Origin of the sequence: Pseudomonas neustonica (assembly GCF_003797945.1) — a bacterium.
In the GTDB taxonomy this organism is placed as follows: domain Bacteria; phylum Pseudomonadota; class Gammaproteobacteria; order Pseudomonadales; family Pseudomonadaceae; genus Halopseudomonas; species Halopseudomonas neustonica.
Window position 1 is genome coordinate 113,196 of the sequence record NZ_RKKU01000007.1, and the last position, 42,822, is coordinate 156,017.

General features: G+C 57.1%; 44 protein-coding genes. 26 read left to right on the forward strand and 18 right to left on the reverse strand.

The annotated features are described in order from the left end of the window. Positions 1–82: 82 nt before the first annotated feature. Both EF096_RS08265 and EF096_RS08270 read right to left on the reverse strand, forming a co-directional pair. A complete protein-coding gene (locus EF096_RS08265) occupies positions 83–1,063 on the reverse strand; it encodes a serine/threonine protein kinase (protein ID WP_123889151.1) in 981 nt (326 codons plus the stop codon). An 85-nt stretch (positions 1,064–1,148) separates the two neighbouring features. Further along, complete coding sequence (locus EF096_RS08270; RefSeq protein ID WP_123889152.1) at positions 1,149–1,868, reverse strand: ComF family protein; 720 nt, start codon at positions 1,866–1,868, stop codon at positions 1,149–1,151. Positions 1,869–1,936: 68 nt separating this feature from the next. Between EF096_RS08270 and bioB the strand changes: the two genes are divergently transcribed. The 8 genes from bioB to EF096_RS08315 all read left to right on the forward strand — a co-directional run bounded on the left by bioB (position 1,937) and on the right by EF096_RS08315 (position 9,828). Next, positions 1,937–3,007 (forward strand): biotin synthase BioB, encoded by a 1,071-nt coding sequence (gene bioB / locus EF096_RS08275; protein WP_177412310.1) that lies wholly within the window; start codon positions 1,937–1,939, stop codon positions 3,005–3,007. Positions 3,008–3,202: 195 nt separating this feature from the next. Next, positions 3,203–4,387, forward strand: a complete 1,185-nt coding sequence (gene bioF / locus EF096_RS08285) for an 8-amino-7-oxononanoate synthase (RefSeq protein WP_123889155.1) — start codon at positions 3,203–3,205, stop codon at positions 4,385–4,387. A 4-nt stretch (positions 4,388–4,391) separates the two neighbouring features. Then, complete coding sequence (locus EF096_RS08290; protein ID WP_158611248.1) at positions 4,392–5,102, forward strand: alpha/beta fold hydrolase; 711 nt, start codon at positions 4,392–4,394, stop codon at positions 5,100–5,102. Further along, positions 5,099–5,896, forward strand: coding sequence for a malonyl-ACP O-methyltransferase BioC (gene bioC / locus EF096_RS08295; RefSeq protein WP_123889157.1), 798 nt, complete (start codon positions 5,099–5,101; stop codon positions 5,894–5,896). The genes EF096_RS08290 and bioC overlap by 4 nt, the downstream gene beginning before the upstream one ends. Positions 5,897–5,907: 11 nt before the next feature. After that, positions 5,908–6,588, forward strand: a complete 681-nt coding sequence (gene bioD / locus EF096_RS08300; protein ID WP_123889158.1) for a dethiobiotin synthase — start codon at positions 5,908–5,910, stop codon at positions 6,586–6,588. A 78-nt stretch (positions 6,589–6,666) separates the two neighbouring features. After that, complete coding sequence (locus EF096_RS08305) at positions 6,667–6,975, forward strand: hypothetical protein (RefSeq protein WP_123889159.1); 309 nt, start codon at positions 6,667–6,669, stop codon at positions 6,973–6,975. Between the two features lie 64 nt (positions 6,976–7,039). Beyond that, the gene (locus tag EF096_RS08310) at positions 7,040–7,807 is read left to right on the forward strand and encodes a putative metalloprotease CJM1_0395 family protein (protein WP_123889160.1); all 768 of its coding nucleotides are present in this window, start codon (positions 7,040–7,042) and stop codon (positions 7,805–7,807) included. A gap of 215 nt (positions 7,808–8,022) precedes the next feature. Then, positions 8,023–9,828, forward strand: a complete 1,806-nt coding sequence (locus EF096_RS08315; protein ID WP_123889161.1) for a phenylacyl-CoA dehydrogenase — start codon at positions 8,023–8,025, stop codon at positions 9,826–9,828. 81 nt (positions 9,829–9,909) lie between these two features. Here the strand turns inward: EF096_RS08315 and egtB are convergent, their stop codons facing one another. The 3 genes from egtB to yjgA all read right to left on the reverse strand — a co-directional run bounded on the left by egtB (position 9,910) and on the right by yjgA (position 12,748). Next, on the reverse strand, positions 9,910–11,121 hold the full coding sequence (gene egtB, locus EF096_RS08320; protein WP_123889162.1) for an ergothioneine biosynthesis protein EgtB: 1,212 nt from the start codon (positions 11,119–11,121) through the stop codon (positions 9,910–9,912). Then, positions 11,118–12,098 (reverse strand): L-histidine N(alpha)-methyltransferase, encoded by a 981-nt coding sequence (egtD, locus tag EF096_RS08325; RefSeq protein WP_158611249.1) that lies wholly within the window; start codon positions 12,096–12,098, stop codon positions 11,118–11,120. The genes egtB and egtD overlap by 4 nt, the downstream gene beginning before the upstream one ends. A gap of 119 nt (positions 12,099–12,217) precedes the next feature. Beyond that, on the reverse strand, positions 12,218–12,748 hold the full coding sequence (gene yjgA / locus EF096_RS08330; RefSeq protein WP_123889164.1) for a ribosome biogenesis factor YjgA: 531 nt from the start codon (positions 12,746–12,748) through the stop codon (positions 12,218–12,220). Positions 12,749–12,910: 162 nt separating this feature from the next. Here yjgA and pmbA point away from each other — a divergent pair, with 162 nt between their 5' ends. Beyond that, positions 12,911–14,266 carry a metalloprotease PmbA gene (gene pmbA / locus EF096_RS08335; protein ID WP_123889165.1) on the forward strand — a complete coding sequence of 452 codons (1,356 nt, stop codon included), beginning with the start codon at positions 12,911–12,913 and terminating at the stop codon, positions 14,264–14,266. Between the two features lie 122 nt (positions 14,267–14,388). On the opposite strand, the gene EF096_RS08340 is transcribed toward pmbA, so the two are convergent. The 10 genes from EF096_RS08340 to EF096_RS08385 form a co-directional block, all read right to left on the reverse strand. Then, positions 14,389–14,661, reverse strand: a complete 273-nt coding sequence (locus EF096_RS08340) for an HPr family phosphocarrier protein (protein ID WP_123889166.1) — start codon at positions 14,659–14,661, stop codon at positions 14,389–14,391. Between the two features lies 1 nt (position 14,662). After that, positions 14,663–15,517: an RNase adapter RapZ gene (rapZ, locus tag EF096_RS08345; RefSeq protein WP_123889167.1), complete on the reverse strand. Its 855-nt coding sequence runs from the start codon at positions 15,515–15,517 to the stop codon at positions 14,663–14,665. 5 nt (positions 15,518–15,522) lie between these two features. Further along, complete coding sequence (gene ptsN, locus EF096_RS08350) at positions 15,523–15,978, reverse strand: PTS IIA-like nitrogen regulatory protein PtsN (RefSeq protein WP_123889168.1); 456 nt, start codon at positions 15,976–15,978, stop codon at positions 15,523–15,525. 21 nt (positions 15,979–15,999) lie between these two features. After that, a complete protein-coding gene (gene hpf, locus EF096_RS08355; RefSeq protein ID WP_123889169.1) occupies positions 16,000–16,308 on the reverse strand; it encodes a ribosome hibernation-promoting factor, HPF/YfiA family in 309 nt (102 codons plus the stop codon). 78 nt (positions 16,309–16,386) lie between these two features. Then, positions 16,387–17,895: an RNA polymerase factor sigma-54 gene (locus EF096_RS08360; RefSeq protein ID WP_123889170.1), complete on the reverse strand. Its 1,509-nt coding sequence runs from the start codon at positions 17,893–17,895 to the stop codon at positions 16,387–16,389. Between the two features lie 93 nt (positions 17,896–17,988). Beyond that, positions 17,989–18,714: an LPS export ABC transporter ATP-binding protein gene (gene lptB / locus EF096_RS08365; protein WP_123889171.1), complete on the reverse strand. Its 726-nt coding sequence runs from the start codon at positions 18,712–18,714 to the stop codon at positions 17,989–17,991. After that, entirely contained in the window at positions 18,711–19,277 is a 567-nt protein-coding gene (gene lptA, locus EF096_RS08370) for a lipopolysaccharide transport periplasmic protein LptA (protein WP_182248637.1), read from the reverse strand. Before lptA ends, lptB begins: the two co-directional genes overlap by 4 nt. After that, on the reverse strand, positions 19,264–19,842 hold the full coding sequence (lptC, locus tag EF096_RS08375) for an LPS export ABC transporter periplasmic protein LptC (protein ID WP_123889172.1): 579 nt from the start codon (positions 19,840–19,842) through the stop codon (positions 19,264–19,266). The genes lptA and lptC overlap by 14 nt, the downstream gene beginning before the upstream one ends. Continuing rightward, a complete protein-coding gene (locus EF096_RS08380) occupies positions 19,839–20,372 on the reverse strand; it encodes a KdsC family phosphatase (RefSeq protein WP_123889173.1) in 534 nt (177 codons plus the stop codon). Before EF096_RS08380 ends, lptC begins: the two co-directional genes overlap by 4 nt. After that, the gene (locus tag EF096_RS08385) at positions 20,369–21,340 is read right to left on the reverse strand and encodes a KpsF/GutQ family sugar-phosphate isomerase (protein WP_123889174.1); all 972 of its coding nucleotides are present in this window, start codon (positions 21,338–21,340) and stop codon (positions 20,369–20,371) included. The genes EF096_RS08380 and EF096_RS08385 overlap by 4 nt, the downstream gene beginning before the upstream one ends. A gap of 213 nt (positions 21,341–21,553) precedes the next feature. Here EF096_RS08385 and EF096_RS08390 point away from each other — a divergent pair, with 213 nt between their 5' ends. From EF096_RS08390 to hisC, 10 genes are all read left to right on the forward strand, one after another. After that, complete coding sequence (locus EF096_RS08390) at positions 21,554–22,369, forward strand: ATP-binding cassette domain-containing protein (RefSeq protein ID WP_123889175.1); 816 nt, start codon at positions 21,554–21,556, stop codon at positions 22,367–22,369. An 8-nt stretch (positions 22,370–22,377) separates the two neighbouring features. Further along, positions 22,378–23,148 carry a lipid asymmetry maintenance ABC transporter permease subunit MlaE gene (mlaE, locus tag EF096_RS08395; RefSeq protein WP_123889202.1) on the forward strand — a complete coding sequence of 257 codons (771 nt, stop codon included), beginning with the start codon at positions 22,378–22,380 and terminating at the stop codon, positions 23,146–23,148. Between the two features lie 19 nt (positions 23,149–23,167). Continuing rightward, entirely contained in the window at positions 23,168–23,632 is a 465-nt protein-coding gene (gene mlaD / locus EF096_RS08400) for an outer membrane lipid asymmetry maintenance protein MlaD (protein WP_123889176.1), read from the forward strand. Between the two features lie 26 nt (positions 23,633–23,658). Continuing rightward, entirely contained in the window at positions 23,659–24,300 is a 642-nt protein-coding gene (locus tag EF096_RS08405) for an MlaC/ttg2D family ABC transporter substrate-binding protein (RefSeq protein WP_123889177.1), read from the forward strand. Continuing rightward, a complete protein-coding gene (locus EF096_RS08410; protein WP_123889178.1) occupies positions 24,297–24,620 on the forward strand; it encodes an STAS domain-containing protein in 324 nt (107 codons plus the stop codon). The genes EF096_RS08405 and EF096_RS08410 overlap by 4 nt, the downstream gene beginning before the upstream one ends. A 70-nt stretch (positions 24,621–24,690) precedes the next feature. Next, a complete protein-coding gene (locus tag EF096_RS08415) occupies positions 24,691–24,930 on the forward strand; it encodes a BolA family protein (protein ID WP_123889179.1) in 240 nt (79 codons plus the stop codon). Between the two features lie 22 nt (positions 24,931–24,952). Then, positions 24,953–26,233, forward strand: a complete 1,281-nt coding sequence (gene murA, locus EF096_RS08420) for a UDP-N-acetylglucosamine 1-carboxyvinyltransferase (protein WP_123889180.1) — start codon at positions 24,953–24,955, stop codon at positions 26,231–26,233. Next, the gene (hisG, locus tag EF096_RS08425) at positions 26,230–26,871 is read left to right on the forward strand and encodes an ATP phosphoribosyltransferase (protein WP_123889181.1); all 642 of its coding nucleotides are present in this window, start codon (positions 26,230–26,232) and stop codon (positions 26,869–26,871) included. The genes murA and hisG overlap by 4 nt, the downstream gene beginning before the upstream one ends. 41 nt (positions 26,872–26,912) lie before the next feature. Beyond that, positions 26,913–28,223 carry a histidinol dehydrogenase gene (gene hisD, locus EF096_RS08430; protein ID WP_123889182.1) on the forward strand — a complete coding sequence of 437 codons (1,311 nt, stop codon included), beginning with the start codon at positions 26,913–26,915 and terminating at the stop codon, positions 28,221–28,223. Positions 28,224–28,313: 90 nt separating this feature from the next. Next, complete coding sequence (hisC, locus tag EF096_RS08435; RefSeq protein WP_123889183.1) at positions 28,314–29,369, forward strand: histidinol-phosphate transaminase; 1,056 nt, start codon at positions 28,314–28,316, stop codon at positions 29,367–29,369. A gap of 19 nt (positions 29,370–29,388) precedes the next feature. On the opposite strand, the gene EF096_RS08440 is transcribed toward hisC, so the two are convergent. Further along, a complete protein-coding gene (locus EF096_RS08440) occupies positions 29,389–30,528 on the reverse strand; it encodes a S1C family serine protease (protein ID WP_123889184.1) in 1,140 nt (379 codons plus the stop codon). A gap of 240 nt (positions 30,529–30,768) precedes the next feature. Here EF096_RS08440 and EF096_RS08445 point away from each other — a divergent pair, with 240 nt between their 5' ends. From EF096_RS08445 to tadA, 5 genes are all read left to right on the forward strand, one after another. Next, positions 30,769–31,527 (forward strand): Nif3-like dinuclear metal center hexameric protein, encoded by a 759-nt coding sequence (locus tag EF096_RS08445; RefSeq protein WP_123889185.1) that lies wholly within the window; start codon positions 30,769–30,771, stop codon positions 31,525–31,527. Positions 31,528–31,695: 168 nt separating this feature from the next. Further along, positions 31,696–32,601, forward strand: a complete 906-nt coding sequence (gene cysD / locus EF096_RS08450) for a sulfate adenylyltransferase subunit CysD (RefSeq protein WP_123889186.1) — start codon at positions 31,696–31,698, stop codon at positions 32,599–32,601. 95 nt (positions 32,602–32,696) lie between these two features. Next, a complete protein-coding gene (locus EF096_RS08455; protein ID WP_123889187.1) occupies positions 32,697–33,038 on the forward strand; it encodes a four helix bundle protein in 342 nt (113 codons plus the stop codon). 49 nt (positions 33,039–33,087) lie between these two features. Beyond that, the gene (gene cysN / locus EF096_RS08460; protein WP_123889188.1) at positions 33,088–34,995 is read left to right on the forward strand and encodes a sulfate adenylyltransferase subunit CysN; all 1,908 of its coding nucleotides are present in this window, start codon (positions 33,088–33,090) and stop codon (positions 34,993–34,995) included. A 13-nt stretch (positions 34,996–35,008) separates the two neighbouring features. Then, the gene (gene tadA / locus EF096_RS08465; protein WP_123889189.1) at positions 35,009–35,467 is read left to right on the forward strand and encodes a tRNA adenosine(34) deaminase TadA; all 459 of its coding nucleotides are present in this window, start codon (positions 35,009–35,011) and stop codon (positions 35,465–35,467) included. 230 nt (positions 35,468–35,697) lie between these two features. Here the strand turns inward: tadA and mltF are convergent, their stop codons facing one another. Continuing rightward, the gene (mltF, locus tag EF096_RS08470; RefSeq protein ID WP_123889203.1) at positions 35,698–37,140 is read right to left on the reverse strand and encodes a membrane-bound lytic murein transglycosylase MltF; all 1,443 of its coding nucleotides are present in this window, start codon (positions 37,138–37,140) and stop codon (positions 35,698–35,700) included. 160 nt (positions 37,141–37,300) lie between these two features. Between mltF and purL the strand changes: the two genes are divergently transcribed. After that, on the forward strand, positions 37,301–41,197 hold the full coding sequence (purL, locus tag EF096_RS08475) for a phosphoribosylformylglycinamidine synthase (RefSeq protein ID WP_123889204.1): 3,897 nt from the start codon (positions 37,301–37,303) through the stop codon (positions 41,195–41,197). Positions 41,198–41,525: 328 nt separating this feature from the next. Here the strand turns inward: purL and EF096_RS08480 are convergent, their stop codons facing one another. Then, positions 41,526–41,873 (reverse strand): phage integrase N-terminal SAM-like domain-containing protein, encoded by a 348-nt coding sequence (locus tag EF096_RS08480; RefSeq protein ID WP_123889190.1) that lies wholly within the window; start codon positions 41,871–41,873, stop codon positions 41,526–41,528. Between the two features lie 229 nt (positions 41,874–42,102). Between EF096_RS08480 and EF096_RS08485 the strand changes: the two genes are divergently transcribed. Beyond that, the gene (locus EF096_RS08485; RefSeq protein WP_123889191.1) at positions 42,103–42,648 is read left to right on the forward strand and encodes a toll/interleukin-1 receptor domain-containing protein; all 546 of its coding nucleotides are present in this window, start codon (positions 42,103–42,105) and stop codon (positions 42,646–42,648) included. The last annotated feature ends 174 nt before the right edge of the window (positions 42,649–42,822 follow it).

Consider the following 42,822-nt stretch of genomic DNA (forward strand, 5'->3'; position numbering starts at 1 on the left):
TCACCTCTAATTTGAACGCGAAGCAGTGTATTGACTCGTTCCCGTTGAGGGAACGGCCATTGATGTTTCTTATACAGTCAGATCAGAACAGCCGAAGCACCGGCTCATCCAGTGCGGCTCGCTGTTCGCGTAGCGTCAATATCTGATCGGCCCAGTAGCGCTCACTGGCGAACCAGGGAAAGTGCATGGGGAAAGCCGGGTCGTCCCAGCGCCGAGCCAGCCAGGCGCTGTAGTGAATCAGACGCAGAGTACGCAGCGGTTCGATCAGTGCCAGTTGCGATGGGTCAAAGTCGTAAAACTCGTTATAGCCGTCGGCCAGCTCGGCAATCTGAGCCTGGCGCTGGTCGCGCTCACCGGAGAGCATCATCCACAGGTCCTGGATCGCTGGTCCCTGCCGGCAATCATCCAGATCGACCATGTACAGGCTCTCGTCTCGCCACAACAGATTACCCACATGCAGATCGCCGTGCATCCGCAGGGTACTGCAGGGGTGCTGGGCAAAGCGTTCGGCCACGACCTTTAACAGGTCATCAGCAACCGAAAAATAAGCGGCCTGCAATCCGGCAGGCACCACGTTGGCGCTGCGCAGGAAGGCCAGGCTGTCGACGCCGAAGCTTTGCACTGTCAGTTCTGGACGATGTTCGAAGGGCCGCATGGCACCGACGGCGTGCAGGCGACCGACCAGACGACCCAGCATCAGTAAGTGATCAGGGTCTTCAAATTCGGGGGCGCGGCCACCAAAGCGTTTGAACAGGCTGAAACGAAAACCAGCGAACTCGAACAGGGTTTCGCCGCCGATCTGCATGGGCGGAATCACCGGTATTTCGCGCTCGACCAGTTCAAGCGAAAACTGGTGCTCTTCCAGAATTGACGCGTCGCTCCAGCGCTGCGGGCGGTAGAACTTGGCAATCAGGGGTTGGGCATCTTCGATACCCACTTGAAACACCCGGTTCTCATAACTGTTAAGCGTCAGAGTGCGGGCGTCGGAGACAAAGCCCAGCGACTCCACTGCGTCGAGAACAGTGTCGGGAGTCAGCAAAGCAAAGGGATGGTGCGCGTCCATAGCCGGTTCGCCTGTCGCTGAAAAGGGCATCTATGGTGTCACAGATCGCGGGGCGACTGGTAACCATCGTCCGTAGCTGTTTGTTTCACGGCGTGCGGGCGGCGCACCACACCTGTACTGAGCGTGCGCCGCTGCGTAGCAGGGTTCGGCTAGCCTCAGCGGCGGTATCTCCGGTGGTCATGACGTCATCGATCAGTGCGATGTCGCGGTCTTTGATCGCCGCTGTATTTGCGCAATGAAAGGCGCCTTGCAGGTTGCTGTGGCGCTGGCGCGCATTGAGCCCCTGTTGTGGCTGAGTGTCACGAACGCGCTCTAGTGCTTGCAAGTGCAGACTGATACTTAGTCCACGTGCCAGCGGGCGCGCCAGCTCGAAGGCTTGATTGTAGCCGCGCTGTGCCTGTCGCCTGGGGTGCATGGGCATGGCCACCAGCAGATCTGGTCGGCGCTCAGGGTGCTGCTCCAGATAGTCGGTCAGGCGCATTAGCATGAGCTGGCTGAGTAGTCTGCCGTAGGCGGCCTGGCGGTGATATTTGAAGGCTGGAATGAGCGCGTCTACCGGGAATCGATAGAGCAGCGGCGCCGTGGCGTGTATGAAGGGTGGTGGCCGGTTCAGGCACTGGCCGCAAAGGCTGTCTGCTTGAGGAATGGGTAGGGCGCACTGGCGACATGCGGTATGCAGCCAGGGTAAATCAGCCAGGCAACCAGTGCACAGCGCCGGGTCGCGGTGGCGTGTTTTCAAACCGCATAGCAGGCAATAGCTTGCAAGGTTGTTTTTTAACCAACTGTAAACTCTATAGTCTTTCAATGGTTGACAGCCTCCGTGCCGTCGTTATTATGCTCCGCATAGAGTGAACCCTTGAGGGTTCCCAAGCAATGAACAAAGGATACGTATCCATGACCGCCTCCGTGACTCGCCACGACTGGACTCCCGCCGACGTGCTGGCGCTGTTCCGCCTGCCATTCAATGACCTGTTGTTCCGCGCGCAGAGCGTTCATCGCGAGCACTTTGATCCAAACCGGGTGCAGGTTTCTACCCTGTTGTCGATCAAGACGGGGGCCTGCCCCGAAGACTGCAAATACTGCCCGCAGTCAGGCCATTACAACACGGGTCTGGACAAGGAAAAGTTGCTGGAAGTGCAAAAGGTACTGGATGAAGCCACTGCGGCAAAAAACATCGGTGCCACCCGCTTCTGCATGGGGGCGGCCTGGAAGCACCCCTCCGAGAAAGATATGCCTTACGTGCTGGAAATGGTGCGCGGTGTGCGCGCCATGGGGCTGGAAACCTGCATGACCCTGGGTAAATTGACCAAGGAGCAGACAGCGGCTCTGGCCGATGCTGGTCTCGATTACTACAACCACAACCTGGATACCTCGCCTGAGTTCTACGGCAACATTATTACTACTCGCACCTATGGCGACCGGCTGGAAACCTTGGCCTATGTGCGCGATGCGGGTATGAAAATCTGCTCCGGCGGTATTTTGGGTTTGGGTGAGTCGGTTGAAGACCGTGCCGGTCTGCTGATTCAACTGGCCAACTTGCCGGAGCATCCTGAGAGTGTGCCAATCAATATGTTGGTTAAGGTGAAGGGTACGCCGCTGGAAAACGAGGAAGATGTTGATCCTTTCGATTTCATCCGAACCCTCGCAGTCGCCCGCATCATGATGCCCAAGTCGCACGTTCGCCTCTCTGCCGGGCGTGAGCAGATGAACGAGCAGACTCAGTCGCTCGCTTTCTTTGCCGGTGCCAATTCCATCTTTTATGGCGAGCGTTTGCTCACCACGGCCAACCCGCAGGCCGGTAAGGATATGCGTCTGTTTGAGCGCCTGGGCATCAAGCCCGAAGAGCGTGAAGAACACGATGATGAGGTGCACCAGGCGGCGATCGAGCAGGCGCTGGTTGAGCAACGCGACAGTGCCTTGTTCACTGACGCAGCAGCGGTTTAAATCCAGCCCAAGCCACAAGCCACAAGCCACAAGCCACAAGCCACAAGCCACAAGCCACAAGCCACAAGCCACAAGCCACAAGCCACAAGCCACAAGCCACAAGTTAATAGAAGGCTGTAGCCCACCGCGGGTTTTCCTGGCGCTTGCAGCTTGCAGCTTGCAGCTTGCAGCTTGTAGCTCAAACGAGTCCTCTCCGTGCCATTTGATCTTTCCTCACGCTTGGCAGCGCGTCGTGCTGCCCACCTCTATCGCCGCCGACCTTTGTTGGATGCGCCGCAGGATGTGCGGGTGCGCGTCGATGGTGAGAACTTGCTGGCGTTCTGCAGTAATGACTATCTGGGTCTGGCCAATCACCCCGAGGTGATTGAGGCTTTTGCGCAGGGTGCTCGGCGTTGGGGGGTGGGCGGTGGCGCGTCGCACCTGGTTGTCGGTCACAGCACGCCGCATCACGAGCTTGAAGAAGCGTTGGCCCAGCTCACAGGGCGGCCGCGTGCACTGCTGCTGTCTAGCGGCTATATGGCTAATTTGGGGACAGTTACTGCGCTGGTCGGGCAGGGCGATACGGTGCTTGAAGATCGTTTGAATCATGCCTCTTTGCTCGATGCCGGTTTGCTCAGTGGCGCCCGCTTCTCACGTTATCTGCACAATGATCCGGCCAGCCTCGCGGCGCGACTGGAAAAGGCGACCGGTGATACCCTGATAGTGACCGATGGCGTGTTCAGCATGGATGGCGATCTCGCCAACCTGCCGGAGCTATGCGCTCAGGCCCGCAGTCGCGGCGCCTGGATGATGGTTGATGATGCTCACGGCTTTGGCTGTTTGGGTCAGCAGGGTGGCGGCATTGTTGAGCACTTTGGCCTTGGGCTGGAAGAGGTTCCAGTATTGGTCGGCACCCTCGGCAAAGCCTTTGGCACGTCGGGCGCCTTTGTCGCGGGCAGTGAGGAGTTGATTGAAACGCTGATTCAGTTTGCTCGTCCCTATATTTACACCACCAGTCAGCCACCGGCCGTCGCCTGTGCAACACTCAAGAGCTTGCAGCTGTTGCGCGATGAGCATTGGCGGCGTAGCCACCTGCAGCAGCTTATTGCGCGGTTTCGCCAGGGCGCCGGTGAGCTTGGTCTGCAATTGATGGAGAGTCCTACGCCCATTCAGCCGATTCTGGTTGGTAGCAGCGCTAGAGCGATGGCGCTGTCGGCCGCTCTGCGCGGGCAAGGTATCATGGTGACTGCCATCCGCCCGCCGACAGTGCCCCGCAACACGGCACGCCTGCGCGTGACCCTCTCCGCCGCACACAGCGATAGCGATGTCGATCAATTGCTGGATGCCCTTAAATTCGCTTTGGCAGGTCTTCCCGAACAGGACTTGGCTGATGAAGAGTGACCTGATGAATAGTATTAACCTCTTGCCGGGCTGGGCGCTGTCTGCCGCCAACCTGGCGCCGTTGCAATCAGCTTTGCAAAGCAGCTTGCCTGCATTTGCGGTGCACCTGCATGAGTTGCCGCCCATGCAAATGTCGAGTCTTGAGACCGATTTGCAGGAGCTGGCCGACTCCCTTCAGCCTGGTTGGTTGGTTGGCTGGTCTTTGGGCGGCATGTTGTCAGTACAACTATTACGTCGTTATCCCGAACGCTTTTGTGGCGTGGTGACTATCGCCAGCAATGCCTGCTTTGCGACGCGCACAGATTGGCTGGAGGCCATGCCGGCCGAGACCTTCAAGACGTTCTTTAATGACGCCCGCGAGAAACCGGAAAAGATCCTCAAACGCTTTGGATTGCTGGTCAGCCAGGGGGGCGCCAACGCCCGAGAGTTAAGCAAGCAATTACAGTGGAGCGACGCTGACCCATTGCAGCGGTTGAATCAGCTTGCGCTTTTGGGTGTGCTGGATAACCGTATTCATCTCAGCCGCACTCAGCAGCCGGTGCTGCATTGTCTGGCGGGTCAAGATGCGTTGGTGCCTGCGACTGTGGCTACAAAATTGCAGTCGCTCAACCCGAAAGCGCAAATACGTTTGCACCCGGATGCCAGTCACGCCTTGCCTTTGGAACAGCCCGACTGGGTGGCACAGCAAATCGCTGATTGGGTCCGTCCGGAATGAGTGATGCGGTAATCGATAAGCAGCAGGTTGCCGCCTCCTTCAGCCGGGCCGCGGGTACCTATGATCAGGTGGCTGAACTGCAGCGTAATGTGGGCAGCAATCTGCTGGGGCGTTTGCCGGATACGGTGCAGTTTGAAGCATTAGCCGATATTGGCTGTGGCACTGGTTACTTTACCCGTGCGTTGGCGCAACGTTTTGCCAAGCCGGTTCTGGGGCTGGATATAGCCGAAGGTATGCTGCGCTATGCCCGCGAGCAAAGTCCGTCTGGTTTGGCCTGGTTGGCTGCCGATGCAGAGGCGCTGCCATTGCGTTCCGCTAGCCAGGACCTGCTGTTCTCAAGCCTGGCGTTGCAATGGTGTCCGCAGCTGCCGCTGGCTTTGAACGAGGCGTTCCGTGTTTTGAAACCAGGCGGATGTATGGCTTTCAATACCCTGGTTGCAGGCACGCTGGTTGAGTTGCGCGAGGCGTGGCAAGCGGTCGATGGCTTTGTGCACGTGAATCGGTTTATGCCTTTGCCGCAGTTGCAGGGAATACTCGCTGGTGCTGGCTTTGCCAGCTGGCATTGCGAGGTTGAGATGCATGTTCTGCATTATGCGCAACTGAGTGAGTTGACCCACGAGCTCAAGGCGTTGGGGGCACATAACCTCAACGCTGGTCGACCAAGCGGTTTAACCGGGCGCGCTCGCTTGCGCGCTCTGACTACAGCCTATGAAACTCGGCGTCAGGCAACGGGGTTGCCAGCGACCTACCAGGTGGCTCAAGTACTGTTGTTCAAGGGCCTTGATCAGGTTTGATGGAGTAGAGCATGTCCAGACGATATTTTGTGACCGGTACCGATACCGAAATCGGCAAAACAACCATTGCGGCTGCGCTTCTGCACGCCGCACGTGTTGGTGGGCTCAGTACGGCTGCGGTCAAGCCGGTAGCGGCAGGATGCGAACTCACAGCGCAAGGCTTGCGTAACGAAGATGCGCTTGCCTTGCAGGCAGAGTGTTCGCCCGAGTTAGCGTACGAGCTGATCAACCCTATTGCACTGAAAGCCGCTATTGCGCCCCATATCGCGGCGCAGGAAGAGGGTGCTGCATTGACCCTTGAAGTGCTGGCCGGTGCCTGCCTCGAGGTTTTTGATCGCAAACGGGATTTGACCCTGGTTGAAGGGGCAGGTGGCTGGCGGGTGCCGCTGAACAGTGATGAGCTCTTGTCCGGGCTGGCGACTGATCTGAAGTTGCCCGTGGTTCTGGTGGTGGGTATGCGGCTAGGCTGTATTAATCATGCCCTGCTGACCTGCGAGGCCATTGCCGCAGACGGATTGGAGTTGGCGGGTTGGGTTGCCAATCACGTTGATCCGGACATGAGCCGGCCGGATGAGAACCTGGCTACCTTGCAGGCGTTAATCAAGGCACCTTTTTTGGGTCGTGTTCCGCGACTTGAGAACGCAAGCGCTGCTGCCGTAGCGCCCTATTTGGATGTGACGCCACTGGTCTGAACTGACCGGCGGTGATGTCCAATAGTGGCCATTTGTGCTTGAATAAGTGCAGGCTTTCTAGAACACCGAGGTTTTGTTATGGCTACCCTTGACTTGATTTCATCTGGCCTGACCAGTGTGCGTCAGGGTCAAAACCGTATGTCCAATGCTGCGTCTGATATCGCCCGCGTTGGAACTGCCGTTGATCCCACTGCTCCGCAGGCCGTGCCTGCACAGCCTGCTACCGGGCAAGCTGCTTCCAGCTCTCCGGTAGAAAGTGCGCGACCGGTCAATCTGGTCGATAGTCTGGTTGAGCTGCAGCAAGGGCGTCAGGAAGCTCAAGCCGGTGCTTCTGTGATTGATACCGCAGACGAAGTGTTGGGCACGTTGCTCGACGTAACCGTCTAAGCTGAGTCGTCCCGGACGCGCCTATTTCGGGTGCGCCTGGGCTGACTGGTCGAGGTCTTTGGTTATGATGAGTATCGGTGCTGCCAGCACGTACGGTTATTCCCCTCCGGTTGTATCGTCGCAGTTTCAAGCCGCTGCCGTTTCCCCTACGTCTATCGATAACGCGACACGCCCGGACAAGGCGAGTAGCGACTTTCCTCCCGTTGATCAAATGTCTGCTGGCGATGCTGCCGGTGCCAAGCCGCCTGAAGAAAAGGCGGTTTCTGGAAGTCAGGACCTGGAGCAGCAGAAGCGGGCCCAGTTGGCTGATGCCGAAGCTGAGTTGCAGCGAGTAACGCAGGAAGAAATCAGTGAGCTGGCAGCGCGCGACCGAGAGGTGCGCAGCCACGAACAGGCGCACATGGCCGCAGGTGGTCAGTATGCTGGCTCGGTACAGTACGATTACAAACGCGGTCCGGATGGTCGTTTGTATGCGGTGGGTGGTGAAGTAGGTATCGATACCTCTCGGGTGCCGGGTGATCCACAGGCGACAATCGACAAGATGGAGCAAGTCCGGCGGGCAGCCCTCGCGCCTGCAGAACCTTCAGGACAAGATCTGGCCGTAGCAGCGCAAGCTGCCCAGGTTGTTGCACAGGCGCGTGCCGAGCTGGCGACCAAGCCTGCTGAAGACTCGGAACGCGGCGACGTCAGTGCGTCAGAAGAGAGCGATCAAGAAAGTGCGTCTGGCGACGATACCGTTGATGAGGCATCGGCCTCTTCGCGTGACTTGTCGCTGTATCGCAATATCGCAGCAAATGCCGCCGACATCGGGTCAGTGGACTTGCGCGCCTGACTGCCCCCGTCTACCAACCTTCCTGATTTCAGCAATACGCTACTGTTTTGTCTAGCCGCTATGCGTATCTATTTATAGTTAGGTATTCACGCGGGGGTTGACTTTCATTTGGCGTAAACGTATGTTTCAAACACATGTTTGAATGTGCTGCCAGGCAGCGCACCCTGCAGCCTTCGCTGCCCTTGCATCTGATACTACTGTTGAGGTCAAGCACCATGCCCGATTATAAAGCCCCCCTGCGTGATATCCGTTTCGTTCGCGATGAGCTTCTGGGTTATGAAGAGCATTACCAGAGCCTGCCAGGCTGTGAAGATGCGACTCCCGATATGGTTAACGCCATTCTTGAAGAAGGCGCCAAGTTCTGTGAGCAGATTATTGCTCCCCTTAACCGGGTAGGCGACACCGAGGGTTGCACCTGGAGCCCTGAGGGCGTGAAGACGCCAACCGGCTTTAAAGAAGCCTATCAGCAGTATGTTGAAGGTGGCTGGCCGAGCCTGGCGCATGACGTTGATCACGGCGGCCAGGGTCTCCCCGAATCTTTGGGTCTGGCCATCAGCGAAATGGTTGGCCAAGCCAACTGGTCGTGGGGCATGTACCCTGGCCTGTCGCATGGCTGCATGAACACCATCGCTACCCACGGTACCGAAGATCAGAAGCACACTTATCTGACCAAACTGGTTTCTGGCCAGTGGACCGGCACCATGTGTTTGACCGAACCGCATTGTGGTACCGATCTGGGCATGCTGCGCACTAAGGCCGAGCCTGCTGCTGACGGCACCTACAAGTTGAACGGCACCAAGATCTTCATCTCGTCCGGCGAACACGACATGGCGGAAAATATCGTCCATATCGTTCTGGCGCGTCTGCCCGATGCACCGGCCGGCACCAAGGGTATTTCCCTGTTCATCGTGCCCAAGTTTCTGCCTAATGCAGAAGGTGAGATGGGCGAGCGCAATGGCGTGGCCTGTGGCTCCCTGGAGCACAAGATGGGTATCCACGGCAATGCGACCTGCGTGATGAACTTTGACGGCGCAACCGGCTATTTGATCGGGCCACCAAACAAGGGCCTGAATGCGATGTTCACCTTTATGAACACCGCGCGTCTGGGTACTGCGTTGCAAGGCCTGGCGCACGCTGAAGTCGGCTTCCAGGGTGGCATTCAGTATGCACGTGACCGTCTGCAAATGCGTTCGCTGACCGGCCCCAAGGCGCCTGAAAAAGCCGCTGACCCGATCATCGTTCATCCTGACGTGCGCCGCATGCTGCTGACCATGAAGTCGTTCGCCGAAGGCTGCCGCGCCATGGTTTACTTCACCGCGAAGCAAGTGGATATCGTCAAGAACAGCACCGATCCTGAGCAGCAGAAGCAAGCTGATGCGCTGCTGGCGCTGTTGACGCCTATCGCCAAGGCATTCATGACTGAAGTAGGCTTTGAAGCTGCCAACCACGGCGTGCAGATCTACGGTGGTCATGGCTTTATTGCTGAATGGGGCATGGAGCAAAACGTACGTGATGCGCGTATTGCCATGCTGTATGAAGGCACTACCGGTATTCAGGCGCTGGACTTGCTGGGCCGTAAGGTACTGATGACGCAAGGCGAAGCACTGAAGGGCTTCACCAAGATCGTTCACAAGTTCTGTCAGGCTCAGGAAGGTAACAGCGATATCGCCGAGTTCGTCGCGCCGCTGGCTCAGCTCAATAAAGAGTGGGGCGAGCTGACGATGAAAGTAGGTATGGCCGCTATGAAGGATCGTGAAATGGTCGGTGCTGCTTCAGTCGACTATTGCATGTACTCCGGCTACGCTTGCCTGGCCTACTTCTGGGCTGATATGGCACGCGTTGCCGCTGCCAAGCTGGCCGAGGGGACTTCCGAAGAGGCGTTCTACACTGCCAAGCTGCAGACCGCGCGCTTCTACTTCCAGCGAATTCTGCCGCGCACCCGCGCTCACGTAGATTCAATGCTGTCTGGCGCCGACAACCTGATGGACATGGACGCAGAGAACTTCGCTCTGGGTTACTGATTCAGCAGTTAGTCTGAGTGCTAAAAAGGCCGCCCCGGTTGATCCGGGGCGGCCTTTTTTATGCCGCGATAGCGCTATCTTTTATGGATTGCGTGCCAAGCGTAAGCCGCTGAATTGCCAGCGCGCCGCGGCGGGGAAAAAGTTGCGGTAGGATGGCCTGCTATGGCCGTTGGGTGTGGCGCATGAGCTGCCACGCAGCACCATCTGGTTGATCATGAACTTGCCGTTGTATTCGCCCACGGCACCGGCAGCAGGCTGGTAACCCGGGTAAGGCAGATAGGCGCTGTTGGTCCATTGCCATACTTCACCAAATAACCCGCCCAGTTCCGGGTGCTCTCTGGCGGCGTGCTCCCATTCCATTTCTGTCGGTAATCTGGCCTCTGACCAGCGTGCAAAGGCGTCAGCTTCATACAGACTGATGTGGCATAGCGGCGCGCCATGGTTCAGTGGCTGCTCCCCGGCGAGGGTAAAAATCACCCACTGCTGGTCACGGTGCTGCCAATACTGCGGCGCTTTCACTTCGTGGCTGCAAACCCAGTCCCAGCCATCTGAGAGCCAAAGCTCGGGCCGCTGATAGCCGCCGTCGGCGATGAAGGCAAGAAAGTCCCCATTGTTCACATTGCGGTCTGCTATTTGAAACGGCTCAAGCCAGACCTTGTGCGAAGGCCCTTCGTTGTCATAGCTGAACTCTGCAGTTGAATGACCGATCTCACATAGCCCGCCTGCCAATGAGACAAACTGTTGTGCGGACTTGTCTTGTTCTGCTTGCGGATGCTCGGGTGCAGCATCACGCCAGGCGGGTTGCAATGGATTACAGGCAAAGTGGTGTTTGAGATCGGTCAGCATCAGCTCCTGGTGCTGTTGCTCATGCTGCAGTCCGAGCTCTATCAGCTCGTTGAGCTTGCCTGACTGATCCCCCGTCGCCAGCAGCGCTGACATGTGCTGGTCGACGTGCTGGCGATAGTGCAGTACCTCGTCCAGTGAGGGGCGTGACAGCAGGCCGCGCTCTGCCCGCAGGTGTCGCTCACCGACGCCCACATAGTAGGAGTTGAAGAGTATGCGGTAGCGAGGGTCCAGTGGCGGTGGCGGCGTATCCAGGGCACCGAGCACAAAAGTCTCAAAGAACCAGGTGGTGTGTGCGAGGTGCCACTTGAGTGGGCTGGCATCCGGCATGGATTGCAGTTGGCAATCCTCTGCACTGAGCCCGCGAATAAGCTCTAGCGAGTACGCCCGGGTCTGGGCGTAGCGAAACTCAAGGCTGTTAGCGCTCCGCTGGCTGGCGATGTGGCTCATATTGGCTCCGCTAGAAATACGCCGAACCAGTCTTGCGGATCAGTCCAGTATTGCTTGCAGCGCAAGCCACTGGCCGCCAGCAGAGCGCGAAATTCGTCGACACTGTATTTGTGAGAATACTCGGTGAGTATGTGCTCTTCTGCACGGAAATGCCGGTCGGTGTGGGCGCCGAACTCTACCCGTTGCTGCTGATTTGAAATCAGGCGCATTTCGATGCGGCGGCTGGCCTGATCGAATCGCGCGCAGTGGCGAAATTTTTCCGGATCAAAATTGGCATCCAACTCTCGGTTTACCACGCTCAGCACGTTGAGATTAAATTCGGCAGTAACCCCGCTGGCGTCATCATAAGCTGCTTCGAGAATGTCGGTATCTTTGACCAGGTCTGCCCCGATCAGTAGCCGACCATGCTGGCCGCAGTGCGCCCTCACTCGCCGTAAGAAGCGTATAGCGTCGCGAGGCTCGAAGTTGCCGATGGAGGAGCCTGGGTAGAAAAACACGGGGGGTGAGTCCGCTCGCTCAGCCAGCAAATCATGCAGGTCCAACTGCTGGGTAAAGTCGGTGACCACGCCGACGCATTCCAGTCGTGGGTGTTGCCTGGCAATCTCGGCCAGCGAGCTTTGTAGAAACTCGCCTGCGATATCAACGCCAACCAGCCTGGCCGGGCGTATTGCGTCGAGCCAATACCGCGTTTTACCGCAATCGCCGCAGCCCAGGTCTATCCATTGCATACGGGCAGGCAGATGTTCGGCAATAGCGTCGCGATGCTCCGTAAATATCGCGGCTTCAGTGCGGGTAGGGTAGTACTCGTCGAGTTTGCAGATGGCGGTGAAGAGTTCACAGCCACGGTCGTCGTAAAAGTATTTGGAGTCGATGCGCGCTTGAGGTTGCAGCAGTCCGCGCAGTAGTTTTTGACGCTCATCCTGAGCAGGAGTGTGAAGTGCAGTTTGGAGTCGGGGCAGATCTAGGGCAAGGCTCACGCAGGCGATATCCTCTGCTAGTCAAAGACGCATGTGTCTAAAACTTAGCAGTCTGCTTAGCCTTTCGCCAGCAAAGGTTCTGGCGTATGCCGGAACCTTTGACTCAACGCCGGGTAAAACTAGAGTCCCTTGGCGCTATCTATCAGTTGCCGGATCATCTTGAATAGCTTGCGGGAGGCCGCTGGAGTCTTGTTTTGCTCGGCTTCTTTATTGGCTTGTCGAACCAGATGTCGAATCTGCTGCCGGTCGGCAGCGGGATAAGCCAGCATGAAGAGTTCCAGTTCGTCGCTGCGGCCGGTGAGCAGGCGATCACGCCAGCGTTCCATCTGGTGAAAGTGCTGGGCATGTGCCTGGGTACTGCTGTCGATCAGGTCAAGATACGTCTGGATCGCTTCAATATCCTGGTCCCGAACCAGCTTGCCGACAAAGCTCATGTGGCGCTTGAGAGCGCCGCGCGCAGTGTGTCGGGGGGCCTCGGCCAACGCCAGGCGTAGCTTGTCGGTCAACTCAAGTTTGTTGAGCTGATCGGGTTTGAGCGCGATCAGTCTACGTCCCATTTCCTGCAGAGCATCCATTTCCCGTTTGATCTGACTTTTGCTCTTGCCTTCGTCAATGGGTTCGAGGGATTCGTCTTCGTGAAACTCGGTCATGGCGTGCCTGTTGGAAATTGCTCGGGTTGGGTAGGTGTTATTGCATGAGCAGACGCGGCTGCTGGTGACTATGATACCTGTTCTGATCAGTACAGGGGTAATCGGCTGTGGTCGGGTGTGGCGCAACCCCGTTACAATGGAATGCATTGCTCTGGAGGATATATGACGACACCGATTTCGACTCAGCCTGACGATCCGCAAACGCTGCGTGCCAACCTTGAACAACGGGTAGCCTTTATTGTTGATGAGGCTCGCCGTCAGGGGGCGTCTGCCAGTGAAGTTGGCGTCAGCCAAAATACCGGATTATCCGTTGGCGTGCGCAAGGGTGAGGTCGAGACGGTTGAGTTTAATCGAGACCAGGGCTTTGCCATTACGCTATATGCCGGTCAGCGCAAGGGGTCGGTAAGCACCTCTGACACCTCCGACGAAGCTATTCGCAAAGCAGTAGAAACGGCACTGGTTATTGCGCGCCACGCTTCGGAAGATCCCTGTGCCGGTTTGGCAGATGCTGACTTGATGGCGCAGCAGATACCTGATCTGGACCTTTTTCATCCCTGGAATATCAGTGCCGATGCCGCTATCGATAAGGCGCTGGCGCTGGAGGCTGCGGCGCTCGAAGTCGATTCGCGCCTGACCACCGATAGCGCGCAGGTGAGTACGCAGCAAGGCTGTCGGGTGTATGGCAACAGTCATGGCTTCATCGGTAGCTCTATGGGCTCGCGGCATAGTGCGGCTGCGGTGCTGATCGTAGGGTCGGAGCAGGGTATGCAGCGTGATTACTGGTATGCCGTCGACCGTATCGCTGATCGTTTGCCGAGCGAGCAGGAGATTGGCCGCAAGGCGGCGCAGAGAACATTGTCGCGCCTGAACCCCAAGCCGATTAAAACCGCTAAGGTGCCCGTGTTGTTTGCCGCTGACCAGGCTGTAGGTCTGGTCGGGCACCTGCTGGGGGCTATATCGGGTGGTGCGGTTTACCGGCAGTCTACTTTTTTGCTGGATGCGCTCGGTCAACCGGTCTTTCCTGAGTGGATGACGATGTGTGAGCGCCCTTACCAGCTGCGTGCCATGGGTAGTGCCGCTTTTGATGGTGACGGCTTGGCGACACGTGAGCAGGCCTTTATTGACCAGGGACGCTTGAGTAGCTGGATACTCTCTACTTATTCCGGTCGTAAGCTAAGCATGCCGAGCACCGCTAATGCTGGCGGTGTGCACAACCTGCAGGTCACCAGTAATGCCGGTGACCTTGATTCCCTGCTCAAGGAAATGGGCACCGGGTTGTTGGTGACGGAGCTGATGGGGCAGGGCGTCAACGGCGTGACCGGTGACTATTCCCGCGGCGCAGGTGGCTTTTGGGTCGAGAACGGTGAGATACAGCATGCCGTCAACGAAGTGACCATCGCTGGTAACCTGAAAGATATGTATGCCAATCTACGCTGCGTCGGCAGTGATCTGGAGCGACGCGGTAATTACCTGACGGGGAGCTGGTTGGTTGATGGTATGACGGTAGGGGGCGCTTAACGGCCGCCGCCAGGCGGCTATTGGCTGCAAGCCTCAAGCTACAAGTTACAAGCTTAAAGCCAGCTGAAAACGTCAGTCTTGCGGCTTAGAGCTTGAAGCTTGGCGCTTCCAGCTTCCAGCAGCTACTCCCCTTCACCAAAATAGTCGTTAATCAGGGCGACTAGCTCGTTCAGCGCCTCGTCGGCCTGATCACCCTCGCAACTAATACAGATTTCACTGTCTTTGCTCGCCGCCAGCATCATGACCTGCATGATGCTTTTGCCATCAACCTGCAGTGTCTCATTCTCGCCAACCTGTACAACGCAGCCATAGCGATTGGCAACGCCAACGAACTTGGCTGCTGCGCGGGCGTGCAAGCCCAGTTTGTTGATGATTTTTACGCGGGTAGTTGGCATTTCAATGAAGGTCGCGATGGCGAATCAGTAAATTGGGCGTATTGGCGCGAAGCTCATTGACCAGTCGTTCGGCGAGATAGACTGATCGGTGGTGTCCACCAGTGCAGCCGATGGCGATGGTCATATAGCTGCGTTCACCGGCGGCATAACGCGGCAGCCATTTATTGAGAAACTGGCGGATATCCTGATACATCTCTTCTACGTCCGGCTGGCTGCTCAGATACTCGCGTACCGGCTCGTCCAATCCGGAGTAAGAGCGCAACTCCGGACGCCAATAGGGGTTGGGCAGGCAGCGGACGTCGAAAATCAGATCAGCGTCGGCGGGTACACCGCGTTTGAAGCCAAATGATTGAATGAGTACCGAGGGAGTGCTGCCTTGGCTGCCGAGTAAACGTTGTTTTATCTGGTCGCGCAGCTGATAAAGATTTAAGTGGCTGGTATCGATCTTGAGGGTCGCCAGATCAATGATCGGCTCCAGTATGCGCAGTTCTTGAGCAATAGCCTCGGCTAGCGAGCGCTGGCTATCAGTAAGCGGATGCTTGCGACGGGTTTCTGAAAAACGCTTGATCAGTACGTCATCGCCTGCGGCAAGGAAGAGCACGTCACATTGTACGCCAGCATCGCGTACCTGCTTGAGCAACTCGGGGAAGCGTTGCAGGTCGCTGGCCAGGTTGCGAGCGTCGATGCTGATGGCAATCGCCGGTAGATTCAGGTCTGCTTCGCTGGCCTGTTTGGCCAGTTCCGGCAGTAACCCCGCAGGCAGGTTGTCAATGCAGTAGAAACCGTTGTCTTCCAGCAGGTGCAGTGCGGTACTTTTGCCTGACCCCGAACGGCCACTCACGACGACCAGTCGCATTGGCTTCAGCTCCCATCTCCGGCGGTCATAATGTCGTACAGGCTTTGTGCATCGGGCGCTTTACGCAGCGCTTCTCGCAAGTCTGCCTGATCCAGTTTGCTCGCCAGCATTTTCAGAATCTGTAGATGCTGGTCGGTCGCTTCCTGTGGCACCAAAAGGACAAAGATAAGGTCCACAGGCTGGCCGTCCAGCGCATCGAAATCGATTTTACCGTCCAGCTGCAGCAGGGCGCCGATCGCTTTATGGCAATCGCCCAGGCGGCAGTGAGGGATGGCTATGCCATTACCAAAGCCAGTGGAGCCAAGCTTTTCGCGGGCTATCAGGCTTTCATAAATAGCGTCTGGATCAAGGTTTGTGTGCTGGGCAACCAGTTTGCCAATTAGCTCCAGCACACGTTTCTTGGATCCCCCCTGAACGCCCGAAAAGGTGCGGTCAGGGGTCAAGATATGATCTATTTGCATGGTTATGCGGTTAGGTTCGCGTTAACGGTCATTGGCGCCTTGCAGGCGATCGATGTATTTTTCTTTATGCTTGATCAGTTGCCTGTCGAGTTTGTCGGTTAGCTGATCAATCGCCACGTACATGTCAGTGCTTTCAGCCAGGGCGACAACTTCGCCGCCTGCTACGTGCAGGGTGGCTTCAGCTTTCTGACGGAGTTTTTCGACCTCAAGGGTTACCTGTACGTTGGTAATCTTGTCAAAGTGCCGCTCCAGGCGGGACATTTTTTCAGTGACGTGATCGCGCAGTGCGTCAGTGATATCGAGTTGATGACCGCTAATGTTCAGCTGCATACGGCTTCTCCTGATTGGCTTGATGTTGCTGGGTGACCTAATGTCACCCGGTGGTGCCACTGCATATTCCTTGACTGCTTAAACCAGTCTCTTGCGTTCGCTCGATGGGGCTATGTTGAGCGATTCGCGATATTTAGCAATTGTCCGGCGGGCCACTTCGATCCCTTGTTCTTCCAGTAAACCAGCGATCTTGCTATCGCTCAATGGTTTCTTTGGGTTTTCTGCTGCAACCAGTTTTTTGATCAGTGCGCGAATGGCGGTAGAGGAGAATTCGCCGCCCTCGCTGGTGCCCACATGGCTGGAGAAAAAGTACTTGAGCTCGAAGATGCCACGCGGGGTATGCATGAACTTCTGCGTGGTAACTCGTGAGATAGTCGATTCGTGCATACCGACCGCTTCGGCGATATCGTGCAGCACCAAGGGCTTCATGGCCTCTTCGCCCTGCTCAAGAAAGCCGCGCTGGTGCTCGACGATCTGCGTGGCTACCTTCATCAGGGTTTCGTTGCGGCTTTGCAGGCTTTTGATGAACCAGCGCGCCTCCTGCAAGTTGTTGCGCAGGTAAGTGTTGTCTTCACTGGAGTCGGCGCGACGCACCATAGAGGCGTACTGACCATTGACCCTGACCTTGGGCACTGATTCCTGATTCAGCTCGACCAGCCAGCGGTTATTATCCTTGCGCACTATGACGTCGGGAATAACGTATTCGGGCTCGCCTGAGGCAATTTCGCCGCCGGGGCGAGGGTTGAGCGTCTGGATTAGCGCGATGGCATCGCGTAGCTGATCTTCTTTAAGCTTGCTGCGCCGCATCAGCTGGCTGAAATCACGGCTGCCGAGCAGTTCAAGATGATCGCGTACCACGCGGGTGGCCTGTTCCAGCAGCGGCGTGTCAGCCGGAAGTTGGCGAATTTGTAGCAGCAGGCACTCGCGCAAATCCCGTGCGCCAATACCAACGGGCTCAAACTGCTGGATGCGGTGCAGTACCATTTCGACCTCATCCATCTCTACTTCCATCTCGGGAGGCAGTGAGGCGAGTATGTCGTCGAGGGATTCTTCCAGGTAGCCATCGGCATTGATGCCGTCGATCAGCGCGGCCGCAATCTCGTAGTCGGTTTCCGACATCGGGATCAGGTTGAGCTGCCACTCCAGATGGCTTTGCAGGGTTTCACCTGTGCCAGTGCGCGAGGTGTAGTCCCAGTCTTCTTCATTTTGGCTGGGTAGCGAGCTGGCTGATGTCTGGTAGACATCCTCCCACTGGGTATCCACTGGTAACTCATTGGGGATTTGCTCATTCCAGTTGCCGTCCTGCTCTGGCTGGCTATGCTGGTCTATGGCATCCATGGATACGGGTTCGGGTAGGGTGACGGCAGATGGGTCGCCGTCGCTGTCGCCATCGCTGCCCGCAGAGCCGGCGGCGCTGTAGTCGTCGTCGCCTTCGTCGGCCATCTCCAGCATGGGGTTGGCCTCCAGTGCTTCCTGCACCTCCTGCTGGAGGTCGAGGCTGGATAGCTGTAGCAGTCGGATGGCTTGCTGCAGCTGCGGCGTCATCGTCAGCTGCTGTCCCATCTTGAGGACGAGCGAGGGTTTCATTTTTTGGCGAACTACCTTATGCGCTTGGTCAAACTGTTATCGAGGCCGCTCTGGCTCATATCATCCTGTAGCATGCCTGAAACTTTTATCGTTTTATAGCCGAAACGCGTGCCCCAGATAGACTTCACGTACCTTCTGGTCTGCCATGACGGCATCCGCGTCGCCTTCGGCAATGATGGTGCCTTCGCTAACGATATAAGCCTTGTCACAGATATCCAGGGTTTCGCGTACATTGTGATCGGTGATAAGTACGCCGATGCCCTTGTCTTTGAGGTGCTGGATGATCTGCTTTATGTCGTTGACCGAAATGGGGTCCACGCCCGCGAAGGGCTCGTCCAGGAGTATGAAGCTGGGATCTGTGGCGAGTGCGCGGGCGATCTCGGCGCGCCGCCTTTCGCCTCCGGACAGGCTCATGCCCAGGTTGTCGCGCAGGTGTTGAATATGAAACTCACGCAGCAGCGACTCTAGTTTTTCCTTGCGACCCTCGGCTTTCAGATCTTTGCGGGTCTCCAGAATGGCCATGATGTTATCTGCCACCGTCAGCTTGCGGAAAATCGAGGCCTCCTGTGGCAAGTAGCCAATACCTTCGCGCGCGCGACCGTGCATGGGCAGCGCGGTGATGGCTTTATCGTCGATTCGCACTTCGCCCTGATCTGATTTGACCAGGCCTACAATCATGTAGAAGCAGGTTGTTTTGCCAGCCCCGTTGGGCCCCAGCAGGCCAACGACTTCTCCGCTACTGATCGAGACGGAGACGTCTTTGACAACGTTACGTGCTTTGTAAGTCTTGGCCAAGTGACTGGCTGTTAATGTACTCATGGCGCAGTGGGCTCGCTTTCACCGCCAGTGGCACCATTGCCGCGACTACGCGGCTGAATGGTAATTTCAATGCGGCCACTGCCGTTGCTGCTGGCGCCGCTGCCAGTGCTGCCGCTGCGCCCTGCATCGACAACCTGTGCCGGTATGTCGTAGCTGACATAGTCACCCTGGAAGGTATTGCCGGACTGCTCCAGGAAGGCGTTGTCGATCAGCACGACGCGTTCATCTGCGGCGTAGTACTCGATCGTTTGGGCGCGTGCCTTGACCGGTGGCTTGTTGGCTTCGGGTGTCTGCTGGTAGGTGGCAGGACCGCCCTGCGTGACCATTTTGTTCAGTTGACCACTAGCGTCAGTGGTCAGGGTCACCCGGCTGCCAGCCAGGCGCATGCTGCCCTGAGTAATGATGACGTTGCCGGTATAAACCGCCGTATTACGCTTGTCGTCCAGGGTCGCAGCATTGGCCTGGATGCGTATAGGCTGGCTACTGTCGCTGGGCAACGCGATTGCTGAAGCTGCTGGATAGAGCATCAGCGTCATGACGAAGAGGGATTTAGCGCACCTCATGTTGGCCTCGTACAGTGGACAGCAGCTTCAAGCGGCCGTCATTGAGAAATAACTGCATGCCCGTGGCGGTTGTTACGCTGCGGGCTGCTTCGATTTTAACGTCCTGATCGGTTTCGGCATAATCGCGTGCTGGAAACAGGGTCAGGGCGGAGGTGCTCAGGCGTCTGGTTGGCTGATTGGTCAGTTGTTGTTGCAATAGTACGTTAGCTTTCAGGTCAACGCGGTCGCCGTTTTCTGTGACCAGGCCTTCGTCTGCTTCAAGCAGCCAGGGCTTGGGGTCTTCGCCACGATAGAATACCAGCTTGGGTTGCTCTAAATGCGTGCTGCCATCTTCTACCTGATGTACTGCGTGCGTGCTGGTCAGTTCGTAGGCCGTTTTGCCTTCTTTGCTCAGAGCCTGAATGCGCGCGTTATCGATATAGAAGTCTGGTCGGGTCGAGCTGCTGTCCGTGGCTGGCGTAAAGCTGGCTGGGCGGATATTCCAGTACCCCATGCTCAGGGCAAGTATCACCCCGATTGCGACCAGTAGCCCGGTCAGCAGGTAACGTGGCACGTTCAGTTTCACAGGTAGGCCGCCTGGGCATCTTCCAGTGTGCCTTGTGCCTGCATGATAAGTTCGCAGAATTCGCGTGCAGCACCCGCACCGCCAGTGGCCGTTGTGATGCCATGCGCATGCTTGCGAACAAAGCCGTCAGCGCTGGCAACCGCCATGCCCAAGCCGACCTGGCGAATCACTGGCAGGTCGGGCAGGTCGTCGCCCAAAAAGGCAATCTCGTGCATTTCTACGGGTACGATTTCGCGCAGCTCGCTGAGCGCGGTGAGCTTGTCTTCGCGGCCCTGGATTAGATGCTTTATACCCAGTGCCGCTGCGCGCCGCTCAACCAGTGGCGACTTGCGCCCGCTGATGATCGCTGCTTCAACCCCGGACGCAATGAGCATCTTTATGCCGTGCCCGTCCAGGGTATTGAATGACTTGAACTCGGTACCGTCTGGCATGAAGTAAAGGCGACCGTCAGTCAGTACGCCGTCAACATCAAATATTGCCAGGCGAATGGACCGTGCTCGCTCGTTTAGCTGTTTTGGGGTTTGGTTCATACCACTCCTGCGCGCAGCAAGTCATGCATGTTGAGGGCACCAACGGGTTTGCCGTTGTCATCCACGACAAAAAGGCCGTTTATTTTCGCATCTTCCATGATTTTGAGCACTTCGGCCGCGAGCATACCACTACGCGCAGTTTTACCGTTTGCGGTCATGACGTCGGCAATCGTCATAGTATGGAAGTCGACGCTGTGATCCAGTGTGCGACGCAAATCGCCATCAGTAAAGATGCCCACCAGGTGTTGTTGCTCGTCGATAATGCCGGTCAGGCCAAGACCTTTGCGCGTCATCTCAAGTAGTGCGTCACGCAGCGAGGTGCTAGGCGTGACCAAAGGCATGCTGTCACCACTATGCATGATGTCATCGGCCAGCAGCAGCAGGCGGCGACCCAGGCTGCCGCCTGGATGTGAAAACGCGAAGTCTTCTGCGCTGAACCCGCGCGCCTCCAGCAGTGCGATCGCCAGTGCGTCGCCCATCACCAGTGCCGTGGTGGTGCTGGACGTGGGGGCGAGGTTAAGTGGGCAGGCTTCCTGCGCTACGGCGGTATCCAGGTTGGCAACGGCGGCCAGCGCCATCGTGGATTCCGGGTTGCCGGTAATGCTGATCAGGGGGACGCCCATGCGCTTGATGAGTGGCAGCAGGGTGACGACTTCGGCTGTATTACCGGAGTTGGACAGTGCAATGACCACGTCCTGCGGTGTGATCATGCCCATATCGCCATGGCTGGCTTCGCCTGGGTGGACAAAAAAAGCAGGCGTGCCGGTGCTGGCCAGAGTGGCTGCCAGTTTGCAGCCGATATGACCAGACTTGCCCATGCCGGTCACAACGATGCGGCCAGTGCAGGCGAGCAGAGTGTCGCAAGCTTTAATAAAGTGTGCGTCGAGCCGCTGCAGCAGGGTGTCGACGGCGTCGCGCTCCATGCTGATGGTGCGCCGGGCGGAGGCTATGTAGTCAAAATGAGGCATTGTGCTTTATCTGTTGTCGCTGAGCGGGGAAGTATAGCGGTTTGTGCGGATGAACTCACCCGTCTGCAGGTTTTCAAGGCTTTGGTTGCAGGGTGGGTACCTAATTATGGGTTACGGAGTGTTTCCCGCCTTGGGATGCACTGACGTAAATGATATATTACGCGGCTTAACTTGCCCGAGGCCTGGGCGCGATCGGGAAGAGCACATCCAGATATGACCGATTCTTCGGATTACATTGTTGATTTGCAGCAGATTACCTTCCGGCGCGGTTCGCGGTTGATATTCGATGGTGTGGATATTCGTATACCGCGCGGCAAAGTGACCGGCATCATGGGGCCGTCCGGCTGCGGTAAAACGACCCTTCTGCGGTTGATCGGCGCGCAATTGCGGCCGGACAGCGGCGCCATTCTCGTCAATGGTGAGAATATTCCAGAGCTGGGGCGTGAGCAGCTTTTTGCTGCGCGTCAGCACATGGGCATGCTGTTCCAGAGTGGTGCTCTTTTTACCGATCTGAGTGTTTTTGAGAATGTTGCCTTTCCGCTGCGTGTGCATACCCAGCTGTCTGAAGACATGATTCGCGATCTGGTTTTGCTCAAATTGCAGGCGGTCGGTTTGCGCGGTGCGCGCGAGCTGATGCCGGATGAGCTGTCTGGTGGTATGAAGCGCCGCGTGGCTTTGGCCCGTGCTATTGCACTCGATCCGCAATTGATGATGTACGACGAGCCCTTTGTCGGCCAAGACCCTATTTCTATGGGCGTGCTGGTGCGCTTGATTCGCCTGCTCAACGATGCGATGGGTTTGACCAGCATTGTTGTATCGCATGATTTGGCCGAGACCGCGAGCATCGCCGACTATTTATATGTGGTTGGCGATGGCCAGGTGTTAGGGCATGGCACGCCTGAAGAGCTGATGAACTCAGACAAGCCACGTATCAGGCAGTTTATGCAGGGTGAGCCTGATGGCCCGGTGCCGTTCCACTATCAGGCACCTGATTATCTTTCAGACTTGCTGCACAGGGAGCAGAAGTAGTGAGTGTTATGTCACGGATTGCTCTGCTTGGGCGTGCCGGTCTGGATACGATTTCCGCGCTGGGTCGATCAGGCGTGTTTTTATTCAATGCTCTTCTAGGGCGTACCCGTTTTGGCAATAGCTTTACGTTGCTGCTCAAGCAGCTCTATGCCGTTGGTGTGCTCTCATTGGCTATCATTATTGTCTCCGGATTATTTATCGGGATGGTGTTGGCGCTGCAGGGCTACAACATCCTGGTGGGTTATGGATCAGAGCAGGCTGTTGGCCAGATGGTGGCGCTGACTCTGCTGCGCGAGCTGGGGCCGGTGGTAACCGCATTGTTGTTTGCCGGTCGTGCCGGCTCTGCGTTAACGGCCGAGATTGGCTTGATGAAGGCCACCGAGCAGCTTTCCAGTATGGAGATGATTGGTGTTGATCCGCTGAAGTACGTTATTGCGCCGCGGCTTTGGGCTGGTTTTATTTCGATGCCGCTGTTGTCGATGATTTTTTGTGTCGTCGGCATTTGGGGTGGTGCTTTGGTCGCGGTTGACTGGCTGGGCGTCTACTCAGGTTCCTACTGGTCGAATATGCAAAATTCGGTCGAATTTTTTGATGATGTGCTTAACGGTGTGGTCAAGGCGGTTGTGTTCGCCTTTGTGGTGACCTGGATCGCTGTATTCCAGGGTTATGACTGCGAACCCACCTCAGAAGGCATTAGTCGCGCGACCACACGTACCGTGGTTTACGCCTCTCTGTCGGTGCTGGGGCTGGACTTTATTCTTACTGCTTTGATGTTCTGATTAGCCAAGGAAATAGCGAATGCGTACCCGTAATCTGGAATTGGTCGTCGGTGTTTTTATTCTGGTGGGATTGCTGGCCTTGGTTGTGCTTGCGGTCCGGATAAGTGGCCTGGCTCCAGGCAGTGCCGTCAATACCTATAGCGTGCATGCCTACTTTGATAACGTGGCGGGCCTTACCGCCAAGGCCAAGGTCACCATGTCGGGCGTTACTATTGGGCGGGTCACTGCCATCGAATTCGATAAGACGCGCTACAGTGCCCGAGTTGATATGGCTGTCGATAGCGATGTGAACACCCTGCCGGCAGACAGCACTGCTTCTATCCTGACCGCAGGTCTGCTGGGTGAGAAGTATGTTGGTATTTCCGTCGGTGGCGATGACGAAGTGTTGGCTGATGGTTCCGAGATATATGACACCCAGTCAGCCTTGGTACTTGAGGAACTGATCGGGCGCTTCCTGCTCAATACCGTGAGTAAAGACGAATGACCGTTGTAGCTAATAGGAGAGTCACCATGCGTGCAGCAATTCAGCTTGTGCTGGCACTAATCATCAGTATGCCTGCGCTGGCGCAGGCAACGGCCACGCCGCAGCAGGTAGTGGATGACACGTCGCGCAAGGTTATGGAAGTGCTGGATGCCAACCGTGAAACCTATCGTAATGACCCTGATGCGTTTGTGCAGGGGCTGGATGAAGTGCTCAATCCGGTCGTTGACTTCGAGGGTATCGCCAGCAGTGTGATGACAGTGCGTTACAGCCGCAGCGCCTCTGATGCGCAGATGCAGCGCTTTATTGAGACATTCAAGCGCAGCATGGTGCAGTTTTACGGCAATGCGTTGCTGGAATTTAAAAGCGGCGAAATTACCGTGTTGCCGCCAAACAGCCGCGAGCCAAGGCCGGATCGTGCCAGTGTAGATATGCAGGTTAAGGCGAATGATGGCCAGCTCTATACCGCGACTTACACCATGACCCAGATCGACGGTCAGTGGAAAGTCCGCAACGTAATCGTTGAAGGTATTAACATCGGTCTATTGTTCCGTGACCAGTTTGCCCAGGCGATGAAGGCGAATCGTAATGATCTCGACGCCGTTATCGACAACTGGGGCAGTGTTGTCGCCAAGTCACGTGAAACGGTAAAAGAGGAAACCAGCCAGTGAGCACGCAACCAGCTGTCGCCAATGTAGTGTTGGGTGAAGATGGCGTGCTGTTGCTCAGTGGTGTGTTGGACTTCGACAGCGTCATCGGCTTGAACGAGCAGCTGCGTGAGCCGATTGCGAGCACCGGAGGTGATATTATTCTCGACCTTTCGGGGCTGGAGCGGGTGAATAGCGTGGGTCTTTCCCTGCTTTTACGCGTGGCTGAACAAGCAGAGCAGTCTGAGCGTCGTCTGCGTCTTCGCGGCGTTCCTGCAGGTCTGCAGAGCATGGCTGAGGTATGCGGGCTCGATGTCTGGTTGCAGCAGGCCTCTGCGGCCTGAAGCTGTATCCGGTTACCCGATGCCTTTCATGGCCTGCCTGGCGCAGGCCATTTTGATGGAGAAACAGACAATGCAATCTAGCGAAGTCAAGCAACTGATTGAATCCAGCCTGCCTGCAACCGAGGTGTCGGTTGAAGGCGAGGGCTGCAACTTTCAGCTCAATGTGATCAGTGATGCGCTGGCAGCGCAGTCGCCGGTCAAGCGGCAGCAGCAGATATATGCCTTGTTGAATGACTATATTGCCGATGGACGTATCCATGCGGTAACCATGAAGTTTTATACCCAAGAGGCCTGGGCAAACCGCGCCTGAGGTCTGGAGAAAGAGATTCCATATGGACAAGCTGATCATCACCGGCGGCAACCGCCTGGATGGGGAAATTCGTATTTCCGGAGCCAAGAACTCCGCCCTGCCAATCCTGGCTGCTACGCTGCTGGCGGATGAGGCAGTTACCATTTGCAACCTGCCACACCTGCACGATATTACCACCATGATTGAGTTGTTCGGCCGCATGGGCATCCAGCCGATCGTGGATGAAAAGCTGAATGTGGAGGTTAACCCCACTAGCATCAGCACCCTGGTTGCGCCATACGAGTTGGTGAAAACCATGCGTGCTTCCATCCTGGTGTTGGGGCCAATGGTGGCGCATTTTGGTAAGGCCGAAGTTGCCTTGCCCGGCGGCTGTGCCATTGGCTCTCGCCCGGTTGACCTGCATATTCGTGGCCTTGAAGCCATGGGGGCGACCATTACCGTAGAAGCCGGTTATATCAAGGCGCAGGCGCCAGAAGGCGGCTTGCGTGGTGCTCACTTCTTCTTTGATACCGTGTCGGTTACCGGTACCGAAAATATCCTTATGGCCGCGACTCTGGCCAAAGGTAAAACCGTTCTGGAGAACGCGGCGCGCGAGCCCGAAGTGGTCGATCTGGCTGAGTGCCTGATTGCCATGGGTGCGCAGATTACCGGCCACGGTACTGACACCATCACCATTCATGGTGTTGAGCGTCTGCATGGTGCTCGCTATTCGGTCATGCCTGATCGTATTGAAACCGGCACCTATCTGGTCGCTGCGGCGACGACCCGTGGTCGCGTCAAGCTGAAGGACACTGATGCCTCCATTCTTGAGTCTGTATTGCTCAAGCTGGAAGAAGCCGGTGCCTATATTGATACCGGCAAAGACTGGATCAGTCTGGACATGAAGGGCAACCGTCCGCGCGCTATCAATTTGCGTACTGCGCCTTACCCTGCTTTCCCGACCGATATGCAGGCACAGTTTGTGGCCATGAACACCATCGCCGAAGGCACGGGTACGGTGATTGAAACCGTATTTGAAAACCGCTTTATGCATGTTCAGGAAATGAACCGCATGGGTGCTCATATTCTGGTTGAAGGTAACACCGCTATCGTAACCGGCGTTGAGCAGCTCAAAGGTGCTCCCGTCATGGCGACTGACCTGCGCGCTTCTGCGAGCCTGGTTATTGCTGGCCTGGTTGCCGAAGGCGACACCATGGTAGACCGCATCTATCACATTGATCGCGGCTACGAGTGCATTGAAGAAAAACTGCAAGCGCTGGGCGGCGTTATCCGCCGCGTTTCCGCATCACGAGAGTTTTCATGAGCGAGAGTCTTACCATTGCGTTATCCAAGGGACGCATCCTTGACGATACCCTGCCGCTACTGAAAGAGGCGGGTATCGAGCCGATCGAAGATCTGGAGAAGAGTCGTAAGCTGATTTTCTCTACCTCGGATCCGGATGTGCGACTGCTGATCGTGCGTGCCACCGATGTGCCCACCTATGTTGAACTGGGTGCAGCGGATCTCGGCGTAGCGGGCAAGGACGTGCTCATGGAGTACGGCAGCCAAGGGCTGTACGAGCCACTGGATCTGAAGATTGCGATCTGCAAACTGATGACCGCGGGCCCGGTGAATACTCCAGAGCCGACGGGTCGACTGAAGGTGGCCACCAAGTTTGTTAATGTGGCCCGCCGTTATTACGCCGAACAAGGCCGCCAGGTTGATGTGATCAAGCTGTACGGCTCTATGGAGCTGGCGCCACTGGTTGGCCTGGCCGACAAGATCATCGACGTGGTCGATACCGGCAATACCCTGCGCGCTAATGGCCTGGAGCCGCAGGAAATGATTGCTGACATCAGTTCACGCTTGATCGTCAATAAAGCTTCGATGAAGATGAAGCATGCGCGCATCAAGGCGCTGATTGATCTGCTGGCAGCTGCGGTAGAGCGCCGCACAAGCTAGTTTTAACCTGGTTTACCATCCCACTGTTAAAGGTACCTGCTATGAGCACGCCGCTGAAAATCGCCCGTCTGAACGCCAATCAGAGCGATTTTGCCCAGCATCTGGACGTGTTGCTGGCCTGGGAAGGGGTTTCCGATAAGGCGGTCAATAACCGCGTTGAAGAAATCATCGCCGCCGTGCGTGAGCGCGGTGATGCTGCGCTGGTGGAGTACACGGCTCGCTTCGATGGTTTGCAGGTTGATGCCATGGCCGATCTGATCCTGGATCGTGCTCGCCTTGAGTTGGCTCTGGAGCGCATCACCGGCGAGCAGCGCGAAGCGCTGGAAGTGGCGGCCGAGCGAGTGAAGCGTTATCACGAGCATCAGCGTCAGGAGTCCTGGCGCTACACCGAGGCGGATGGCACTGTGCTCGGTCAACAAATTACTCCGCTGGACCGGGCTGGTCTTTATGTGCCGGGTGGCAAGGCTTCCTATCCTTCATCTGTTTTGATGAATGCCATTCCTGCCAAGGTGGCAGGCGTGCCGGAAGTGGTCATGGTGGTTCCGACCCCGCGCGGAGAAATCAACGAACTGGTATTGGCGGCTGCGTGCCTTGCCGGTGTCGACCGGGTCTTTACCATCGGCGGCGCGCAAGCGGTTGCGGCCCTGGCCTACGGTACTGAAAGTGTGCCGCGGGTCGACAAGATTGTTGGCCCTGGCAACATCTACGTAGCCACCGCCAAACGCGCGGTATTTGGCCAGGTCGGTATCGATATGATTGCCGGTCCATCCGAAATTCTGGTGGTGTGTGACGGCCAGACCGATCCTGACTGGATCGCCATGGACCTGTTCTCGCAGGCTGAGCATGACGAAGATGCGCAATCCATTCTGTTGTCGCCGGATGCGACCTTTCTGGATGCGGTAGAGGCCAGCTTGAATCGGCTGATCAGTGAGTTGGAGCGCGAGGCCATCGTGCGTGTATCGCTGGAGAATCGCGCAGCGCTGATCAAGGTAGATAACCTTGAGCAAGCGTGCGAACTGGCGAATCGAATTGCCCCTGAGCACCTGGAGTTGTCGGTAGAAGATCCTGACGCGCTGCTGCCGTTGATTCGTCACGCTGGTGCTATCTTTATGGGGCGCCACACCCCAGAAGCGCTGGGAGACTACTGCGCCGGTCCGAATCACGTGTTGCCTACGTCTGGCACTGCACGCTTTTCGTCGCCCCTGGGCGTCTATGACTTTCAGAAACGCTCCTCGGTGATTTTCTGCTCACCCGATGGCGCCTCTGAACTAGGCAAAACCGCCTCAGTGCTGGCCCGCGGCGAAAGCCTGACAGCCCACGCACGTAGTGCGGAATACCGAATTAAACCTTAGCGGCAAGCTACAAGCTTTAAGTGACAAGCAGGGCTGGACTGAGCTTGCCGCTTGAGGCTTGCCGCTTGCGGCTTCATCGAGGATTGCCCTGTGAGTCGTTTCTGGAGCCCCTTCGTCAAGCAGCTGGTGCCTTATGTTCCGGGTGAGCAGCCGAAAGTCGAAAACCTGATCAAGCTCAATACCAACGAAAACCCCTATGGTCCTTCGCCCCGCGTGGCCGAGGCCATTCAGGCTGAGTTGAATGACAGCTTGCGTCTCTATCCCGCGCCCAATGCAGATGCGCTGAAAGCTGAAATTGCCGACTATTACGGTGTCACCAGTGCTCAGGTGTTTGTGGGTAACGGCTCGGATGAAGTGCTGGCGCACATTTTTCATGGCTTGTTTCAGCATGGCAAGCCGGTGCTCTATCCGGATATTACCTACAGCTTTTATCCGGTCTATTGCGGCTTGTACGGCATTGAGTCGGCGCCGCAGCCGCTGGATGATAACTTCCGTCTGGTACCCACGCACTACCAGCAGGCCAATGGCGGCATTATCTTCCCTAACCCCAATGCGCCAACGGGCGTAGGGCTATCGCTGGCCGAGGTCGAGGCGATAGTGCAGGGTAGTCCCGATTCTGTGGTGGTGGTCGATGAGGCCTATGTCGACTTCGGCGGCGAGACAGCCATTGCGCTGGTTGATCGTTACCCGAACCTGCTGGTCACTCAGACGCTGTCCAAATCACGCTCATTGGCCGGGCTGCGGGTTGGTTTTGCGGTAGGTCATCCGGATTTGATTGAAGCGCTGGAGCGGATAAAAAATAGCTTCAATTCCTATCCGCTGGATCGTCTGGCGATTGTTGGTGCCGTGGCCGCGTTTCAGGACCGGGATTGGTTTGCGCAGACCCGCAACGCGGTGATCAATAGTCGCGAGAAGCTCAGTGCTGCGTTGCTTGAGCTGGGGTTTGAAGTGCTGCCGTCGCAGGCTAACTTTGTTTTTGCTCGCCATGGGCAACGCGACGCCGCAGAACTGGCTCAGGGCTTGCGCGAGCAGAAAGTGATAGTGCGACATTTTAAACTGCCGCGTATCGATCAGTTTTTGCGCATCACCATCGGCAATGAAGCACAGAACAAGGCACTGCTCAGTGCCCTGAAAAACCTGCTCTAGCCTTTAGCTGAAGAGGCGATCAATTGGCCGCGCGGAAGCTGGGGCGTACACCCACTTCTGCGCTGAAGCTCATCTGTTCGCCGTTGCGCAGCACACTTAATTTGATGCGGTCACTGGGCTTTGCACGTGCTACCTGGTTCATTGCCTGGCGTCCGCTGGTCGCAGCCTGGTCATCGATTTTCAGGATTACGTCGCCAGGCAGCAGGCCGGCATTCCATGCCGGGCCGTTGCGGTATAGGCTCGCGACGACAATGCCCTGGCTGATATCCAGACCAAATGACTCGGCCAACTCGGGCGTCAGTGGTTGTACCTCTACGCCCAGCCAGCCGCGTATCACTCGGCCGTGCTGAATAATGGCCTGCATCACCTCTACCGCGAGCTTGGCTGGAATCGCAAAACCGATGCCCTGCGCCGAGCCCGCCTGCGAGAAGATAGCGGTGTTGATGCCGATCAGGTTGCCTTGTGCGTCAACCAGCGCACCACCGGAGTTGCCCTGGTTAATGGCGGCATCGGTCTGAATGAAATCTTCATAGGTATTGAGCCCCAACTGGTTGCGCCCGGTCGCACTAATAATGCCCATAGTGACGGTCTGGCCAAGGCCAAAGGGGTTGCCGATGGCCATAACCACATCACCGATGCGCTGCTGATCACGTGAATCGATAGTAACGGCGGGCAGGTCGGGCAAATCTATTTTGAGTACCGCCAGATCGGTCTCAGGGTCGGTGCCGATCAGTGAAGCGAGCGCTTCGCGGCCATCCTGCAGTGCAACCAGGATCTCATCAGAACCGGCAATCACGTGGTTGTTGGTCAGCAGGTAACCTTCGGAATTGAGAATAACCGCCGAACCGAGGCTGGACTGGCGACGCTCCGGGTTGGGCAGCGAGTCCGCATAATCCCGAACGCTGGGGTTGTCGAAATTTGTCGGCGAACTGGAGGCGATCTGCTTGCTGGTGTAAATGTTGACGACGGCTGGTGCGGCACGTTCTACGCCCGAGGCGTAAGACACCAGGCCCATATTCGAGCGTGTCTCCGACACTTCGCGTAACACTATGTCGTGAGCTGGCAGCCCCAACCATTCGGGGAACTGCTGCATGATAACCAAGGCCAGTAAAACACCGCACACAACCGGCCAGGCCATACTGCGCAATAAACTCTTCATTAAACCCTACTCTGAAGTGTGTTGAGCGCTACAGGCACCAGGTTCCGGGGCTACGCTCGATTCATGCTGCCTGGATGTATTTTGTCATGCGTACAGCAAGGCAATCGTAGGCACTCCTTGCTGACGATGGCCCGCATTATAAGGCGTAACCGCAGATTATGCAGGCGCTGAGTAGCGATTGTTGTATATACGGCCCCGACCCCGGAAAATGGCGGTTGGTTTAGCATTCAGGAGAACGGCATGGTTGATCGCACTACGCTGGTGGATTATTGCAATACATTCTTGGCGGCGGATGCCTTTCAGGACTATTGCCCAAACGGATTGCAGGTTGAAGGCACTGACCAGGTGCAACGCATTATCACCGGTGTCACGGCCAGTCAGGACATGGTGGATGCGGCTGTGCAGGCAGGTGGCGATATGCTGCTGGTGCATCATGGCTATTTCTGGAAAGGCGAGTCAGCGGCCATAGTGGGTATCAAGCAGCGTCGCTTGAAAGCACTGTTGCAAAACGACCTGAATTTGCTTGCCTATCACTTGCCCCTGGATGTGCACGCCGAAGTAGGCAACAACGTACAGCTGGCTCGTTTGATGGGCTGGCAGATCAGCGGACCACTGGAAGTGGGCAACCCACGCTCGGTTGGCTTGGTGGGTGAGTTGCCCGCAGCGCAGACGGGCGAGCAGTTGGCGCAATCGCTGGCCCGGGCGTTGGATCGCGAACCGCTGTTTATTGCCGGCCACCAGCGACCGGTCAAACGTATAGCCTGGTGCACCGGCGCAGCGCAGGGTTATATCGACAAGGCCATAGCGCTGGGGGTTGATGCCTTTGTTACCGGCGAAATATCCGAACCGACCGTGCATGCCGCACGTGAAAACGGCATCCACTTTTACGCGGCAGGCCACCACGCCACTGAGCGCTATGGTGTGCAAGCGTTGGGCGAGCATCTGGCTCAGGTTTTTGGTGTGCAGCACCAATTTATTGATATGGATAATCCGGTTTAAAGCTAAGAGCCTGGGGCCCTCTTGGCGTGACCTGCCGACCGTGCGAAGGGCTATATCTTTATAACTTATAGGTATTGATCGGGCGCTTATTAGAATCACGGGTCTTTGTTACAATGCTGACCAAATTGGTACCCGGGACCTTGTTTCCCCGTTCAATGCGAGTACACCATGCTGGAAAAATTGACCCATCTGAAGCAATTGGAAGCGGAAAGCATCCATATCATTCGTGAAGTGGCTGCCGAATTCGATAACCCGGTCATGCTTTATTCGATCGGTAAAGACTCTGCCGTGATGCTGCACCTGGCGCGCAAGGCCTTTTATCCTGGCCGCCTGCCATTCCCCGTGCTGCACGTGGATACTGGCTGGAAATTCCAGGCCATGTATGAATTCCGCGAAAAGATGGTCAAGGAAATGGATCTTGATCTGCTGGTGCACATGAACCCCGAAGGCGTGGAGCAGGGCATCAACCCCTTCACCCACGGCAGCGCCGTGCACACCGATGTAATGAAGACCCAAGGCCTCAAGCAGGCGCTCGACAAATACGGTTTTGATGCTGCCTTTGGCGGCGCGCGCCGCGACGAAGAGAAGTCACGCGCCAAAGAACGCGTTTACTCCTTCCGCGACAAGCATCACCGCTGGGACCCAAAAAACCAGCGTCCTGAGCTGTGGAACGTATATAACGGCAAGGTCCACAAGGGCGAAAGCATTCGCGTGTTCCCGCTTTCCAACTGGACCGAGCTGGATATCTGGCAATACATCTATCTTGATAGCATCCCGATCGTACCGCTGTATTTCGCGGGCGAGCGCCCCGTAGTAGAGCGCAACGGTTCGCTGATCATGGTCGATGATGAGCGCATGCCGCTGGAGCCGGGCGAAACCCCAATGATGAAACAGGTACGTTTCCGTACCCTCGGCTGCTACCCGCTGACCGGCGCCGTTGAATCAACCGCCGCCAGCCTGCCAGAGATCATCCAGGAAATGCTGCTGACACGCACCTCCGAGCGCCAAGGTCGCATGATCGACCACGACCAGGCCGGTTCGATGGAAGAGAAGAAGCGGCAAGGCTACTTCTAGCCGACGGCTAGAAGGAGCGGCAAGCGGCAAGTACCAAGCTGCAAGCGCACGATTTAGCCCCACGGAGTCTGGTCAGAGCAACACGGAGGTTGCTGATGGATTTTGAGAAGCTGGAAGTCTGGCGGCGTGGCAAGGACTTGTCGGTAGCTATGTACCGCGCGCTGGCTGATTGTCCCGATTACGGTTTTCGTAATCAATTGACCAGGTCTGCGTTGTCAGTACCCAGCAATATTGCAGAGGGTATGGAGCGCGCTGGCAACGCTGAGAAACGCTACTTTCTCAATGTGGCTAAGGGATCCTGTGCAGAAGTGCGCACCCAGTTGATGGTAGGCCAAGAAATTGAATACATGGACGCGGCATGTGCCGCGCTCTGGATCGAAGAAACTCGCGAGCTGTCGCGCATGCTGACAGGCTTGATAAACCGAATTACTGAATAACTGCACGGACAGCTTGTTGCTTGTCGCTTGCAGCTTGGAGCTTTGAGACATGAGTCATCAATCCGATCTAATCAGCCAAGACATCCTGGCCTACCTGTCCCAGCACGAACGTAAAGAGCTGCTGCGCTTTCTTACCTGCGGCAATGTCGATGACGGCAAAAGCACGCTGATTGGTCGTCTGCTGCACGACTCCAAGATGATCTATGAAGATCACATGGAAGCCATCACCCGTGATTCCAAGAAGTCCGGTACTACCGGCGAAGAAGTGGATCTGGCGTTGCTGGTGGATGGTCTGCAGGCTGAGCGTGAGCAGGGCATCACCATTGATGTGGCGTATCGCTACTTCTCTACTGCCAAGCGCAAGTTCATTATTGCCGACACCCCCGGCCATGAGCAGTACACGCGCAACATGGCGACCGGTGCTTCAACCTGCGACCTGGCGATTATCCTGATCGACGCGCGCTACGGTGTGCAGACGCAAACCAAGCGCCACAGCTTTATTGCGTCGCTGCTGGGCATCAAGCACATTGTGGTTGCAGTCAACAAGATGGACCTGAAGGACTTTGATCAGGGCGTGTTTGAGGGCATTTGCAACGACTACCGTGAATTTGCCGCCGGTCTGGAACTGCTCGACGGTAACAGCGTGCACTTCGTGCCCATGTCGGCCCTCAAGGGTGACAACGTGGTCAATCGCAGCGAACGCAGCCCTTGGTACACCGGCCAGACCTTGATGGAAATTCTGGAAACCGTCGAGATTGCAGCAGACCGCAATCTGACTGACCTGCGCTTTCCGGTGCAGCTGGTTACCCGCCCCAACCTCAACTTCCGCGGCTTTGCCGGTACCATTGCCTCTGGTGTGGTGCATAAGGGCGATGAGCTGGTTGTGCTGCCATCGGGCAAGCGTAGTCAGGTCAAATCCATCGTTACTTTTGACGGTGAACTGGAAGTGGCGGGCCCCGGTCAGGCCGTGACGCTGACGCTGGAAGACGAGATCGATATCTCCCGTGGTGACATGCTGTGCCACGCGGATAATCTGCCGCTGATTGGCGACCAGTTTGATGCCACCCTGGTGTGGATGGCCGAGCAGCCCATGCAGCCGGGTCGCAAGTACGATATCAAGCGTGCCACCAGCAACAGCCCCGGCTCCTTCACCCGTATTCAGCACCGAATCGACGTCAATACGCTGGAAGAGCAGGGCGCAGCCCAGTTGGGCTTGAACGAGATCGGCCGAGTCGAGCTGTCGCTGGAGCGGCCGATCGCCTATGACGACTATCAGACTAACCACACCTCCGGTGCCTTTATCGTCATCGACCGGATGACCAATGGCACTGTCGGCGCCGGTATGATTGTCGCCAAGGGTGCCAAGGGTGAGCACGTCGGTGGCAGCCAACATGGTCGTCTGGCCCACGTGACGGCGCAGGAGCGCGCCGATCGCTTTGGTCAGGACCCGGTCACCGTACTCTTCACGGGTCTTTCCGGCTCGGGCAAAAGCTCTATCGCCTACGCCCTGGAACGTAAACTCTTTGATGCCGGCCGCGCCTGCTACGTGCTGGACGGCAAGGAAATGCGTCAGGACCTGAGCAAGGGCTTGTCGATGGACGCGGCGGGTCGCGCCGAGAACCTGCACAAGGGTGCGCGCATTGCGCGGCAGATGAACGATGCTGGTCTGATCGCCATTGGCGCCTTCGTCGCGCCTACCGAAGAAAGCCGTGCGACTGCACGCTATCTCCTCGGTGAGCGCTGCCTGCTGGTGTATCTGGATACCCCGATGGAGGTGTGCCAGACGCGTGATCCATCCGGTATCTATGCCGCTAATGTCGAGGGCACCATTCCGGGTGTGTCCTTCCCGTACGAGACGCCAGACGACGCTGATCTGGTGCTTAATACGGCCGAATTGGATCTCAATGGCTGTGTTGAAAAAGTGGTTGGCTTACTGCGTGAGCGTAAGTTGATCTGATGCGGAGCCGACCATGACGCCAGCTGATATCGACTTCATGCGGCTGGCGCTGCAGGAGGCGCAGCACGCCGCCGAACGGGGTGAAGTCCCGGTCGGCGCCGTACTGGTGCGAGACGGTCAGGTGATCGGCCGAGGCTTCAATCAGCCAATCACCAGCAATGACCCGAGCGCTCACGCGGAAATGGTCGCGATCCGCGAGGCTGCCACAGCCCTGCAGAACTACCGCCTGCCCGGCACTACCCTCTACGTCACCCTCGAGCCCTGCACCATGTGCGCGGGCTTGCTGGTGCACAGCCGTATCGCTCGTCTGGTCTACGGCGCGCAGGAACCCAAGTCCGGCGCCGTACTCAGCCGCAGCCAAGTGCTTGAACAACCCTGGATGAATCACCGGATGTTGGTCGAGGGCGGGGTATTGGCGCAGGAATGCGGGGAGTTGCTATCGTCCTTCTTTCGCCAGCGGCGCAAGCTTTAAGCCGCAAGCCGCAAGCCGCAAGCCGCAAGCCGCAAGCCGCAAGCCGCAAGCTACAAGCTACAAGCCGTAAGCTAAAAGCGCCAAGCCGTAAGCTTCAAGCCAAAACCCGAAAACCCGAAAACCCCAAAACCCGAAAACCCCAAAACCCCAAAAGCGAAAACCAAAAACACGGTGTTGTGTTTGGTTTTACTTGTCGCTTGCGGCTTGAAGCTTGCAGCTGCCCTCAGGGCCTAAATCCCCTCTGGCAACTGCTCTAGAATGCCCGGCGCGGAATACTGCCCGGTAGATTGCTGGCGCGACTCGGATTGGGGTTGGGTGACCCACTGGAGGATGTCGTGATAGCGGCGGATGTTCTGCACGTAATGCACTGGCTCTGAGCCGCGCGCATAGCCGTAGCGGGTTTGGGTGTACCACTGTTTCTTTTGCAGCAGCGGCAGGAAGTCCTTCACATCAATCCAGCGGTTCGGATCACGCCCATTTTTCTCGGTCAGTTTGCGGGCGTCTTCCAGGTGGCCCAGGCCGACGTTGTAGGATGCCAGGGCAAACCAGGTGCGGTCTGGCTCAGGGATGTCCGTCGAGATCTGGTCGCGCACCCATACCAGATAACGTGCGCCACCCATGATGCTTTGCTGCGGATCAACCCGGTTGGTGACGCCGACAAATTTGGCGGTCGGTAGCGTCAGCATCATGAGGCCGCGTACCCCGGTTGCCGAGCGTGCGCTTTCATCCCAAAGTGACTCCTGGTACGCCATGGCAGCCAGCAGGCGCCAATCCAGACCGTACTGCTCACCCGCCTGGCGCAGAAAGGATTCGTAGCGTGGCAATCGTGACTGCATATGCTCGGCGAACGCGCGCGCGCCCACGTAATCGAGCACGTCCGAATGCCCGTAAAAGCGCTCAATCAGTTGGTCCAGGGTGCCATCGTCTTTGATTTTGGCAAAAAAAGCGCTTACCGCATCAAGCAGGGTCGTGTCGGCGTGCTGTTTCAGTGCCCAGGCCATGGGTTGTTCAGGGCCCAGATCAAAGGCCACGCTGACGGCGGGGTAGAAGGCCTGATTGACCACCAGTTCATTGGAGTAGACCACCGCGGCGTCAATTTCATCATCGTTGACCATGCGTAGCAGATCCACTACCTCAACGTTGTCGGACTCCTCGAACTCCAACTCGGGGTGCTCCGCCTGCAGCCCGCGCAACTCATCGGCCAGGGTGCTGCCCTTGAGTACCATAAGACGCTGACCGTAGAGATCCGCAAGTTTGCGCGGCTTGCTGCTGCCACGACGATAGACGACTTGCGGGGTGACCTGCAGATAAGGCGTGGCGAAGCGAATCTGCTCCTGCCGTTCCGGATTGACCGTCAGGCCCGCAGCCGCAAGGTCAGGGCCATCGCTGCTACTCAGCTGCTGATACAGGCTTTCTACGGTGTCGGCGCTCTGGATATCCAACTCAACATTCAGGCTGTCGGCAAAGCGCTTGCTGAGCTCGTATTCCAGCCCGGTATCGCCGTTGCGGTCCTGATAGAACGTGGTCGGCGTATTGCGGGTGATCACGCGCAGTGACCCTGCCTCCCGGATATCCTCCAGTTGGGTGCTCTTTTCACAGGCCGCCAGCAGCACTGCGCACAAGGCGACTGCCAGAGCCGGAAACGTTATTTTGCGTGCCGGTTTGTGATGCATGGCGCCAGTATAGGCAAAACCGTCGCGGGGCAATAGCTTGAACTTGCATCGTGATTTTGCTCGACACAGGTGAATGTCCGGCATGGTTCGCAGGCGCTGCTTGAGGTATCCTATGCGCCTTCTTTTTCCCATTTCCAGCATCTCCGAGGCCGTTACCGACATGCATATCCTGCGTGGAGCCCCAGCCCTTTCTGATTTTCGCCGCAGCAAGCTGCTTGCCCGTCTGCAAAACCGTGTCGCCGCCGTCAGCGGGGTGTATGCCGAATTCATGCATTTTGCCGAGCTGACTGCCGAGCTGGACGAGTCGTCCGAGCAGGTGCTGTCGCGCTTGCTGCGCTATGGCCCCTCGGTAGCAGTGGAAGAGCCCGTCGGCGAGCTGGTGCTGGTAATGCCGCGGTTTGGCACTATCTCACCCTGGTCGAGCAAGGCGACGGACATCGCGCGCAATTGTGGTCTCAGCCAGGTCGCGCGGATTGAGCGCGGAGTTGCCTACTACGTCAGCGGCGAGTTTAGCGCCGCGCAGCGCGAGCAGCTGGTGGCCGAACTATACGACCGCATGACCGAGGTAGCACTGGACGATCTGGACGCTGCCGCTGGCCTGTTCGCGCATACGCAGCCCAAGCCGTTTCAGCGGGTGGACGTGCTGGCAGGCGGGCGTGCTGCCCTGGCCGAGGCCAACAACAGCCTGGGGCTGGCGTTGGCTGATGACGAGATTGATTATCTGGTCGAGAGCTTTACCGCCCTGGAGCGTAACCCCAGCGATGTCGAGCTGATGATGTTTGCCCAGGCCAACTCCGAGCACTGCCGCCACAAGATCTTTAATGCTACCTGGGATATCGATGGCGAGGCGCAGCAGAAAAGCCTGTTCGGCATGATCAAAAACACCTTCGAGCTGCACCCCGAAGGCGTGCTGTCGGCCTATAAAGATAACGCTGCCGTGATTGAAGGCTTCACCGCAGGCCGCTTCTTCCCGGTGCCGGGCAGCAATGAGTACCGCGCGCATGAAGAGCCGGTGCATATTCTGATGAAGGTCGAAACGCATAACCACCCGACCGCGATTGCGCCATTCCCGGGTGCGGCGACCGGTTCCGGCGGCGAGATTCGTGATGAAGGCGCGACCGGTATCGGCGGCAAGCCCAAGGCCGGTTTGAGCGGCTTTACCGTGTCCAACCTGCGCATTCCCGGCTTCACCCATGACTGGGAAGAAGACAACGGCAAGCCATCGCGCATTGTTACCCCGCTGCAGATCATGATCGAAGGTCCGCTGGGCGGCGCCGCGTTCAACAATGAATTTGGCCGTCCCAACCTGAACGGCTACTTCCGTACCTTTGAACAGACGATTGCCTCGCCACGTGGCCCGGAAACCCGTGGTTACCACAAGCCGATCATGATCGCCGGTGGCATGGGTAACATCCGCGCCAACCACGTTGAGAAGTCCGAGATTCCGGTGGGTGCCAAGCTGGTGGTATTGGGCGGCCCAGCCATGTTGATTGGTCTGGGCGGTGGCGCAGCCTCTTCCATGGCGACCGGCAGCAGTGCCGAGAACCTGGATTTTGCCTCGGTACAGCGCGAAAACCCGGAAATGGAGCGCCGCTGTCAGGAGGTTATCGACCGGTGCTGGCAGCTGGGTGACAAAAACCCCATCGCCTTCATCCATGACGTAGGTGCAGGCGGTTTGTCCAACGCCTTCCCTGAGCTGGTCAATGATGGCGGACGCGGTGGTCGCTTTGAGCTGCGCGATGTACCTAACGACGAGCCGGGCATGAGCCCACTGGAGATCTGGTCCAACGAATCCCAGGAACGCTACGTCATGGCGGTACCTAACGCCGACTACGAGCGTTTTGAAGCCATTTGTCAGCGCGAACGTTGCCCCTTTGCCGTCGTGGGTGAAGCCACAGAAGAGCAACTGCTGGTGCTGAACGATCAGCACTTCGACAACCAGCCGGTTGATATGCCGCTCTCGGTATTGCTCGGCAAGCCGCCACGTATGCACCGCAGCGTGACCCGCGAGGCTGAGCAAGGCGACGACTTTGATGCCGCAACCGTAGAGCTGGCCGAAGCTGCTGACCGCGTATTGCGTTTGCCCGCCGTTGCCAGCAAGAGCTTCCTGATTACCATTGGTGATCGCAGCATCACTGGCCTGGTTGCCCGCGACCAGATGGTCGGCCCATGGCAGGTCCCGGTTGCCGATTGCGCCGTCACCGCTACCAGCTTTGATGTGAATACCGGTGAAGCCATGGCCATGGGCGAGCGTACCCCGCTGGCCCTGTTGGATGCGCCTGCCTCCGGCCGCATGGCGGTAGCAGAAACGGTCACCAACCTGGCCGCCGCCCGTATTGAAAAGCTGTCGGACATCAAGCTGTCCGCCAACTGGATGTCGGCCGCAGGCCACCCCGGTGAAGACGCGCGCTTGTACGAGACGGTCAAAGCCGTGGGTATGGAGCTGTGTCCCGAGCTGGGCATTACCATCCCGGTGGGCAAAGACTCCATGTCAATGAAGACCCGTTGGGATGACGCCGGCACTGACAAGTCAGTCACCTCGCCGTTGTCATTGATCGTCACCGGCTTTGCGCCAGTGCAAGACGTACGCGCCACCCTGACGCCGCAATTGCGTCTGGATCATGGCCCCACAGACTTGATCGCAATCGACCTGGGGCGTGGCCAGAACCGTATGGGCGGCTCCGCTCTGGCGCAGGTATACAACAAGATCGGTCAGCAGGTGCCTGATCTGGACGATGCCGAAGACCTGAAAGCCTTCTTCGCCGTCATTCAGGGGCTGAACCAGGATGAGCTGCTGCTTGCCTATCATGACCGCTCTGACGGTGGCCTCTTCACCACGCTGACAGAAATGGCGTTTGCCGCCCGTTGCGGCTTGAGCATCAACCTCGATGTGCTCACCCAGGACAGCAAGGCACTGCCCGCTGTGCTGTTCAGCGAAGAACTCGGCGCCGTTATCCAAGTATCGCAGGAAGATACCGCCGACGTGCTCAGCCAGTTCTCCGATGCGGGGCTGGAGGAGTGCTGCGCCGTGATCGGTCAGCCAACCAGCGATCCTGCCATTGTCTTCCAGTTGGCCGGTGAAACAGTTCTGGAAAACTCCCGCGCCGCCTGGCAGCGCGTCTGGACAGAAACCAGCTGGCAGATCCAGCGCCTGCGTGACAACGCAGACTGCGCTGATCAGGAGTTTGAAGCCATCGCCGATGATGCCAACCCCGGCTTGCAGGCGCTGCTCAGCTTTGAACTCAATGACGATATTGCTGCTGGCCTCATCGCCAATGGCAACCGTCCGCGTATCGCCATCCTGCGTGAACAGGGCGTCAACGGCCAGGTCGAAATGGCCGCCGCGTTCAATCGTGCTGGCTTTACCGCCATTGATGTTCACATGAGTGACATTCTCAGTGGCCGCGTCACGCTGGAAGGCTTCCGTGGCCTGGTAGCGTGCGGTGGCTTCTCCTACGGTGACGTATTGGGTGCAGGGGAGGGCTGGGCCAAGTCCATTCTGTTTAACAGCATCGCGCGCGAAGCCTTCACCGAGTTCTTCGCTCGTACGGATACCTTTGCGTTGGGCGTGTGCAACGGCTGTCAGATGCTCTCCAACCTGCGCGAACTCATCCCGGGCAGCGATCACTGGCCGCACTTTGTACGCAACAAGTCTGAGCAGTTTGAAGCACGCGTTGCCATGGTAGAAGTGCAGCCGTCGCCGTCGATCTTCCTCAACGGCATGGTTGGCTCGCGTATGCCGATTGCCATCGCCCATGGTGAAGGTCACGCCGAGTTTGCCGACAGCGCCGCCGTCGACGCCTGTGAAGCAGCCAACGCCGTTGCCCTGCGTTATGTTGATAACCGTGGCCGCATGACCGAACGCTACCCGGCCAACCCTAACGGCTCACCGCGCGGTATTACCGGCCTGACTACTCGCGACGGACGCGTCACCATCATGATGCCCCACCCCGAGCGGGTATTCCGCGCCGTACAGAACTCCTGGTATCCCGATGACTGGAGCGAGGACGGCGGCTGGATGCGCATGTTCCGCAATGCGCGGGTGTGGGTCGGTTAACCCCAGCCAACGCAGCTAACACACAATCCCGGCACCCGCCGGGATTGTGCTTTCTGGCCCCCGCATAGCCAAAAAATGCCTTGGACAAACCCCGCCAAGCTGGATTACTCTCGAACCAAGCAAAGGAATTGCAGTTAATCCCGTCCCTCAGGTGGTTCTCAACCGCCGCCATGGCAAGGACAGCCAGCATTCCTTCACTCCCAATGTTAAACCGGCCCAACGGGTCTGTAGATAGAGCAGGGCGCTAGCGTGCCTGGGGTTAAGCCATCAACCGGAAAACGCCCGGCCCAGTAGAGTCTGTACCGCGCGATAAGGTTCTGTCAGAAGCTCAATAATGCTCATGGCTTCTGTGTGCGTAAGCAATACCGGCGTTGACCCGTATGGTGTCACCAATATCACCCAGCGGCTGCTCAAGTACCCGCGAATACAGAAACACAATGGCATTCAGTGCGAGATTCTGCGTCGCAGCCGCCACTTGCCGATCGGTGGCAAGCCAACTGAGAAAGGTGTTCACCTCAGCCGGGCCAAGCTCCAATGGATGACGCAACTTGTTAAAGCGAATGAAGTAACGAATCCAGTACCAGTAGCTCTTTTCGGTACGAATGCTGTAATGATTAACACGAATGACCGCCCGAAATTGATCACGCAAGCGGGGTCGGGGAGATAGGCTGTCCATGCTGACTCCTTAGCTGGTTATTTATACAGTAGTAATAGATTCATGAAATGTCGAAGTCAAGCGAATACGTACGGAATTACCAAGATGGGCGTAACGTAATGATTTTAATGAAAAAATATTTTGACGGTGACGGCAGTATTCCGGAGTTATCTCGAACGCGCGGTTATGCATTAACACCGCGTTCTATCTAATCACTGTTAGAACTAAATTAAAGTAAGGAGACAACATCATGGCAAGATGTACTGCACCAGTGAGAGGGCATAGTTCGGCCGAAGCCGCAGCAAATTGTCCAGCGTGTCGTTATAAGAGTCGCGGGTACGGTGGCTATAGCGGTTACAGTTCTTCATATCCATCGTATTCTGGCACGAGTAGCTACTCCAGTAGTGGTGGTAGCAGCTCCAGAAGCTCAAAGCCTCGCTGGTCTAAGTCCAGCTCTTCAGTTTCGTATACTTCGTCTCAAATTCAATCATTAACACCTGTAAGGCAGGCAGTTGAAGTTAAAGCAGCTGCCCAGCCTGATATTCGAGATGCATTTTTATGCCATGCGTGGGCTGATCGTAAAGAGTCAGCTAAAGAGTTGCATGATTTACTTGAGGCTGCTGGTGTAAAAGTTTGGTTTAGTGAAAAAGATCTTGGTCTTGGTGTGCCAATGATGCGAGCCATCGACAAGGGCTTAGCAAATTCCAAAGTGGGGCTCGTTTTGGTAACTCCTGCAATGCTGGAGCGTCTGCCAAAAGAAAGTGTTGCTGATAAAGAGGGCGGCGGCAAAAACTGAGTGCAACACCTGACCTTTCCGGTACGGTGCTGCCCTATGTCTTATTCGGGTTCTACCCCGTTACTGCGGACACTCTTGAAAAGAGGCACAATGTGCCAAAGGAGTGTTCATGTCCAAACGCAGAAAATACAGCCCTGAATTCAAGCGCGAAGCCATCGCGCTATCTCGCCAGCC

Excerpts from the sequence above, each read along its gene's own strand:
- EF096_RS08265 (WP_123889151.1), bottom strand. The coding sequence starts at position 1,063 with ATGGACGCGCACCATCCCTTTGCTTTGCTGACTCCCGACACTGTTCTC.
- bioB (WP_177412310.1), top strand. The coding sequence starts at position 1,937 with ATGAACAAAGGATACGTATCCATGACCGCCTCCGTGACTCGCCACGAC.
- EF096_RS08290 (WP_158611248.1), top strand. The coding sequence starts at position 4,392 with ATGAATAGTATTAACCTCTTGCCGGGCTGGGCGCTGTCTGCCGCCAAC.
- bioC (WP_123889157.1), top strand. The coding sequence starts at position 5,099 with ATGAGTGATGCGGTAATCGATAAGCAGCAGGTTGCCGCCTCCTTCAGC.
- bioD (WP_123889158.1), top strand. The coding sequence starts at position 5,908 with ATGTCCAGACGATATTTTGTGACCGGTACCGATACCGAAATCGGCAAA.
- EF096_RS08305 (WP_123889159.1), top strand. The coding sequence starts at position 6,667 with ATGGCTACCCTTGACTTGATTTCATCTGGCCTGACCAGTGTGCGTCAG.
- EF096_RS08310 (WP_123889160.1), top strand. The coding sequence starts at position 7,040 with ATGATGAGTATCGGTGCTGCCAGCACGTACGGTTATTCCCCTCCGGTT.
- EF096_RS08315 (WP_123889161.1), top strand. The coding sequence starts at position 8,023 with ATGCCCGATTATAAAGCCCCCCTGCGTGATATCCGTTTCGTTCGCGAT.
- egtB (WP_123889162.1), bottom strand. The coding sequence starts at position 11,121 with ATGAGCCACATCGCCAGCCAGCGGAGCGCTAACAGCCTTGAGTTTCGC.
- yjgA (WP_123889164.1), bottom strand. The coding sequence starts at position 12,748 with ATGACCGAGTTTCACGAAGACGAATCCCTCGAACCCATTGACGAAGGC.
- pmbA (WP_123889165.1), top strand. The coding sequence starts at position 12,911 with ATGACGACACCGATTTCGACTCAGCCTGACGATCCGCAAACGCTGCGT.
- EF096_RS08340 (WP_123889166.1), bottom strand. The coding sequence starts at position 14,661 with ATGCCAACTACCCGCGTAAAAATCATCAACAAACTGGGCTTGCACGCC.
- rapZ (WP_123889167.1), bottom strand. The coding sequence starts at position 15,517 with ATGCGACTGGTCGTCGTGAGTGGCCGTTCGGGGTCAGGCAAAAGTACC.
- ptsN (WP_123889168.1), bottom strand. The coding sequence starts at position 15,978 with ATGCAAATAGATCATATCTTGACCCCTGACCGCACCTTTTCGGGCGTT.
- hpf (WP_123889169.1), bottom strand. The coding sequence starts at position 16,308 with ATGCAGCTGAACATTAGCGGTCATCAACTCGATATCACTGACGCACTG.
- EF096_RS08360 (WP_123889170.1), bottom strand. The coding sequence starts at position 17,895 with ATGAAACCCTCGCTCGTCCTCAAGATGGGACAGCAGCTGACGATGACG.
- lptB (WP_123889171.1), bottom strand. The coding sequence starts at position 18,714 with ATGAGTACATTAACAGCCAGTCACTTGGCCAAGACTTACAAAGCACGT.
- lptA (WP_182248637.1), bottom strand. The coding sequence starts at position 19,277 with ATGAGGTGCGCTAAATCCCTCTTCGTCATGACGCTGATGCTCTATCCA.
- EF096_RS08380 (WP_123889173.1), bottom strand. The coding sequence starts at position 20,372 with ATGAACCAAACCCCAAAACAGCTAAACGAGCGAGCACGGTCCATTCGC.
- EF096_RS08385 (WP_123889174.1), bottom strand. The coding sequence starts at position 21,340 with ATGCCTCATTTTGACTACATAGCCTCCGCCCGGCGCACCATCAGCATG.
- EF096_RS08390 (WP_123889175.1), top strand. The coding sequence starts at position 21,554 with ATGACCGATTCTTCGGATTACATTGTTGATTTGCAGCAGATTACCTTC.
- mlaE (WP_123889202.1), top strand. The coding sequence starts at position 22,378 with ATGTCACGGATTGCTCTGCTTGGGCGTGCCGGTCTGGATACGATTTCC.
- mlaD (WP_123889176.1), top strand. The coding sequence starts at position 23,168 with ATGCGTACCCGTAATCTGGAATTGGTCGTCGGTGTTTTTATTCTGGTG.
- EF096_RS08405 (WP_123889177.1), top strand. The coding sequence starts at position 23,659 with ATGCGTGCAGCAATTCAGCTTGTGCTGGCACTAATCATCAGTATGCCT.
- EF096_RS08415 (WP_123889179.1), top strand. The coding sequence starts at position 24,691 with ATGCAATCTAGCGAAGTCAAGCAACTGATTGAATCCAGCCTGCCTGCA.
- murA (WP_123889180.1), top strand. The coding sequence starts at position 24,953 with ATGGACAAGCTGATCATCACCGGCGGCAACCGCCTGGATGGGGAAATT.
- hisG (WP_123889181.1), top strand. The coding sequence starts at position 26,230 with ATGAGCGAGAGTCTTACCATTGCGTTATCCAAGGGACGCATCCTTGAC.
- hisD (WP_123889182.1), top strand. The coding sequence starts at position 26,913 with ATGAGCACGCCGCTGAAAATCGCCCGTCTGAACGCCAATCAGAGCGAT.
- EF096_RS08440 (WP_123889184.1), bottom strand. The coding sequence starts at position 30,528 with ATGAAGAGTTTATTGCGCAGTATGGCCTGGCCGGTTGTGTGCGGTGTT.
- EF096_RS08445 (WP_123889185.1), top strand. The coding sequence starts at position 30,769 with ATGGTTGATCGCACTACGCTGGTGGATTATTGCAATACATTCTTGGCG.
- cysD (WP_123889186.1), top strand. The coding sequence starts at position 31,696 with ATGCTGGAAAAATTGACCCATCTGAAGCAATTGGAAGCGGAAAGCATC.
- EF096_RS08455 (WP_123889187.1), top strand. The coding sequence starts at position 32,697 with ATGGATTTTGAGAAGCTGGAAGTCTGGCGGCGTGGCAAGGACTTGTCG.
- cysN (WP_123889188.1), top strand. The coding sequence starts at position 33,088 with ATGAGTCATCAATCCGATCTAATCAGCCAAGACATCCTGGCCTACCTG.
- tadA (WP_123889189.1), top strand. The coding sequence starts at position 35,009 with ATGACGCCAGCTGATATCGACTTCATGCGGCTGGCGCTGCAGGAGGCG.
- mltF (WP_123889203.1), bottom strand. The coding sequence starts at position 37,140 with ATGCATCACAAACCGGCACGCAAAATAACGTTTCCGGCTCTGGCAGTC.
- purL (WP_123889204.1), top strand. The coding sequence starts at position 37,301 with ATGCATATCCTGCGTGGAGCCCCAGCCCTTTCTGATTTTCGCCGCAGC.
- EF096_RS08480 (WP_123889190.1), bottom strand. The coding sequence starts at position 41,873 with ATGGACAGCCTATCTCCCCGACCCCGCTTGCGTGATCAATTTCGGGCG.
- EF096_RS08485 (WP_123889191.1), top strand. The coding sequence starts at position 42,103 with ATGGCAAGATGTACTGCACCAGTGAGAGGGCATAGTTCGGCCGAAGCC.